Here is a 57,140-nt window from a genome sequence, read left to right as displayed (position 1 = left end):
CGAGGAGCGTCACAAGTTCCTGTCCGAGCAGCTGGAGGATCTGCGCAAGACCCGCAAGGACCTGCTCGAGATCGTCGACGAGGTCGACAAGCGGGTCGAGCAGGTGTTCACGAGCGCCTGGGAGGACGTCTCGCGGGAGTTCGAGGGTGTCTTCTCGCGGCTGTTCCCCGGTGGCGAGGGGCGCCTGATCCTCACCGATCCGTCGTCGATGCTCACGACCGGCATCGAGGTCGAGGCGCGACCGCCGGGCAAGAAGGTCAAGCGGCTGTCGCTGCTCTCCGGTGGCGAGCGGTCGCTCGTCGCGGTCGCGTTCCTCGTGGCGCTCTTCAAGGCGCGGCCGAGCCCGTTCTACATCCTCGACGAGGTGGAGGCGGCTCTCGACGACACCAACCTCGGGCGGCTGCTGGAGATCTACGAGGAGCTGCGCGAGAGCAGCCAGCTCGTCGTGATCACGCACCAGAAGCGCACCATGGAGGTCGCGGACGCGCTGTACGGCGTTTCGATGCGTGGCGACGGAGTATCCGCAGTGATCAGCCAGCGCATCCGCGAGGTCGAGCCGGCGTGACGGTATCGTCCGCCGCGTGAGCGACAAAGCCCCCGCCTCCAGCAGCCCCACCCGCGAGGACTTCCCGGTGCTGCGCCGGATCACGACGCGCTGGTCCGACGAGGACGTGTACGGCCACGTGAACAACGTGACCTACTACTCCTACTTCGACACCGCCGTGAACGGCTTCCTCATCGAGTCCACCGGCACCGACATCCGTCGCCTCGACGCGATCGGGCTCGTCGTCGAGACGGGGTGCCGTTTCAAGCGGGAGCTCGGGTTCCCCGCCGACGTCGAGGTCGGTCTGGCCGTCGAGAAGCTGGGCAGCTCGTCGATCGTGTACGAGATCGGGCTGTTCCAGGGCGAGTCGCCGGAGCCGGCCGCGATCGGCCGCTTCGTCCACGTCTACGTGACGCGGGAAGGGCGCGCGGTGACGCCGGTGCCCGACGCGATCCGTACGGCGGTGGCACCGCTCGTACGCGAGTAGCCGCCCTCCGCTCACCGTCGCTGGCTACGGTCTGCGGACGGGCCGGTCGTACACGAGCTCCAGCCCGTCCTCCTCGTCCCACTGCTCACCGACATGGACGAACCCGAACGGGAGGGCAAGGTCGCGGGACGCCGTGTTGTCCGGGGCGATGGTCACTCGGACGACTCGTACGGAGGGTTCGGTGTCGGCTCGGTCGACCAGTGCGGTGAGGGCTGCTCGGGCGTAGCCGCGGCGCCGGTACGCGGGCTCGATCTCATAACCGATCTCGACCATGCCGTCGGCGTCCGGCGGTCCGTGGTAGCCGGCACGACCCACCGCCACGCCGGCGTCCTCGTCCCAGACGGCACCGGTGACCCAGCCGACGGCAGCAGGATCGTCGACGACCTGGCGGGCCCGCATCAGCCACACGGTGCGGAAGGTCTCGCTCACGAACCCCTCCGACAACGGCACCGGCGAGGTGGCGTTTGCGGCGCCCAGGTCGCCGTCGGCGAGCGCTCGCAGGGTGTCGGGCGGGAGGTGGACGATGCGGATGCGGGGGAGGGGCACCACGCGATCGTACGGTCCGGTCGGGCGCGGCTCGTCGACGTGACGCACGTCATGCTCGCGGCGCGCCGTCTGGATGCGCACGTGGACCCCAGGTGTGAAAGCCTTGGCAAGTCCGTTTTGGCCATATCTGGGGGTTGTGCCACATGTCGCCGGCAGTCGTCATCGTGCCCGTCATGCTCATCATCGTCGTCGCGGCGATGCTGCTCGTCGTGGTGCTCGCGTTCCCGTACCGAGGACGCCGAGTGCCCGGAGCGATCTGGGGTGCGGAGCGGATCGACAAGGCCCTCGGTGCCCTTGCGGAGCAGGTCGGGATCGGTCAGGACCCCGACGTCGCCGCCCGCCGGCCCGTCAACCGGGAGTCCGTCAGCTCAGGGTCGTCCACGCCGAGCTGATCCACGGCACCGCCAGGGTGAACGTGGGACCCAGCACGACGGCCGCCGCCAGCAGGTAGCAGGCGACACCCTCCACCGCGCCTTGGCGACCGGCGTCGACGGTCTCGCGCTCGAGGCGGTCGATGCGGCGCACCAGCGTGCTGGTCGCGCCGAGGGCTCCGGCCGGAGCGGGGCGCGTGCCGAGCTTGACGAGCGCGCGGGCCAGCGGAGTCGTCCCCGTACGGCGGCGGGCGTGGTCGTCGGCCAGCAGCTCGACCAGCACCTTCGTGCTCACGAAGGCGGCGTCGCTGCGCAGCACCCGCGGGAACGCCCGGTGCAGCGCCGAGAAGGTGTCCACCACGAGGTCGTGCCGAGCCCGCAGGTGCGCCTGCTCGTGCGCCAGGACCGCGTCGAGCTCGGCCGGGGCGAGCGTGTCCAGGGCACCGCGTGACACCACGACACGAGCGGTGAGCCCCGGGACGCAGTAGGCGAGGGGCTCCGCGGCGTCGAGGATGCGGACGGACCGGCGTACGGCGTCGCGCTCGCCGACGAGGTCCAGGATCGTACGGTGCCGCCGGCGCTCCGCACGGACCTCGCGCGCGACGCTGATCATCGACCACGCCAGCCGCGCGACGACGACCACGGTGAGGACGAGGAAAGCGACGTGGAACGTCGCGCGGACCGGGCCGGGATCCGGGTTCGGTGCGCCCTCGTGGACGACGAGCCACAGCGACGCCGACAGGCCGGCACCGACCATCGCGAGGATCGCGGCGAGCGCGAGCGCCTGCCACAGGACGATCGCCGCGCGGGGTGCTCGGTAGGGCCAGTCCATCCGCGCGAGCAGCGCGGGGACCGGCTGGGCGAGCGCGAGGCCGATCAGTCCCAGCAGGAGCGGTGTCGTCATGGATCCTGCGCCTCGATGCGCGCCAGGGCGTCGCGCAGGGCGCGGGCGTCGGCGTCGCTGGCGGTCTCGGCGAAGTGGACGAGCGCCGCGGTGCGGTCGTCGCCCGCGGACGCGAGCACCTCGTGCAGCAGCGTGACGGTCAGCTCGTCGCGTCCGACGGACGGGGTGTACGTGAAGGCCCGTCCGTGGCGCTCACGGACGACCACGTCCTTGCGCGACAGCCTGTCGAGGATCGTCGTGACGGTCGTGTACGCGAGGTCACGTCGTGGGGACAGGAGGTCGAGGACCTCGCGTCCGGTGAGCGGCTCAGGAGACTCCCAGAGGAGCTCCATCACCTCGCGTTCGAGCTCGCCGAGTCGTGCCATGGAACCAAGAGTACGGGGTGCTACGACACTGTGTCGTACCCCACCTCCAGAACTACGACACGGCGTAGTAGATTGCTCCTACAGAGCGTCGTAGACGGTTGGGTGAACACAGCAGGTCCGGGTTGTCACACCGAGTCGCCGCCCACGGTCTCTCGTACTAGCGTGACGAGCAATTCGAGCCATGAGGGGCACCATGGAAGCACTCGAGATCGCACGGTGGCAGTTCGGCATCACCACCGTGTACCACTTCTTCTTCGTTCCGATCACGATCGGGCTGTCGTTCCTCGTCGCGGGCCTCGAGCTCGCCTGGGTGCGCACGCGCAACGAGAAGTGGCTCCGTCTGACCAAGTTCTTCGGCAAGGTCTTCCTCATCAACTTCGCGATGGGGATCGTGACCGGCATCGTGCAGGAGTTCCAGTTCGGGATGAACTGGTCCGACTACTCGCGCTTCGTCGGCGACATCTTCGGGGCACCGCTCGCGATCGAGGGGCTCCTGGCGTTCTTCCTCGAGTCGACGTTCCTCGGCCTGTGGATCTTCGGGTGGGACAGGCTCTCCGCCGGCGTGCACAACGCCTGCATGTGGATCGCGGCGTTCGGCACCGCCCTGTCCGCGTACTTCATCCTCGCCGCGAACTCCTTCATGCAGAACCCGGTCGGCTACACCTACAACGCCGACCGCGGCCGTGCCGAGCTCGAGAGCTTCACCGACGTCCTCACGAACAAGGTCGTCCTCATCACCCTGCCCCACACGCTGTTCGGCGCCTTCATGGTCGCCGGCGGGCTGGTCGCCGCGATCTCGATGTGGTGGCTCATCCGGCGCAGGCCGGTCGATGCCGACGCGTTCCGCTCGTCGCTGCGTCTCGGCGCCGTGACCCTGCTGGTCGCCGGCGTCGGCACGATCGTCACCGGCGACATCCAGGGCAAGGTGATGACCGAGGTGCAGCCGATGAAGATGGCCGCGGCCGAGGCGTTGTACGAGACGGAGCAGCCGGCGCCGTTCTCGATCCTCACCATCGGGTCGCTCGACGGGCACGAGCCGTTCTACCAGCTCGAGGTGCCGCACCTCCTGTCGTACCTCGCCACCGGCGACTGGAACGCCGAGGTGCAGGGCATCGACAACCTCCAGGCCGAGTACGAGGAGGAGTTCGGCCCGGGCAACTACAAGCCGTACATCCCCGTCACCTACTGGACGTTCCGCGCGATGATCACCTCCGGTGCCCTCGCGATGATGATCGGCCTCTGGATGCTGTGGTCGACCCGCGGCGGTCGCGTGCCACGCGGCGACCGGCGGTGGCCGGTCTGGCTCGCGGTGGCCGCCCCGCTCCTCCCGCTGGCGGCGAACTCGTTCGGCTGGATCTTCACCGAGATGGGCCGGCAGCCGTGGCTGGTGTTCGGGCTGATGCGCACCGAGGACGGAGTCTCGCCCAACGTCGGCGCCGGAACCGTGCTGACCTCGCTGATCGTCTTCACGCTCCTGTACGGCGCCCTCGCCGTCGTCGAGGTCAAGCTGCTGCTCACCGCCATCAGGAAGGGCCTGCCCGAGGTGGATCCGGACAACGAGACCGGCAAGCAACCCGACGACCGCCCGATGGCGTTCGCGTACTGAGAGGAGAGGGATCATGGAGCTCACCACCGTCTGGTTCTGCGTCGTCGCGTTCCTCTTCATCGGCTACTTCGTGCTCGAGGGCTTCGACTTCGGCGTCGGCATGCTGCTGCCGGTCGTCGCGAAGAACGACCGTGAGCGGCGCGCGATGATCAACACGATCGGCCCGCTGTGGGACGGCAACGAGGTCTGGCTGATCGTCGCCGGCGCGAGCATCTTCGCGGCGTTCCCCGAGTGGTACGCGACGTTGTTCAGCGGCTTCTACCTCCCGCTGCTGCTGATCCTGGTCGCGCTCATCGTGCGCGGGGTGGCGTTCGAGTACCGCCACCAGCGCGACGACGCCAGCTGGAAGAAGCGCTGGGACGCGGCGATCATCTTCGGCTCGTTCGTCCCGGCCCTGCTGTGGGGTGTCGCGTTCGGCAACATCGTCCGCGGGGTCGAGATCGACGCCGACAAGAACTACGTCGGGACGGTCTTCGACCTGCTCAACCCGTACGCGCTGCTGGCGGGCCTCGTCACGCTCACGCTGTTCCTCACCCACGGCGCGAACTTCCTGGCCCTCAAGACCCGCGGGATCATCCACGAGCGGGCCCGCACCGTCTCGCTCCAGGTCGGCCTGGTCGCCGCGGTGCTGGCGGTCGTCTTCCTGGTGTGGACCTCGCTCGACCACGGCGAGGCATGGGTCTGGGTCCTGTCCGGGCTCGCCGCGCTGACGTTCGTCGGAGGCCTGCTAGCGGCGTGGGCGCGGCGCGACGGCTGGGCGTTCGTCGGCACGATGGCGGCGATCGGCTTCGCGGTCACGGCGCTGTTCGTGGCGCTCTTCCCCGACGTGATGCCGTCGACGCTCGACCCGGCGTACAGCCTGACGACCGAGAACGCGGCCTCCACCGACAAGACGCTGGGGATCATGAGCTGGGTGGCCCTGATCTTCGTCCCGATCGTCATCGGCTACCAGGCGTGGAGCTACTGGGTGTTCCGCAAGCGGATCAGCGTCGAGTCCATCCCTGACACGGTGCACGCATGACCCCAGTCAGCACCCGGGGCGGTGCGATCGACCCGCGGCTCGTACGGCGCTCGCGGGCCGTGCGGTCGTACCTGGTCGTCAGCGTCGTGCTCGCCACCGTGGTCGCCGGCCTCGTGGTGGGGCAGGCGTGGCTCGTCGCGACGGTGGTCTCCGACGGGTTCGAGGGGAGCGGCGCCACCGACGCCGTCATCACCGCCGTGGTCGCCCTCGCAGCGGTGGTCGTCGGCCGGGCGCTGCTCGGCTGGCTGCACGCCGTCGTCTCGGCCCGGGCCGCGGTCGAGGTCAAGCGACAGCTCCGCGGCGAAGTCGTCGACCGGCTGCTCGACGGCACCCCCGCGCGCTTGGGACGCCCGGAGTCGAGCCACGTGGTCACGCTGCTCGGGCCAGGGCTCGACAAGCTCGACCCGTACTTCGCGAAGTACCTGCCACAGCTCGTCCTCGCGCTCACGGTCCCCGCCGTCGTGGTGGTCGCGGTGTTCGCAGCAGACCCGCTGTCCGGTGTGACGATCGCGGTCACCCTTCCGCTGGTCGTGGTGTTCATGGTGCTCGTCGGCTACCTGACACGGGATCGTACGGAGCGCCGCTGGCGCGCTCTGGTCCGGTTGTCGCACCACTTCTCCGACGTCCTCGACGGGTTGGTCGTCCTCAAGGTCTTCGGGCGGTCGCGCAACCAGGCGAAGGGCATCGCCGAGGTGGGGGAGCGCAACCGGCACGAGACGATGGCGGCGCTCCGACTGGCGTTCCTGTCGTCGTTCGTGCTGGAGCTCGTCGCGTCGATCTCGGTCGCGCTGGTCGCGGTGTCGATCGGCCTGCGGCTCGTGGAGGGGCACATGACCCTGATGACGGGACTCTTCGTCCTCGTCCTCGCGCCTGACGCGTACCTGCCGCTGCGCCAGGTCGGCGCCCACTTCCACGACTCGGCGGAGGGGCGCGCGGTCGCCGACGACGTGTACACGATCCTCGACGACCCGGACGGGCCCGCCGCGGCAGGTCGATCGGAGGAGCGCACCACGCTCGACCTCGCCGGTGCCACGATCGCGGTCGACGGCGTCTCGGTCTCGTACCCGGGCCGCTCGGCGCCCGCCCTCGCCCCGACCTCCCTCACGCTCGAGCCGGGGACCGTTCTCGCACTCACGGGCCCGTCGGGCACCGGCAAGAGCACGCTCGTCGACGTCCTGATGGGGTTCACGGCGCCCACCGCCGGCCGCGTCACCGTGCGCACCGCGGAGGGGAGGGCGTACGACCTGGCCGACCTCGACCCCGACACCTGGCGCACGGGGCTGGCGTGGGTGCCGCAGGCGCCTGGGGTGCTCGCCGGGACGGTGGCCGCCAACGTCCGGCTCGGAGCCCCCGACGCGTCCGACGACGAGGTGCTCGCGGCCTTGGCCGATGCCGGGGCGACCGACCTCCATCCGTGGCGCGACCTGCACGAGGGCGGCGCGAACCTGTCCGCGGGGGAGCGGCGCCGGCTCGCAGTGGCACGGGCCCTGGTCCGGGTGCGGTGCGGCGGTGCCGCCGTCATGCTCCTGGACGAGCCCACGGCCGGACTCGACCCGGCCACCGAGGCGCGGGTCCGCCGGACGCTGCGCGAGGCGCGCGTGACGGTGCTCGTGGTGGCCCATCGCCGTGCCCTCGTCGAGGATGCGGACGCCGTCGTCGCCCTCCGACCTTTGCCGGTTGAGCGAGCGCAGCCCTTCGAGCAGCCCTCGCGAGCTCGGGCCCCTCAGGACGAGCGAGTCGAAACCACGGTGGCGACGTGACGACCGCCCGGCGGCGACTCGTCCTCGGCGGGCTCTTCGGCGTGCTCGCCAGCCTCGCGTCGATCGGGCTGCTGCTCGTCTCGGCGTGGCTGATCTCGCGGGCCGCGCAGCAGCCACCCGTGCTCTACCTCATGGTCGCGATCGTCGGCGTCCGCGCGCTCGGGATCGGCCGTGCGGCACTGCGGTACGTCGAGCGGCTGCTCACCCACGACGGTGCGCTCCGCGTCGGCACTGATCTTCGCGTCGCCGTCTACTCGAGGCTCGAGCGCCTCTCGCCGTCCACGCTGGCTGCGGGACGCCGGGGTGAGCGGATCGCTCGCATCGTGTCGGACGTCGAGGCGCTCCAGGACCGGATCGTGCGGGTGACCGTGCCACGCGCGATCACCGCGGCGTCGGCAGCGGTCGTCGTCGGACTGGTGCTGGCCGTCTTCCCGCTCGGGGGAGTCGTTCTCGCCGTCACCGTCGCGATCGCCTGGATCGGCGTCGTTCTCGCGGTGCGGATCGGCGGCTCACGGACCAGCGTCGCGACCGCGACGCTCCGAGGGCGGCTCGCCGCCGAGGTCTCGGAGACGGTTCGCTCGTCGCGGGACCTGGTCGCCTACGGCGCGGGCGGCACCGCGACTGCGCAGCTGGCCCGGACCGGTGCGGCGCTGGCGGCGGCCGAGCGGCGTACGGCCTTCCTCGACGGGCTCGGCGTGCTCGTCGTACGCCTGTGCCTCGGCGCCGCGACCTGCGTGATCGCACTCGCGGGGGTCACCGCCGTCGCCGACGGGAGCCTCGGGCCGGTGCTGCTGGCCGTCGTGGTGCTCGCGCCCGTCGCGCTGGCCGAGCCGCTCGAGGCCCTGAGCGCGATCGAGCAGCAGGGTCAGCGTTCTGCGGCGTCGCGCGAGCGCATCGACGAGCTGGTCACCGCCGAGGACGACGTCGTGGACCCGTCCGTGCCGGCTCCCGACCCGACCGGGTTCGACCTGCGGTTGCGCGGGGTCTCGCTGGGCTGGGGGGACGACCCTCCGCTGGTGAGCGATCTCGACCTCGACCTCCCCGAGGGCGCCGTCGTCGCCGTGGCCGGCCCGAGCGGGTCGGGGAAGTCGACGCTCGCCGCAGTCCTCCTCCGGCTCGGCACGCCGCGGGCCGGCGCGATCACCCTCGGCGGCACACCGATCGACCGGCTCACGGGGGAGCAGGTCCGTCGCGTCGTCGCCACCCTGCGCCAGGACGAGCACGTCTTCGACACGACGATCCGTGAGAACCTCCGAGTCGCCGACCCCGCGGCCGACGACCCGACGCTGCTCGCCGCACTCGACGGCGCCGGGCTCGGGGCCTTCGTCGCGGGACTCCCGGACGGCCTCGACACGGAGGTCGGTGAGAACGGCAACCGGTTGTCCGGGGGCGAGCGACAGCGCCTGGGGCTTGCGCGACTCCTCCTCGGGAAGCACCGGGTGCTGATCCTGGACGAACCGACCGAGCACCTCGACGCCGCCACGGCCGAGGCGCTGCTCCGCGACCTCGTCGACCTGGCGCCGTACCGGTCGATCCTGCTCGTCAGCCACGACGAACGGGCCCTCGCGGCCGCGTCGACCGTCGTCCGGCTCGATGAGCCGACTAGGATCGTGGATCGTGTCTGACACCACGCTCTTCCTCTTCATCGGTCTGGTCGTCGCGATCCTCGTGATCGGGGGGATCGCGGCCTTCGTGGTCGGCTCTCGCGGCCGGGCCCTTCCGCCTGCCGACACGGTCGATCGACGGCTCGACGACCTCCGCGAGCATCCCGAGGTCGAGCCGACCCCGACAGGCGACGGCCTCGAGCCCGCGCTCCCCGAACCCGGCGAGATCGACGAGGCCGACACCGACAACGTCGATCCGCACGCCGAGGGCGCCGCCGTCGCGGACCGCGAGATCTCGGTCGCACCCGAGGTCGAGCAGCCCGCGCCGACCGCCGGGCGGCTGGTCCGGCTCCGCGAACGCCTCTCGAGGTCGCAGTCCTCGCTCGGCAAGGGCCTGCTCGCGCTGCTCGGACGGGACCGCCTCGACGAGGACACCTGGGAGGAGATCGAGGACACCCTGCTCGCCGCCGACGTCGGCGTCACGCCCACCCAGGAGCTCGTCGAGAAGCTGCGTACGCGCATCAAGGTCGAGGGCATCGCCGAGCCCGGGCGCGCCAAGGAGATCCTGCGTGAGGAGCTCGTCGCGCAGATCGACCCGTCGTACGACCGCTCGGTCGCTGCGAAGGGCGCTGACGGCGTGCCTGGTGTGGTGCTCGTGGTCGGCGTCAACGGCACCGGCAAGACGACGACGGTCGGCCGCCTCGCGCGGGTGCTCGTGGCCGACGGCGACACGGTGCTGCTGGGCGCGGCCGACACGTTCCGCGCCGCCGCGGCGGACCAGCTCCAGACCTGGGGAGAGCGCGTCGGCGTCCCGACCGTTCGCGGTCCCGAGGGTGGCGACCCCGCGTCGATCGCGTTCGACGCGGTGAAGACCGGCAAGGAGGGCGGCTACGACACGGTCGTCGTCGACACCGCCGGCCGCCTGCACACCAAGGCAGGTCTGATGGACGAGCTCGGCAAGGTCAAGCGGGTCATCGAGAAGCAGGCGCCGGTGACCGAGGTGCTGCTGGTCATCGACGCCACCACCGGCCAGAACGGCCTGACCCAGGCGCGCGTCTTCGCCGAGGTCGTCGACGTGACGGGCATCGTGCTCACGAAGCTGGACGGCACGGCCAAGGGCGGCATCGTGATCGCCGTGCAGCGCGAGCTCGGCGTCCCGGTCAAGCTGGTCGGGCTGGGTGAGGGCGCCGACGACCTGGCGCCGTTCGATCCCGAGGGATTCGTCGACGCGCTGCTCACGTGACCGACGGCGAGAGGACGATGGTGATGGACGAGGGGCCTGGAGTCCTCGACTGGCGGACGACGGGGCTCTGGGTCCCCGACGGCGAGCTCACGGAGGCGTCGCTCGTGTCGCGCGGGGCGTCGCTGTTCGACGGGACGTTCACCTGGCCTGTGATGGTGCTGCGCCGGACCGCGCTCGAGCGCAACGTCGCGACCATGGCGGAGTACTGCGCCCGGCACGGGCTCTCGTTCGCACCGCACGGCAAGACCACGATGGCGCCGGCGCTCTTCGACGCCCAGCTCGCCGCGGGCGCCTGGGGCATCACGGTGGCGACGGGCAACCAGCTGCTCGCCGCGCGACGCATGGGCGTGCGCCGCATCCTCGTCGCCAACGAGCTGCTCGACACCGGCGTGCTCACCTGGCTCGCCCGCGAGCTCGACACCGATCCAGGACTCGAGGTCCTCTTCTACGTGGACTCCCCGCAGGGCATCGACGCTGCCGCGGCCGCCTTCGCCGCCGCCGGGGGGAGACGCCCGCTCTCCGTCCTCGTCGAAGTGGGGTACGACGGTGGCCGGACCGGCGTACGAACGGTGCCCGGCGCGGTCGATCTTGCCCGGCGCGTGGCGGCGACCACTGGTCTGCGTCTCGCCGGGGCGGCGGGGTACGAGGGCGGGTTGGCCTCCGTCGACGAGGCGCGCTCCTTCCTGGAGACGCTCCGTGAGGCCGCATCGCTCATGCCGTTCGAGGCCGGCAGCAGGCCGATCGTGTCCGCCGGCGGCAGCGCGTACTTCGACGTCGTCGTCGACGTGCTCTCCCGCGGGTGGCCGACGACGAGCACACCGGCGTACGGCCGGCCCGAGGTGGTCCTGCGGAGCGGGGCGTACGTCTCGCACGACGACGGGGTCTACCAGAAGAAGACGCCGTTCAACCGCGTCTCGGACGAGGGAGGCCTCGTCGCTGCGCTGGAGGTGTGGGCGCAGGTGACGTCGACGCCGGAGCCGGGGCGCGCGATCGTCGGCATGGGCAAGCGCGAGGCCCCGTACGACGAAGGGCTCGCCGTTCCTCGCGCCGTGCGCCGCGCGAGCTCGGCCGTGGTCGAGCCGGCGTCCGACGCGCTCGTGCTCGCCCGGATCAACGACCACCACGGCTACCTCGACGTCCCTGCGGACATGGAGCCGCTGGTGCCGGGCGACCTCGTCCGCTTCGGCATCTCGCACCCGTGCACCGCGTTCGACAGGTGGCGGGCGATCGCGGTGCTCGAGGACGACGACACCGTCTCCGGGGTCGTCCGCACCTACTTCTGACGAGGGCTCATGCGTTGCGTGTCGACCTTGCGCCCGCGGGACGGCTGCAATGTCGCTACGTTGCGTCTATGAGCACTCGTGAGCCCGTCAGCACCGACCACGCGCCGCGCCCGGCCGGCGCGTACAACCAGGCGATGGTGGCCGACCGCTTCGTGTACACCGCCGGGTTCGGGCCCCACGATCCCGCGACCGGCGAGCTGCCGGAAGGGATCGAGGCCCAGACCCTCCAGACGATCAAGAACCTCGAGGCGGCACTCGTCGCCGCCGGGAGCGGACTCGACCTGCTGGTGAAGACGACGGTGCACCTCGCCGACCTCGCCGACTGGGCGGCCTTCGACGCCGCGTACGGCGCAGCGCTCCCGACGCCGCACCCCGTCCGGACGACCGTCGGGTCGCAGCTGGCCGGCATCCTCGTCGAGATCGACGGCGTCGCCCTGCTGAGGTCCTGATGCCCAGGGTCCCGCTGCCCGAGCCGACCCGCACGTCGCGGATCGTCGCGGTGCTGCGGGCACCCCACGGCGACCGCGTCGTGCCCGCGGCGGAGGTCCTCGCGGAGAACGGGATCGTCAGCGTGGAGGTGACGCTCGGGACCCCCGGTGCGCTGGAGGCGATCGCCTCCCTGCGCGAGCGGCTCCCACGCAGCTGCGACGTCGGCGTCGGCACGGTGCTCAGCCGCGACGACGCTGCCCGCGCCATCGACGCCGGCGTCGACTACGCCATCACGCCGACGGTCGTACCGGACGTGATCGCGACCTTTCGCGACGCAGGCGTCCCGGTGATCCCGGGCGCGCTGACGCCGACCGAGATCAGCGCGGCCTGGGAGCTCGGCGCGAGCGCCGTCAAGGTCTTCCCGGCGTCGCTCGTGGGTATCTCCTACGTGGCCCAGCTGCAGGGGCCGCTCCCGCACGTCGCGCTGATCCCCTCCGGCGGGGTGTCGATCCCCGACGCGAGGTCGTGGCTGGACGCCGGCTGCGTGGCGGTGAGCCTCGGCGGTCCGCTGCTCGGCGACGCGCTCGACGGCGGCGACCTCGAGGCGCTCGCCGAACGCGCCCGCACGCTCGTCTCTGTGGTCTCAGCCCAGCCTGCGCCCCAGACCGGCTCCCAGGAGCCCGCGCGTGGCTGACGGCGCCGTCGTCACGCTTGACGGCGAGGTGGTGCGACGCGAGCTCGGGGCGGATGGAGTGGAGCCCGACGACGGCCGCATCCTCCGCGTCACCGGTCCCACGCCTGCGCTGTGGGCGTCCGCCGGCCTCCAAGACCCCGAGCACGTCGACCGATGACGGTCCTGCTGCGCGGAGGAACCGTCCTCGACGGGACCGGCGCTCCGCCGCGCCGCGCCGACGTGCTCGTCGCCGCCGGACGGATCGCGGCCGTCGGGCCCGCACTCGCACCGCCCGCCGGGTGCGCCGTCGAGGACGTGTCCGGCTGGGAGGTCCTTCCCGGTTTCGTGGACACCCACGCCCACGACGACCTCGCCCTCCTCGACACGCAGGCCTGCGTCCCGAAGCTTCGCCAGGGTGTGACGACCGTCGTCGTCGGCAACTGCGGCCACGGCTGCGCGCCGACGACGCCGGGGTCGGGTCTCGGGGAGCTCTTCGCGCCGGTGCTCGGAGGCGACCGTACGGACCTCGCGTTCGACTCGGTCCGCGCCTACGTCGACACGATCGCCGCCGCACCGAGGACCCTCAACGCCGCTGTCCTGGCCGCGCACGGGGCACTCCGGGCCGCGGCGACGGGGCCCACGGTCCGCGCCGCGACCGCACGCGAGGTCGACGCCATGTGCGGACAGCTCGGTGACGCGATGGAAGCCGGTGCAGCGGGGCTGTCGCTCGGGCTGCTCTACGCGCCCGGCAACGCGGCGGACCGTACCGAGCTCGAGGCGCTGGCCGGCGTCGTCGCCGCCCACGAGGGCGTGCTCGCCGTCCACGTCCGCAACGAGGGCGACCACGTGCTCGCCGCGATCGACGAGGCGACGTCGCTGGGCGCCGCGACGGGCTGCGCGATCCACGTCAGCCATCTCAAGGTGACCGGCCCGCGCAACGCCGGGTCGATGCCGCGGATCCTGGAGAGGCTCGATGCCCACCGCGCGGCGGGGGTCGACGTCACGGCGGACGTCTACCCGTACCACGCCGGGAGCACCACGACGTCGACGCTGCTGCCGGCCTGGGCGTTGCGCGAAGGCATGACCTCCGTCCGAGGTGCCGTTCGCGATCCGAGCTCCCGCCGCCGTCTCGTCGCCGACCTCTCGCGTCCGTGGAACGAGCCCGGGCAGGAGAACATGCTGCTCGCGATCGGTCCGTCCCGCGTCCTGCTCGCGGGGTTCTCGCGGCCCTCGAACACCGAGCACGAAGGGCTCGCGCTGGCGGAGGTCGCCGCCGAGCGGGGGCAGGAGCCGTACGCGTGCCTCGTCGACCTGCTCGCCGAGGAGGGCGGGTCGCTGACGGCCGTCCTGTTCCACACCGATCCCGAGGGCGTCCGCCAGGCGTTGGCGTGGCCGCACAGCATGGTCGGGTCCGACGGGCTCCCGCACCTGCGCGGCTACGTCCACCCGCGCCTGTACGGGACGTTCGTGCGCGTCCTGACCGAGTACGCCGGCGCTGGGGGTCCGCTGTCGCGTACGGAGGCGGTGCACAAGATGTCGGGCGCGTCGGCCCGGCGGTTCGGCCTCCACGGGCGCGGCACGATCGAGACGGGGAGCGTCGCCGACCTCGTGGTCCTCGACCCGGCGGCGCTCGAGGACCGTGCCACCTTCGCCGAGCCACGACGCCATCCGGGGGGCGTCGAGAGCGTCGTCGTCGGCGGCGAGACCGTGTGGCGTCGGGGCCAGGACCTGCCGGATCGCCGTGGCACGTACGTCCCGGCTCGCTCCGGCGCCGCCCCCTCGTGACCGCGAGCCGCTCTGGCGCCTGGAACGGCTCAGCGGGCGCCGGCGAGGAACCGCTCGAGCAGCGGACCCGCGGTCTGCGAGCCCGACTCGCCGGTCTCCACGAACACCGCGACCGCCAGGTCTCCCTGCGTCGCCACCATCCACGCGTGCGTCTTGACGGGCGACCCGTACTCGGCGGTCCCGGTCTTGGCGCCGACGTCCTTGCCGAGACCCGCCAGCCCGCGCCCGCTTCCGTCGGTGACGACCCTGCGCATCAGCGCGCGCAGCTGGCGCGCCTCGGCCGCCGTCAGGGTCGAGTCCACCGTCGGCGCAGCGACGTCGGGAAGCAGCGTGGGGACGACCGTACGCCCTGCGGCGACCGACGCGGCCACCGTGGCGATCGTGAAGGGTGACGCCAGGACCTTGCCCTGGCCGATCATCGATGCGGCGTGCTCCGTGGTCGGAGCCTCGCTCGGCACCGACCCGAAGTACGAGGGGAACCCGAGGTCCTGGTCCACCCCCATGCCGAGCGAGGCGGCGGCCGACGCGAGATCGCTCTGGGCGACCTCGCCGCGCAGCCCGATCATCGCCGTGTTGCACGACTGCGCGAAGGCGTCGGCGAACCGGATCTGGCCGAGGGCGCTGCTCGGGTAGTCGTCGTAGTTCTTGAACGACTTGCCGTCCACCACCGTCGTCGCGGGGCACCGCGTGGTCGTCTGCGGCGTCACGCCGGCACGGAGCGCGGCGAGCGCGGTGACGATCTTGAACGTGGAGCCGGGGGCGTACTGACCGGTCGTGGCGATCGCCTGCCCGTCGGCTCCTGGACCGCCGGCGGCGGCGAGCACCGCTCCGTCGGACGGCCGGATCGCGACCAGGGCGCTCGCCGGCCTGGTCGCCGACAGAACCCTCTCACCGAGGTTCTGCAGCCGTGGGTCCAGCGTGGTCCTCAGCGGCTCGCCCGGCACGGGCTCCTTCTCGAAGACCGGGGTGTCCTTGATCTCGGGTGAGGGGTTGGCCGGGTCCTCGGCAGCGTCGCTGACGAGCTCGACGACGTAGCCGTCGCGGCCGCGCAGGGTCTCGTCGTAGCGGCGCTGAAGCCCCGAGACCCCCGTCTGGTCGCCGGCAGACAGCCGTCCGTCGCTCTCGTCGATGAGCTCCTTGGTCGCCTCGCCGACAGACCCGAGGATGCCCGAGGCGAACGTCCGCGTCGGCGCGAGCGGCAGCTCGTCCCCGATCACGCGGGCGCCAGCGACGGCTTCGACGTCACCGAGGGGCGGCGCCTCCGAGGTCCGGAGCACCAGCGCCTCGACGAAGGCCTTCGGACCGGCCGCCGCGACCTTGGCGGCGTACGCGTCGGCGTCGATCTCCAGCTTCTGCGCGATGACGCGGGCGGAGTCCTGCTGCCGGCCGGCGTCCACGGCCGCCTTGTCGAGGCCGATCCTCAGGACAGCGCGCTCGGTCACCACCGCCGTGCCGTCGCCGCCCATGATGTCGCCGCGCTGCGGTTCGACGGTCCGGACACGCAGGCGCTGGCCCTCGGCGAGGTCGGGCGCGACGATCGACGGTGCCCACGAGACGGTCCAGTCGTCCTCCGTTCGGGTGAGGTCGGCGTGGGTCTCGTACTCCCAGGCCGCCTCCGGGCCGAGCTCCCACCGGTACGCCAGCGTCGCGGTCGCCTTCTCCTCGTCGCCGTCCTCGTCGACCTCTTTCACGGTGACGGTCGGCTTGATCCCGTCGAGCCCCGCGGTGATCCGGTCGAGGTTCTCCGTGGCGCTCTGGTCGTCGAGGGCGACACCGGACAGGTCCATGGCTGCGAGGCCCTCCGCGAGCCGGTCGGCCTCGGGTCCGGCCGACGGTGCACTGCTGCACGACGTCAGCGCGCCGGCCGCCAGGAGGGCAGTGAGCGCGAGCGTGGCGGGCCGGACAAGCCGTGCGTGGTGGGCGGGGGAGGGCATGGCTCCATCCTCACCCGGGCCGGGGTTCACCGTCGAACCGCACACCTCGCCGCCCCCGGCAACCGGAGAAATCTCTGCGTAACAAAAGTGGGGGAAGTGTCACTTGCGTGAAACAGACCGTCGCCAGCCACGAAACGAAACGACGCGAAGGTTTCTGTCAGCGAAGCCGTCCCGGACACTGCCGTTCGAGCGCCGGCCTGTCTCAGCTCACTAACTCTGGAGGTTCCATGGACACCGGCCACGCAGCCTGGATCCTGACTTCCGCGTCGCTCGTACTCCTGATGACGCCGGCCCTGGCGCTCTTCTACGGCGGGATGACGCGTACCAAGTCCATCCTCAACATGATGATGATGTCCTTCAGCGCCCTGGGCGTCGTCATGATCGTCTACGTGCTGTGGGGCTGGTCGATGTCCTACTCCAGCGGCACCGGGGAGGACATCGCGGGTCTCTTCTCGAACCCGTTCACCCTCTTCGGGCTGAAGGACGTCGAGGGCGTCACGTACATCTCGGTCGCTTTCCAGGCGACGTTCGCCATCATCACCGCTGCCCTGATCAGCGGTGCGCTCGCCGAGCGGGTGAAGTTCTCCTCGTGGCTGGTGTTCCTGCCGCTGTGGGTCACCCTCGCCTACTTCCCGCTGGCCCACATGGTCTGGGGCGGCGGCATCCTGGGCAGCAGCGACACGAGCATCGCGGCCTGGCTCTTCGGCACGACCGACGGCGCGGCCACGGTCGCCCCGATCGACTACGCCGGTGGAACGGTCGTCCACATCAACGCCGGTGTCGCCGCGCTCATCCTGGTCCTGCTCATCGGCAAGCGCCGTGGGTTCGGCAAGGAGCCGACCCGTCCGGGCAACCTCCCGCTGACGATGCTGGGCGCGGGCCTCCTGTGGTTCGGCTGGTTCGGGTTCAACGTCGGCTCCTACGTCGACGTCACCGGCACCGAGCCCATCAGCAACGGCGCCGACGGCTTCATCGAGAACTCCATCGCGTACGCCACCGCGTTCACCGGCGAGGTCGGCCTCGTCTGGGTCAACACGGCTGTCGCTGCTGCTGCGGCGATCATCGGCTGGCTGGTCGTCGAGAAGATCCGTGACGGCAAGGCCACCTCGCTCGGTGCCGCCTCGGGCATCGTCGCCGGCCTCGTGGCGATCACCCCGGCCTGCGGCGCGCTCAGCCCGATCGGCTCGATCGTTCTGGGCATCGTCGCCGGCGCCCTCTGTGCCCTTGCCGTCGGCCTGAAGTTCACGTTCGGCTACGACGACTCGCTCGACGTCGTCGGCGTCCACCTCGTCGGCGGCATCGTCGGCACGCTGGGCATCGGCTTCCTCGCGACCAGCGGCGGCCTCTTCTACGGCGACGGCATCAAGCTCTTCGTCGTGCAGCTCTCGATCGCCGCCTTCGCCATCGTGTGGTCGGCGGTGTTCACCCTGATCATCGGTCTCGCGATCAAGGCCACGATGGGCTGGCGCGTCGCCGAGGAGGACGAGGTCGAGGGCATCGACCTCGCTGAGCACGGCGAGTCCGCGTACGATCTCGCACCGGCGTCCGGCGTCGCTCGCCCGGCCGTGGCGGCTACGCTGACCACCACCCCTGAAGGAGCCAAGGCATGAAGCTCGTGACCGCGGTCATCAAGCCGCACAAGTGGGAAGAGGTCCGCGAGGCCCTCGAGACCTTCGGCATCACCGGCATGACCGTCACGGAGGCCAGCGGCTACGGCCGGCAGAAGGGCCACACCGAGGTCTACCGCGGAGCCGAGTACGACGTCTCGCTGGTCCCGAAGATCCGGGTCGAGATCGTGACCGAGGACGAGGACGTCAAGGACGTCGTCGACGTGGTCGTCAAGGCCGCTGCCACCGGCAAGATCGGTGACGGCAAGGTCTGGGTCGTCCCCGTGGAGTCCGTGGTCCGGGTCCGCACCGGTGAGAAGGACGAGGCGGCGCTCTGACCGAGGAGCTCAGCGATCGGCGCCGGTCCAGGGCGGACGCCCTGGACCGGCGCCTTCGTGACTGCTTCGCCAAGGCCGTGTCCGACCTGCCGGAGGCAGGCGGGCGCGGCCTTGCCCTCGTCGCGGTCGGAGGTTACGGGCGGAGGGAGATGTCGCCCTTCAGCGACGTCGACGTCGTCCTCGTCCACGCCGCCGACGCTCCGGCGGCGTCGATCGCGCGCGTCGCCGAGCAGATCTGGTACCCGCTGTGGGACGACGGCGTCGCGCTCGACCACGCGGTCCGCAGCGACGTCGAGATGCTCCGTACGGCCGCCGACGACGTCCGCGCCGCGCTCGGCATGCTGGACGCCCGGGCGGTCGCCGGTGACACGTCGGCCGTCACGGCCCTGCGGTCGGAGGTGCTGGCCGCCTGGCGTCGCGACGCCCGTCGACGCCTGCCCGACCTGGCGCGGTCGGTCGACGAGCGCGTCGGGCGCTCGGGCTGGATCGCGCAGTCGGCGATCATGGACCTCAAGGAGTCCGGGGGAGGCCTGCGCGACGGCACCGTCATGCGCGCCCTCGTCGCGAGCTGGCTGGTCGACGTCCCCCACCGCGAGCTGGAGGCGCTCCGCGCGGCGATGCTCGACGTGAGGGACGTCCTCCACGACGTGGCCGGGCGTCCCACCGAGCGGCTGACGCCCGAGCTGGTGGTGGAGGTCGCCGCTGCGATGGGTTACGCCCCTGACCAGCTGGACCTCCACGTCCGTGACCTGGGACGCCGGACCGCGCACCTCGCCACCACGACCTGGCGCCGTGTCGACGCCGTCCTCGCCGACCGGCCCCGGAGCCGCTCCGCCCCAGGGCCGCGCCTCGACGCCGTCGCGCCCGGCGTGGCGGTGCTCGGCGACGAGATCGTCCTCACGGGGAGCCCTGACCCCGACGACGACCCGCTGGTCGCCCTGCGGGCCGTCGGCGAGGCCGTACGGCGTGGGTTGCCGTTGTCCGCGGCGTCGGCCGCCCGCCTCGCCCGAGGTGCCGTGCCCTCCGAGCCGTGGTCCGCGGAGGCGCAGCGACTCCTCGTCCAGCTCCTGACGGCAGGCCCCGGGATCGTTCCGGTCTGGGAGGACATCGATCTCGCCGGTCTCGTCGACCGGTGGTTGCCGGAGTGGGCTCCGATCCGGCTGCGCGGGTCGTCGTCGCCGGTGCACCGCTTCACGATCGACCGGCACAGCGTGGAGGCGGTCGTGGTGGCGGCGGGTCTCATGCGAGAGGTCGCGCGACCCGACCTCCTCGCCGTGGCTGCACTGCTCCACGACATCGGCAAGGGACGCGAGGGCGACCACAGCGAGGTCGGTGCCCCGGTCGCGCGGGCGATCGCGACCCGCTGGGGGTTCGACGCCGCCGACGCTGGCACGATCGCGGACCTCGTCCGCTGGCACCTCCTGCTGCCGACGGTCGCCACCCGCCGCGACATCGAGGACCCGGACACCGCCGCACGGGTCGCCGCGCTGGTCGGGGACGTCGACCGCCTCGACCTGCTCGCCGCGCTGACCGAGTCGGACGCGCGCGCCACGAGCCCGCCCGCCTGGTCGGCATGGCGCTCGAGTCTCGTCCGCGGTCTCGTCGCCAAGGTACGCGCGGTGCTGGGCGACGCCTCGGCGCTCGACGACCCCTCGTACGAGGGGTGGCCCTCGGCGCTCCCGCCCCCGCCGTCGTCGATGCCGCGCGGCGACGTGTTCACGATCGACGCAGCACCGCACCACGACGGCTCGCTCGTGCAGATCGCCTCGGCCGACCGTGACGGACTCCTCGCGGACCTGGCGGGCGCGTTGAGTGTGGCGGGGCAGCAGATCCGGTCCGCGCGCCTCGTCGAGCGGGGCGGTGTCGCGACCAGCCTCTGGGAGGTCGCCGATCCTGACGTGGACACGGGCCGTCTGCGCCGCCGGATCAGCCAGGTCCTGAGCGGTGCGCTCTCGCTCGAGGACCGGCTGACACTGACCGCGGACGCGACTGCCGGCCGGCCGCAGGTGCTCCTGCACCGTGACTCGTCGAGCTCCGCGGCCGTCGTCGAGGTCCGTGCGGAGGACCAGCGTGGGCTCGTGTGGGCGGTCGCGCGGACCATCAGCCGCGAGGGCCACAGCATCCGTTCCGCGCACCTCTCGACGTTCGGACCCCAGGCCCGCGACGTGTTCTACGTGGTCGGCGGTGGTGGCGGAGCGCTGAGCGACGACGACGCCGATGGCCTCGTCGCACAACTCCGGGCCCTCCCGCTGTGACGGTCTCCTCGTACGCCTGCCGCGGCTGCGACCGCCTGGGCGGCGGACCGCCTGGGGCCAGACGTTAGGCTGGACGATGCGTGCCGCACGTCGCGGCAGCGACGACACCTGTGAGGAACGGCTGTCTTGTTCGACACACTCCAGAACCGCCTGCAGAGCACCTTCCGCAACCTTCGCGGCAAGGGCAAGCTGTCCGAGGCCGACATCGACGCGACCGCGCGTGAGATCCGCGTGGCGCTGCTCGAGGCCGACGTCGCGCTGCCCGTGGTCAAGGAGTTCGTGGCGCGCGTCAAGGAACGCGCCCGCGGTGCCGAGGTCAGCCAGGCACTGAACCCGGCTCAGCAGGTCATCAAGATCGTCAACGAGGAGCTCGTCGGGATCCTCGGCGGCGAGACCCGTCGCCTGCGTCTCGCCAAGAACCCGCCGACGGTGATCATGCTCGCCGGCCTGCAGGGTGCCGGCAAGACGACCCTCGCCGGGAAGCTCGGCCTGTACCTCAAGGGCCAGGGCCACTCGCCCCTGCTGGTCGCCGCCGACCTGCAGCGCCCCAACGCCGTCAACCAGCTCCAGGTCGTCGGTGAGCGCGCCGGCGTCGACGTGTACGCCCCGCAGCCGGGCAACGGCGTCGGCGACCCGGTCAAGGTCGCGAAGGACGCGGTCGTCGAGGCGCGCCGTACCCTCCACGACGTCGTCGTCATCGACACCGCCGGCCGGCTCGGCATCGACGCGGAGCTGATGAAGCAGGCGTCCGACATCCGCGACGCGACCGATCCCGACGAGGTCCTGTTCGTCGTCGACGCGATGATCGGACAGGACGCGGTCCGCACTGCGGAGTCGTTCCTCGAGGGCGTCGACTTCACGGGCGTGGTGCTCTCCAAGCTGGACGGCGACGCCCGCGGCGGTGCCGCGCTGTCGATCGCCCAGATGACCGGTCGACCGGTGATGTTCGCCTCCAACGGAGAGAAGCTCACCGACTTCGACGTCTTCCACCCCGACCGGATGGCCTCGCGCATCCTCGACCTCGGCGACATGATGACGCTGATCGAGCAGGCCGAGAAGGCCTTCGACGTCGAGCAGGCGCAGAAGGCCGCCGAGAAGCTCGCCGGCAAGAGCGGCGACTTCACCCTCGACGACTTCATGCAGCAGATGCAGGCCGTCCGCAAGATGGGCTCGCTGTCCAAGATCCTCGGGATGCTGCCCGGCGCCGGGCAGATCAAGGACCAGCTCGCGAACTTCGACGAGCGCGAGATCGACCGGATCCAGGCGATCATCCAGTCGATGACGCCCGCCGAACGCCACAACCCGAAGCTGATCGACGGCTCCCGCCGCAAGCGGATCTCCCGTGGCTCCGGCACGCAGGTCAGCGACGTGAACCAGCTCGTCGACCGCTTCTTCGAGGCCCGCAAGATGATGCAGCAGATGGCCAAGGGCGGCGGACTCCCGGGCATGCCCGGGATGCCCGGGATGCCCGGCGCGGGCGGCAAGCGGTCGGGCGCACGTCAGCAGGCCCAGAAGGGCAAGGCCAAGGGGCGTCGTGTCTCCGGCAATCCGGCGAAGCGTGCTGCGGCGGCCCAGTCCGAGGCGGCAGCGCCCAAGCAGGACGGCGCAGCAGCTTTCGGCTTCGGCGGGACGCCGAACGCCGACGGCGACATCGAGATCCCCAAGGAGATCCGGGACCTCTTCTAGACCGTCCGGATCAGGTCAGGCCGGGAACCACCCGGCGCGCCCGATCTGGGCCGGCGCCTGGGCGAGCCCGAGCTCGTCGGCGAGCCAGGTGCCGGTCGCCGCGATCTGCGCGGGGTCGGCACCCGTCCGGTATCCCGAGCGGTGCAGCAGGTAGACCAGGTCCTCGGTGGCGATGTTGCCGGTCGCGCCGGGGGCGAAGGGGCAGCCGCCCACACCGCCCGTCGAGGCGTCGAGCACGGTGACGCCGGACTCGACCGCCGCCAGTGCGTTGGCGTATCCGGTGTTGCGCGTGTTGTGGAAGTGAGCGCGCAGCCGCGTGCCGGGGGCCAGCGCCTTGACTCCTGTGACGAGCTCGCGCACCTGTGCGGGGACACCGACGCCGATCGTGTCGGCCAGCGCGATCTCGTCGGGAGCGTCCGCCATGATGCCCGCGACGACCTCGAGGACCCGCTCGCTGGGGACCTCCCCGTCGAACGGGCAGCCGAACGCGGCGGCGACCACGACGGACGTGCCGAGGCCTGCGGCCCGCGCGGCAGGGGCGATCGCGTGCCAGGCCTCGATCTGCGCGGCGGTGTCGACACCCTGGTTGCGGAGCGCCAGTCCGTCGGAGGCGACGACCACGACCGTCACCTCGTCGCAACCCGCGTCGATCGCGCGGTCGAGCCCGCGGCGGTTGAGCACGAGCCCGATCGAGGTGAGCCGGGGGTCGTCGCGGACCAGGGCCATCAGTTCCTCGGCGTCGGCCATCTGCGGCACCCGGTCCGGCCGCGCGAAGGCGGTGACCTCGAGGCGGCGGAGCCCGGCGTCGAGGCTGCGACGGACGAGGTCGGCCTTGACGCCGGTCGGCAGGATCTTCTTCTCGTTCTGCAGCCCGTCGCGCGGGGCTACCTCGACGATCTCGATCTCGGTCACGTGTCGATCCTCTCGCAGGCCCTAGAAGGGCAGAGTCTATCTGATATACGATCAGCCCATGTCTCAGGATCAACCGACCGGCGCCCTCGCCGGAGTACGCGTCATCGAAGCCGGTCAGCTGCTCGCCGGTCCCTTCGCGGGACAGCTGATGGGCGACCTCGGCGCCGACGTCGTCAAGGTGGAGCCGCCTGGTCTCGGTGACCCCATGCGGCAGTGGGGGCGCGAGAAGCCGCACGGTCACTCGCTGTGGTGGCCGATCGTCGCACGCAACAAGCGGTCGGTGACCCTCAACCTTCGCGAGGAGGCCGGCCAGGAGATCTTCCTGCGCCTCGTCGAGCACGCCGACGTCGTCGTCGAGAACTTCCGCCCGGGCACGCTCGAGCGCTGGAACCTCGGCTACGAGCGCCTCAAGGAGCGCAACCCCGGCATCGTCCTCGTACGCGTCAGCGGCTACGGCCAGACCGGGCCGTACTCCGAGCGGGCCGGCTACGGCTCCATCGGCGAGGCGATGGGCGGCCTCCGCTACATCACCGGCGAGCCCGACCGTCCGCCGTCGCGGACCGGCCTCTCGATCGGTGACTCGCTCGCCGCCACGCACGCCACGGTCGGCACGCTCGCGGCGCTGCTGCACCGCGAGCGCACCGGTGAGGGGCAGGTCGTGGACAGCGCGATCTACGAGGCCGTGCTCGCGATGACGGAGAGCCTCGTGACCGAGTGGGACGTCGCCGGCTACCAGCGCGAGCGCACCGGCCCGATCCTGCCCAACGTGGCTCCCAGCAACGTCTACCCGACCGCCGACGGGCACACGATCCTCATCGCGGCCAACCAGGACTCGGTCTTCGGCCGGCTGGCCGACCTGATGGGGGAGCCCGGTTGGAAGGAGCTGCCCGCGTACGCCACCCACGGCGCGCGTGGCGCCAACCAGGAGGAGCTCGACGACCGGATCGCCGACTGGACCGCGAAGCACGACGCCGCCACCCTGCTCGACCTGCTGCACGAGGGCGGCGTCCCCGCCGGCCGGATCTACCGCGCCGAGGACATGCTCGAGGACCCGCACTACGAGGCCCGCGAGGCCATCGTGCGGGTGCCTGACGAGACCTTCGGCACGCTCGCGATGCCCAACGTCGTGCCGCGGCTGTCGGGCACGCCGGGCTCGGTGCGCTGGACCGGTCCGAAGCTCGGTGAGCACAACGCCGAGGTGTACGGCGGACTGCTCGGCCTCGGGGCTGACGAGATCGCCGAGCTGACCGGCGCGGGCGTGATCTGATGTCGCGCGACGCGGACTACGACGCCGCGGGGTTCCGCGGCAAGGTCGGCTACGGCTCTCGCCCGGCCGTCCTGGTGGTCGACGTGGTGCAGGCCTACCTTGACCCCGACTCTCCTCTCAGTGACGCCGGCGGTCGGTTCGAGAGCGCCCGGAAGGCGACGGCTCAGCTCGTGGACGCCGCCCGCGCCGCCGGTCACCCCGTGGTGTTCACGTGCGTGCGCTACCAGCGGGGGATGGCCGACGCCGGGCTGTTCGGGGCGAAGGTGCCCGCGCTGGCCGCCTTCGTCGAGGGTGCGCCGAGCGGTGACTTCCCGTCCGACCCCGCACCCGCGCCCGGTGAGCTGGTCGTGACCAAGCAGTACGCGTCCGCGTTCTTCGGGACGTCCCTCGCCTCGACGCTGCGCACCATGGGAGTCGACTCCGTCCTCGTGACGGGCTTCTCCACGAGCGGGTGCGTGCGGGCGTCGGCCACCGACGCGCTGCAGCACGGATTCAAGCCGATCGTCGTCGCCGAGGCCTGCGGCGACCGGGATTCGGTCACGCACGACCACAACCTCTTCGATCTCGATGCCAAGTACGCCGACGTCGTCACCCTCGACGACGCCCTGCACCACCTCGTGACCACCCCCGCTGAAGGAGCTCACCCGTGACCGTGACCGACCTGTACGACGACGCGCTGTCCTGGAACAGCTTCTCGCCCGCCGGAGCCGACGTGCCGGCGGAGATGGTGATGCTCCGGAGCGTCGCCGGCAGCAACTCGCGGACGGTGCTGGTCCGGTTCCCTGCCGGGTGGAGCCGGTCCAAGACCGGCTACCAGCCTGCCGGCGAGGAGATGCTGGTGCTGACCGGCGCCCTGACGATGAGCGGCCAGACCGGCAAGCCCGGTCACCTCCTGGTGGTCGAGCCGCGCGCGACCCGCGCCGACACGGCGACGACGGGCGAGACCCGCGCTCTCGTGTGGTTCTCCGGCGCTCCGGGTGGCTGGACCGAGGACGTGCTCGACGAGGCGGAGGCCGGCGCGATCTCGGTCCTCCCGGTCAGCGCCGACCTCCGGCGCGAGCCGAGCGATGCGCTTCCCGGCCTCGTCGAGGTGATCGGTGACGTCTCCGGCCGGACGTTCGACAACGACGTCGACCTCGTGTGGCTCGCGTCGGGTCAGTGGGCCCACGTCACGGCCGGCGAGCCTGCGCCCGAGGTGGGCGGCGAAGCCGTGGTGCGCCACTGGATCTGATCGGTCCCACGAACGCGACGCCGCTGCTCGGCCGGTAACCCCCCGGGGCCGAGCATCGGCGTCGTTCCTTTTCCCGTCCGTCGTGGACGGGTGGGACGAGGTGGCCCGGATCTGTGCACGCGGATCCGGGCCACCTCGGGTCAGTGGCGAGCCAGTGCGGTGGCCGCGTCCTCGTCATAGGACGAGGAGATCGCGCGCAGGACGAGCACGCTCGCGAACAGCGGCGGCAGGAGCCCGAGGAACGCGATGTTGATCGACCCGGTGGTGTCCGAGACGATGCCGATGATCAGGGGACCGAGGGCTCCCCCCAGGGTCGTCAGGAACTGGAGCAGCGCGAACCCGATGCCGCGGCGTGATGCCGGCACCACGTCGGCGGAGACGGCGGTCAGGTTCGGGATGGCTCCGGCGAAGCCGACGCAGGCGACGGCGACGAGCGTCAGGCGGACACCCAGGCCGGGGAGCAGCACGACGCCGGTGATGGCGACCGCGCCGAGCAGCAGGAACCCGAGGCTGACTCGCACGCGCCAGCCGGGGCGTACGCCGTGGAACCGGTCGCCGAGACGGCTGCCGATGATGATGCCGATCACGATGCCGGTGCCACCCACGCCGCCGGCGAGACCCGAGGCCGCGGCCGCGTCCAGGTCTTCGGTGCGCTGGAGCAGCGTCGGGAGCCAGTAGAAGAGACCCCCGAGGCCGAGATAGAGCAGCGACAGGCTGATGATGACGCCGCGGAGGGTCGGGATGCGCAGGAGCTCGCGTGCCTCGCTGGTGACGGACTGGCGCGGACCGTCGGCCGCAGGAGGCTCCTCCGAGGCGACGCCGCCCGCCTTCAGGCGGTCGATCCGGTCGCCGATCCCGCGTACGGGCTCGCGGAGCGTGAAGGCCAGGACGGCGATGAGCAGGCCAGGAACGGCGATGAGGAAGAACACCGACCGCCAGTCGAACGCCTCGGCGACCGCGCCGCCGAGCGCGACGCCGACCGGGAGGCCGATGTAGTATCCGGCGCGCTCCATCCCGTACGCCTTGCCGCGTGCCGAGCCGGGGTAGTAGTCGGCGAGCAGGCTGGACGCCGGAGGGTTGTACAGCTGGCCGGCGGCGCCGAGCATGATCCGGGTGATGAAGAAGAGGGCGAACGTCGTGGCGAGCCCGCTCAGGATCGAGCAGACGGCCCACGCCAGCACGACGAGGCCGACGATGGTCGAACGACGGCCCGTGTCGGCCAGCCGTCCGGCGGGCAGGAGCAGGACGACGCCGGCGATCGCCGCCGCGGTCGGGATGGCGCCGGCCCACGTGTCGCTGAAGCCGAAGTGGTCCTGGATGGCCGGGAGCGCACCGGCGACGAGGTTCACCTCGACGCGGTCGATGAAGGCGACGAGCGCCACCACGACGGCGGCCCACCACCCGAAGGGTGCCGGCTTCTTGAGGTCGACCTCGACCGGTCCGCGGCCCGCGAACGCGACGAGCGACGTCGTCGCCGGGGCGGTCGCGGGCTCGCCGTCGGGTCGAGGCGTCCGGTCGCCGACGGGGGAGTCCGACATGTGCTCGTGCCTCTCGTCGTGGAACATTGGGGTAAGTCTAGGAGAAGATCGTAGAAGAATATATGGTTTGCCCATGACCGTTGTTCGCGTAGCCGCCGTCCAGCTCGCCGCGTCCGAGGACGTCGAGCAGAATCTCGCCGCCTGTCTGCGCCTGACCGCCGAAGCCGCGGCGCAGGGTGCACAGCTCGTCGTCCTCCCGGAGTTCGGCAACCACGTCTCCTGGTACGCCGACCGCGACCACGCCCGCCGCAAGGCGGTCACGTTGGACGGCCCGTTCGTCTCGGCGCTCGCCGACCGGGCCCGCGAGCTCGGCATCCATCTCATGGCGAACTGCACGCTCGCGCGGGAGGACGGCCGGACGACCGGCAGCAACATCCTCATCGGTCCGGACGGCACGATCCTCGCCACCTCCGACAAGCAGGTCCTGATGGGCAGCGAGCGCGACCATCTCGACCCTGCGGTCTCGGCGTCGCCCGTGGTCGACACACCGCTCGGGCGCATGGGGCTCTACTCCTGCATGGACGGCGTCATCAACGAGACGCCACGGATGCTCGCCGTCGACGGCGCGCAGATCCTCCTCAACAGCATCAACTCCTTCGCCCTCGACGAGGCCTCCCTGCACGTTCCGGTGCGCGCTGCCGAGAACAGGGTCTGGGTCGTCGCCGCCAACAAGGTCGGCCCGCTCGTCCCCGAGCACAGCATCGACGCCGTCGCGCAGGCGGTCGGCGTCCCCGTGGAGCAGCTGCACGGTGCGGGCGAGAGCCAGATCGTCGCCCCCGACGGCACCGTCGTCGCGCGTGCCCCTCGTACGGGCGAGGCCGTGGTCGTCGCCGACATCGAGGTCGACGCGGCCGACGACAAGCGCCGTACCGACGGGACCGACGTGATGGCGGCCCGCCGTCCCGAGCTCTACGCACCGATCGTCGAGGCGCCCCGCGGACGTACGGCGCCCGCCGGCGCCGCCGAGCTCGTGACCGCGGTCATCACGCCCGGCCCGGAGGACGACGTCGTCGCCCTGCTCCGCGACGCCGTCACCGCCGGCGCCCGGCTCGTCGTGCTCCCCGAGCTCGCGGCGTGGGCCGGGGGAGTGGCCGAGGGGTCGGACCCACGCTTCACCCCGGACGAGATCGTGGAGGCGCTCTCGGGGACGGACGCCGTCGCCGTCACCTCCGTTCGCGACCACGACCAGCACGTCGGACTCGTCCTCGACGCGGACGGCGAGGTCGCCCGCCAGCCTCAGCTGCACGCCAGTGCCCGCCACGCCGACTGGGCGACACGGCTCGGTGACGAGCTGGTGGTCGTCGAGCTCGGCTGGGGCAGGCTCGCGGTCGTCGTGGGCGACGACGCGCTCTACCCGGAGACCTTCCGCCTCGCCGCCTTGCAGGACGCCGACGTGGTCGCCGTGCCGTTCACGGTCTCGGGTGCGCACGACATCGACCTGCTGCTGCTCGAGCGCGCCGCCGAGAACCGGCTCAACGTCGTGGTCGCGAGCCGGCGCTCCGAGCAGGGCGCGGGCGCCGTCATCCCGCTGTCGGCCGACTTCACGCTCTGGAGCGCGTGGGAGGGACCCTTCGCGGGGATCATCAGCCGGCCCGAGCCGGTCGTCGCGACAGACACCGTCACGCTCGCGACCGTCCGACCCGCATGCGCGACCAACCGCTTCGTCAGCCGCGGGACCGACGTGGTCGACGGGCGCCCCTGGGCCCTCGCCGACGCACTCGTCCGTGTGGCGACCCCGCAGCACGTCTCGGCCTGACAGACCGAGCGAACGAAAGGAACACCATGCACGTCCCTGACGGATTCCTCGACGCGCCGACGTCGGTGGCCACCGGCGCGGTCGCCGTCGGCGCGCTCGCCTACGCGATGAAGCGCGCACGCCACGAGCAGCCCGACGACCGCACCGCGCCGCTCGCCGGCCTCGTCGCGACCTTCATCTTCGCCGCGCAGATGGTGAACTTCCCGGTCGGTGCCGGCACCAGCGGGCACCTGCTCGGCGGAGCACTGGCGGCGGTCCTCGTCGGTCCGGCGACCGCCGCGATGTGCGTGTCGGTCGTCCTGATCGTGCAGGCGCTGCTGTTCGCCGACGGCGGCATCACCGCGCTCGGCACCAACATCACCCTCATGGCGGTCGTCGGCGTCGGCGCGGGATGGCTCGCGTTCCGCCTCGGACGTGCCGTGCTGCCCAAGCGGCTCGCGTCCGTGCCGCTCGCGGCCGCGTTCGGCGCGTTCGTCTCCGTCCCGGTGGCCTCGCTCGCGTTCGTCGGCCTCTACGCCGTCGGCGGTGCGGCTCCGATCCCGCTGGACACCCTCACCGCTGCGATGGTCGGGTGGCACTCCCTCATCGGCCTCGGCGAGGCTGTCATCACCGGACTCGTGGTGAGCGCGGTGATCGCGCTTCGCCCTGACCTCGTGTACGGCGCTCGCGACGTGGTCGCGTCCTCGCCGCTGGAGATCCGCGAAGGAGCACCCCTGTGACCGCGTCGACCCACCGGACCCGCGTCTCCACGCGCACCTTCGTCATCGTGATGCTCGCGCTCGCGGCGGTCACCGCCGGTTTCGTGAGCTACTACGCGTCGGCGAGCCCCGACGGCCTCGAGCACGTCGCCGGGACGCAGGGCTTCCTCGGCTCGGCGACCGACCATGCCCTCGCGAGCTGGCCGTTCGCCGACTACGCCGTCGCCGGCATCGACGACGCTCGTCTCTCGGGCGGCCTCGCCGGGCTCGTCGGGTGCGCCGTCGTGCTCCTCCTCGCGATGGGCATCGGGCGCCTGCTGCGCCGTCCGGCCGGTTCCTGACGTGGCCGACGACAGCCACGGGCACACGCTGTACTTCCACACTCACTCCGCCGTCCACCGCGCCGCTGCGCACCACAAGGTCGCCGCGCTCGTCGGCTTCGTGCTCGTGGTGGTCGCGACGCCTCGCGAGTGGGTCGCCGCCTTCGCGGCGTACCTCGCCGTGCTCGTCGTCGTCATCGTCGTCGCCCACGTGCCTGTCGGCTACATCGCGCGCCGGATGGTGGTCGAGGTCCCGTTCGTCGTCTTCGCGGTCCTCATGCCGTTCGTCGCCGTCGGACCCCGCGTCGACGTCGCAGGGCTGTCGCTGTCCGAGGCGGGCCTCTGGGCGGCCTGGGGGCTGCTCGTCAAGGGGACGATCAGCGTCGTCGCCTCGCTCACGCTCGCCGCGACGACCGAGCCGCACCAGCTTCCGGGCGCCCTCGCGCGCCTGCGTGTCCCCGCGCAGCTGGTGCAGATCGTCACGTTCATGGTCCGCTACCTGGACGTCGTCGCCGCGGAGATGCGGCGGATGCGCATCGCCCGTGAGTCGCGGGGCTTCCAGTCGCGCTCGTTGTCGGCGTGGTGGGTCCAGGCACGGGCGGTGGGGGCGCTGTTCGTCCGGGCGTACGACCGGGGCGAGCGGGTCCACCTGGCGATGCTCGCCCGCGGCTACGAGGGCGAAGGTCGGCGATGAGTGCCGCGACGCTCCACGCGCCCGCGCTGCAGATCGACCGGCTGGCGTACGCCTATCCCGACGGGCGGCAGGTCCTGTACGGCGTCGACCTCGTCGTCGAGCGAGGGGAGCGGGTCGCCCTGCTCGGGCCGAACGGCGCCGGCAAGACGACGCTCGCGCTGCACCTCAACGGCATCCTGTCTGCGGGAGCCGGCACGGTGACCGTCGCCGGGATGCCCGTGGACAAGGCACACCTGCGCGACATCCGACGTCGGGTGGGAATCGTCTTCCAGGACCCGGACGACCAGCTCTTCATGGCGACCGTGCGCGACGACGTCGCCTTCGGCCCGGCGAACTACGGCATGCGGGGCGCGGAGCTCGAACGCTGCGTGGTCGGGGCGCTCGACCTCGTGGGCATGCGCGACGCCATCGACCTGCCGCCGCACCACCTGTCACTCGGCCAGCGCCGTCGGGTGGCGCTCGCGACCGTCCTCGCCATGAAGCCCGAGGTGCTCGTCCTCGACGAGCCGTCGACGTTCCTGGACCCCGCGGCGCGCCGCGAGCTCGTCGAGACGCTCGCCGGCCTGGACGTGACGCTGCTGATGGTCACCCACGACCTCCCGTACGCCCTCCAGCTGTGCGAGCGGGCCGTGATCCTGTCCGACGGGGTGATCGCTGCGGACGGCACGACGGTGGACGTGCTGACCGACACCGAGCTGATGGCGCAGCACCGGCTCGAGCTGCCCTTCGGGTTCGACCCGCGGGCAGCGCTCGCGTCGAGGCGTCCGTAGGCGCTCGCCGGGCGGCGGCGTGCGTTCAGCCGGCGCGCGTCACGCGCTCGCCGACACCTCGCGCCGCTCGAGAGCAGCCATCAGCGAACGCTCGCTGCCGTTGAGGTGGTCGAGCCAGGCCTTCTTGAACTCCGGCCCCTTGCGTTCGCGCGCCAGCTCGAGGAGCACGCGGTGCTCGTCGATGCGCTGCTCCTTGGTCTCCGGAGCGTGGTCGAGGTCGGCCATCGTGATGTGCAGGTAACGGTCGGCGGAGTGCCACAGCAGGTCCAGCACGTTCTTGTCGGCCGCGCCCATGACGTCGGCCAGCAGCGTGGCGTGGAAGTGGTGGTGCGCCGCCGCGAGTGCGGCAGGCTCGCGCTCGATGGCGACGTACTCCTCGAGCGCCTCCTCGGCCGCTGCGAGGAGCTCGTCGGTCATCTGACGCGCCGCACGGACGGCGAGGTCGCCCTCGATGAGACGCCGCAGACGGTAGATGTCGGTGAGGTCGTCGGCGCTGAGCGCGGCGACGAGGGCCGAGCGACCGGGACGAAGGCTGACGATGCCTTCGCTCTCGAGCCGGCGAAGCGCCTCGCGCACGGGGATGTGGCTCACGTCGTACAGCTCGCAGAGCTCGACGATCGAGACGGACGTGCCGGGCTGGATCTCACCGGTGAGGATCGACGCCCTCAGCTCGCTGGTGACGCGGTCGACGAGCGACACGTGAGCGATCGGTCGACTGGTCCGGCTGGTCCCTCGTCGGGCCATGGTGTGCTCCTGCTGCTGGCGTAGTGGTACCCGGTCAAATCGTAGATCATCGCGATTCTGACAGCAGGTAGCCACGAGAAGCGAGTTTCCCCTTGCCAGATGGCATAGTCGATATTGTATATTCTTTCCAACCGGTAGGTAGGAGGTGTCTCGTGGTCGAAACAGCGACGTTCCGTGACGTGCTGTCCCAGTGGCCCAGCGGGGTCACGGTCGTGACGACCGTCGTCGACGGGAGGCGCCATGGGATGACTGCCAGCTCGTTCTCGAGCGTCAGTCTTGATCCGCCGCTGATCTCGATCTGCCTGGACCGCAAGCTCTTCAGCCACGGGCTGATCGAGTCCAGCGGCTTCTTCGGCGTCAGCGTCCTCGCCAAGGACCAGGCCGAGGTGGCCCGGCGCTTCGCCGGCCAGACCGGAGAGAGCGACCGGTTCGCCGGCGAGACCTGGTCGACGGCCGAGACGGGCGCCCCGCTGCTGGACTCCAGCCTCGGGTGGCTCGACTGCAGGGTCGTCCACGCGCACCCCGGTGGCGACCACACGATCTTCGTCGGCGAGGTCCTCGCCGGCCACGCGGCCCGCCGTACGGCCCCGCTGCTGTTCCACTCCCGCGGCTGGGGCCAGTTCGCCGACGTCCTCCCGGACGTCGCGACGCTCGCCGACAGCCGTCTGGTGGGCTCGCTCAGCGCTCGTGGCGCCGGCGGCGACTGGATCCGGCGGACCGAGCAACGGGTCCGTGCCTCCGGTGTCCGCACCCGCGTGCTCGACCTCACCCTCCCGACCGGGTCGGCGCTCACCCCGCCGTCCTTGAGCCGGAGCGGGTCGATCCTCTCCGACGCACGCGAGTGCACCGCGCTCGTGAAGTCGGCCGACCAGGCCCGCGAGGCGGTCGACCGCGGTGTCGGGGTCGTCGAGCTCGGCGCGGACACCCGTGACCGCAGCGACCTCGAACGCGTGGCCGACGTCATCGCGGGCGTCGGCAGCCTCGACACCGAGGGACGCGTCGTGATCCTGCGCGACGCGTTCACCGCCGGCGACCACGAGTCGCTCCTGTGGGCCGTCGAGACCTTGATCGAGGCCGGGGCGACCGAGATCTGCCTCGACGACACGAGGGGCGCGGCCACGCCGCTCGAGGTGCGGGCCACCCTGCAGGACGCCGTGGGCATCGCCCGGCCGGTGCCGCTGCGCGTCCGGCTCCACGACCACGACCGACTCGGCCTCGTCAAGGCGCTCACCGCGCTCAAGAGCGGTGTGCACCACTTCGACACCACGCTCGGCGGCCTGGACGGCGCCGTCGCGACCGAAGACCTCGTACGCCTCCTGAGCACGTTGGACGTCGACACCCCCGTCGACGCCGCCGCGCTCGGCAAGCTCGCCAGCCGGGTCCGAGAGCGTCTCGGCGCCAACGGCGAGATTCCTGCTTTCCGCACCAACGGGGTCGCCGCACCGGCGGCGCCACCCCAGCCAACCCCACTGCCCACACCGTAGGAGCCGCGCCATGTCGGCCACGCTGACCGCCGAGTACCTCTTCCCCGACCTGACGCCGGACGAGCGCGAGCGCGCCGCCCGCGTCGAGTCGATCCTGCCGACGATCCGTGACGCCGCCGCCGGCGCCGACGCGCGCGCCGAGCTCCCCCCGGGCCACATCAAGCTGCTCGCCGACGCGGGTCTGCTCGGTCTGGTCGTCCCCCGCGAGTTCGGCGGCCTGGGCGGAGGTCTGCGCGACCTCGTCGCGACGACCTACGCCCTGGGCACCGTGTGCGGCTCGACCGCCCTCGCCTACTTCTTCCACTGCTCGGCGTCCTCGCGAGGACTCCTGCCGCTGGCAGCGATCGAGGAGGGCCTGTACGCCGACGACGAGGTCGACGAGGTACGCACGTTCGCCGAGCGCGTCCTGTTCATGATGGGGCGCGACAACCAGTGCCTCGCGAACTTCGCGAGCGAGTCAGCGAAGGCGAGCAACGCCAACGTCCTCATCTCGACCACGGCGACCAGGACCGAGGGTGGCTGGCTGCTCGACGGCGAGAAGTCGTTCGGCTGCCTGTCCGGCACCGCCGACTTCTACCTCGTCACCGCGCGCCGCGCCGACATCGACGGGGTCGAGGGGCTCAGCCTGTTCCTCGTCTCCCGCGACCAGGAGGGCGTGCGCCCGCGCCACCAGTGGCAGGGCCTCGGCATGCGCGCCTCCGACAACAACGGTCTGATCATGGAGAGCGCGTTCGTCCCCGACGACCTCGCCCTGGTCGTGCCCGGCGGATTCGCCCGCGCCACGCAGATGTCGCGCGGCTCGTGGGTCGGCAACCAGGTGGCCATCACCGCCATCTACGCGGGCATCGCCCGCGGAGCCTGGGAGTACGCGTTCGAGCGGACGATGAAGGCGAAGTTCGCCGACACGGGCAAGCCGATCGCCTCGAGCCCCATGCACCAGGTGTTCATCGGGCGAGCGCAGGAGCGCCTGACCGACGTGCACCTGTGGCTGCGCCGCCAGACCGACCTCGAGGCCGCCGAGGTGCCGATCCTCCCGAAGGAGCAGGTCGTCCAGAGCTGGAAGCTCGCGAAGGGCACGATCTGCGACGGCGCGTTCGACGTGGCCACCATCGCCATGAAGATGTGCGGCACGTCGGGCGCCCTGATGGACAACGTCATCGGGCGCGCGATGCGCGACACGGCCATGGGTCTCGTCCAGGCGTTCCCCTCCGAGAGGGGGCAGCTCGACCTCGCTCGGATGCTGGTCGATGATGAGTCATGGGTTGGACTGACGACGCCGGCCGCGGCAGCAGCCGCAGCAGCAGCGGCGGAGAAGGCATGACGAGCACCTCGACCGACGCGTTGACGGTGACCCCGGCGCTGCCGGAGACCGTCCAGATCGTGGCGGGGGAGACACAGGTTCCCGCCGAGACGCTCGACCTCGTGCTCGAGGACCCGTTCCGCGGCGAGACGCTCGCCGCCGCCGCCTCGAGCGACGCCGCGTCGGTCGAGCGTGCGCTGGCGGCCGCTGACGAGGCCCACGCCGGCGAGACCTGGTCGGGCCTCGACCCCGAGGCACGCGCCGATCTCCTCGACCAGATCGGAGCGGCACTCGAGCCGCAGCTCGGCGAGCTCGCCGTGCTCGAGTCCTTCGCGACGGGCGTCCCGGTGCGACAGACCGCGGTCGTCGGCGTGATCGTGCCCGGCGCGTTCCACCTCGCCGCCCAGATGCTGCGCTCCGGCGCCCTGCTGGACGAGGTCGAGGGCGCCGCCGGCAATGCCGTCGAGGTCCACCGGCTGCCGCTCGGCCCGGCGCTGTGCCTGGTCCCGTGGAACGCTCCCGCGCCGATGGCGGCCCACAAGGTCGCCAGCGCGCTCGCCGCCGGGTGCCCGACGATCCTGAAGCCGAGCGAGTACGCGCCGTACGCCACGACCGTGCTCGGCCGGACCATCGCCTCCGTGCTCGCAGACGCGGGTGTGCACCCCGGGGTGTTCCAGCTCCTGCAGGGTGGCCCGGGTGTCGGCGGCACGCTCGTGAACGACCCGAGGATCCGTGCGGTCTCCTTCACCGGTGGCCACGTCGGCGGGGCCGCGATCGCCGCGGCGTGCGCCATGTCCTACACCGCGCTCCAGCTCGAGCTCGGCGGCAACAACCCGCTCGTGGTGCTCGACGACGCCGACGCGGACGACGCGGCGCGTGCCGCCGTCGACCTGCTGACCACCCTCAACGGTCAGTGGTGCCGGGCGCTGGGGCGACTGGTGCTGCCGGAGAGCATGGCCGACGACGTCCTGGAGCGCATCGTCGGGCGGCTCGCCGAGCTGCGCACGGGCGACCCGCTCGACCAGGCGACCGACCTGGGCCCGATCGTGCACTCGGTCCACCTCGCACGTCTGCGAGCCGAGCTGGACCGCCTGGCCGCCGACGGCGGACGGGCGTACGCATCGACCCCGCTGCCCGACGGCGACGGCACCTTCCTGGCGCCGACGCTCGTCCGGGGCGTCGATCCGCAGCTCGCCGTCGACGAGATCTTCGGTCCCGTCGCGACGGTCCACACCTACCGCACCGACGACGAGGCGGTCGCCCTCGCCAACGGCACGCCGTACGGACTCGAGGGGTATGTCTTCGGCACCGACACCGAGCGTGCCCTCGCGGTCGCGCGCCGCGTGCGCGCAGGCGAGGTCAAGGTCAACGGCTCGTCGATCATGAGCCTCCACCTGATGACACCGCGCCCGGCGTGGGGCATCTCGGGCATGGGCGACGAGGGCACGCTGGAGACGATCCGCTTCTTCACCGGCGCGCGTGTCGTCGGTGTCGAGGGCAGCTTCGCGCTGCACGGGCGATGACGGGACGACCGGCGTCGCCGACGCAGAGGTTGCGCACGCTGCTCGCCGGTGACGACGTCGTCCACCTCCCGGGTGTCTACGACGCCGTCACCGCCCGGCTCGCCGTACGCGCGGGCGCGCAGGCCGCCTGCCTCTCCGGCGCCGTCGCGTCGGCGGTCGGCCTCGGCCTGCCCGACCTCGGCTTCGTGCACGGCAGCCAGATCGCCGACCGTGCCCGCCAGGTCGTGCCGTCGTTGGGAGGCGTGCCGCTGCTGGCCGACGCCGACACCGGCTACGGCAACGCGCTCCAGGCACGCCGTACGGTGCTGGACTACGCCGCGGCAGGGATCGCCGGGCTCCACCTCGAGGACCAGGTCTCACCCAAGCGGTGCGGCCACATGAGCGGCAAGGCCGTCGTCGACGTGGTGGAGGCGGCGTCGCGGGTTCGCGCCGTCGTCGAAGCAGGCTCCGACCTCGTGGTCGTCGCACGCACCGACGCGCTGTCCGTCGAGGGCATCGACTCGGTCGTCGAGCGTGCACGCGCGTTCGTCGAGGTCGGCGCGGACGCCGTCTTCGTCGAAGGAGCCGGCCTCGCCGAGCTGGCGCGGGTGCGCGACGCCCTCGGCGACGGCGTCCCGTTCCTCGCCAACCGCTCCGAGGCCGGCGGGGCGGTGAGCGACGGCCCGAGCGACGCCGACTACGCGGCGCTCGGCGTCCGGCTCGTCATCCACCCCGTCTCCGCGATGCTCGCCGCCGCGGCGGCCGTCGGAGACGTCTACTCCACGATCATGCGCGACGGCCACGCCGGCTCGACCCCTCGGATGGGCTGGGACGAGCTCACCGACCTGGTCGGCCTCGGCGATCAGCTGTCGCTCGAACAACGCTATGCAGAGGCGGTGAGCGCACGATGAGCGCCCGAGTCGTCGTCGCCGGTGCGGGCCCCGTCGGGCTCACCACCGCGCTGACCCTTGCCCGCGACGGCCATGCCGTCACCGTGCTCGAGGCGGGGGAGACCCTCGCCGCGGAGTCGCGTGCGAGCACCTACCACCCGCCCTCGCTCGAGATGCTGGCCGAGCTCGGCGTCCTGGACGACCTGCTGGAGCGCGGGATCGTCTCGACCCGCTTCCAGTACCGCGACCGCCGGACCGGTCCCATCGCCGAGCTCGACCTCGGGTCGCTGGCGGACGACACCCCGTACCCGTTCCGCGTCCAGTGCGAGCAGAGCAAGCTCACGCCGATCCTGCTTGAGCGCCTCCAGGCGTACGCCGACGTGGAGGTCGTCTTCGGCCAGCCCGTGACGGCTGTGGAGCAGGTCGACGACGTCGTCCGCGTCACCACTGCGACCGGCAGCCCGTGGACGGCCGACTGGGTCGTCGGCGCGGACGGCGCGAGCTCCGTGGTCCGCAAGTCGATCGGTGCGGAGTTCGAGGGGATCACCTACCCCGAGCGCTTCCTCGTGGTGTCGACCCACGAGGACCTCGCGACGGTGCTGCCCGGGATCGCCGACGTCAACTACGTGTACGACCCCGACGAGTGGCTCGTGCTGCTCCGGACGCCGGAGCACTGGCGCATCCTCTTCCCGACGGACCCCGACTCGCCCGACGACGTCGAGACGGCGCCGGAGCGCGTCCAGGCGCGGCTCGCCGACGTGGCCGACCTCGGTCGTCCGTGGGACCTTCTCCACGCGTCGCTCTACCGGGTGCACCAGCGTGTCGCCGACCGCTTCCGCGTGGGGCGGGTCGTGCTCGTCGGCGATGCCGCGCACGTCAACAACCCGCTCGGCGGGATGGGGATGAACAGCGGTCTGCACGACGCGGTCCTCGCCGGTCGGGCGCTCGCCGACCTGCTCGCCGGGCGCGCTGGGACGGCCGAGCTCGACACGGTGCTCGCCGCGCGACGCGACGTCGCCCTGTCGTACGTCCGCACGGTGACGCACGACAACTGGAAGCAGCTGCGCGAGAACGACGAGGAGGCCCGGGCCGCGCACCACGCCGAGCTCCGCGCGCTCGCGGCCGACCCGGTCGCGGCGCGGACGTACCTGCGCCGGACGTCGATGATCGACTCGCTGCGTCCGCTGGAGGCCGGGGCGGGGACCCGCTCGTGACCGTGACGGCGACCGGCATCAGCCGGGAGAACCCCGCGCGAATCGACGAGGTCGTCGGCTCCTGCCCCGTCGCCGGCGCCGCCGAGGTCGATGCCGTCGTCGAGCGTGCTCATCAGGCCCAGCGTGCCTGGGCGGCCGTTCCGGTGGCCGAGCGCGCGGGCGCCCTGCGTGCAGCCGCCGACCGGATCGAGCCGGAGCTGGACGCGATCGCCGAGCTGATGGCACGCGAGACCGGCAAGCCGCTCACCGACTGCCGCGGTGAGTCGGGGTTCGCGGTGGCCGTGCTGCGCTGGGCCGCCGAGCGCGCCACCGCGCTGCTCGTCGACCGGGAGGTGGACGACGCCCAAGGTCGGCTGCTCCTGCGCCACCGTCCGTACGGGGTGGTCGCCGCGATCACGCCGTGGAACGCCCCCGTGATCCTTGCGGTGCTCAAGGTGGGGCCGGCACTCGTCTCCGGCAACGCCGTGGTCGTCAAGCCCTCCCCGCTCGCGCCCTTCGCCGTCGCACGCTTTCTCGGTCTCGTCGCCGAGTCGGTGCCGGCGGGACTCGTCGACGTGGTCCAGGGCGACGCCGACACCGCGACCGCGCTGGTCGGGCACCCCGGCGTCGACCGAGTGGCGTTCACCGGCGGCGACGTCGCCGGCCGAGCCATCGCCGGCCTCGCCGGGCGCTCGCTCACGCCGACGCTCCTGGAGCTCGGCGGCAACGACCCGGCGATCCTCCTCGAGGACGTCGCGCTCGACGACGCTGTCGCAGAGCGGCTCGTGATGGCGTCGTTCGCCACCAGCGGCCAGGTCTGCATGGCGCTCAAGCGCCTCTACGTCCACCGCACCCGCCTCGACGAGGTCGTCGACTCGCTGCGCGCGGCAGCCGACCGCGTCCTGCGCCTCGGAGACCCTCTGCATCCCGGCGTCACCATGGGGCCGGTCGTGAGTGCCGCGTCCGCCGACCGGGTCCGTGGGCTCGCTGAGGACGCCCGTGGACGGGGGGCGCGCGTGCTCGACATCGGCACCGCAGATCCGGCTACGGCGCTGGACCGCGGCTACTTCGTCGCGCCGACCCTGGTGCTCGACGTCCCCGACGACGCACCCGTGGTGGCTACCGAGCAGTTCGGGCCGATCCTGCCCGTGCTCGCGTTCGACTCCGACGACGACGCCGTCGCGCGCGCCAACGCCGGCGACCTCGGTCTCGGAGCCTCCGTGTGGTCCGCCGACGAGGAGCGTGCGTTCGCGCTGTCGACACGCCTCGACGCCGGCTTCACGTTCGTCAACACGCACAACCGCACCGGCATCTCGCTCCGTGCGCCGTTCGGTGGCGTCAAGCGCTCCGGCTGGGGCAGGGAGTACGGCGACGAGGGGATGCTCGAGCACGTGCAGACCTGCGTCGTGCATGCGCCGGCGGCGTTCCGCGACGGTGGTGCGGGGCTCGGCGCCGCGGCGTACCCCTCCTGACCTGCAGGATCAAGATTCGGTCACGGGCTCGGGACCTTGCCGCCCCGGGGCCTCGCCGCGGGTCAAGATTCTCCGGGGGAAGACCTGTCGTACCCGCTATAGATCATATATAGTTTGGATCGTTGTGAGCCAGACCGCACGCCCGTGAATGGAGTCCTCCCCGTGAGCCAGAGCTTGAAGTTCGTCCAGGAGCACCTCGACGAGTCGGGACCGACGGACGTCACCGCGACGTTCGCGACCTGGCTCGCCCTCGTCGAACGGCTCAAGCAGAAGGTCGCCGACCGCTTCGAGCTCGAGCGTGACCCGTCCACCGACGTCCTCGAAGACTTCGGTGGAGACACCGGGGCCAAGGGCCGCGTCCGCGGCTACGCCGGCCCGGAGATCGACTGGATGGTCCACTCGCACATGGAGAACGCCGCCGCCGGCTTCTGCAACGTGCACCTGACGATCTGGCTCGGCCCGCAGGTGAAGGTCCCGCACTTCGGCATGGCGCTGGGCTGCTTCCCGCAGGGCTGGGTCTACCTCGACTCGGTTCCCCGCAGCTACCTCGTCACCGACACCGAGTCGTTCGACCGCTACTACGAGCCGGTCAACGCCCAGTGGGAGCAGGTGCGCAACGAGAACGCGTTCCTCGAGCCCTTCATCAGCCGTTCGGCGTTCGTCCGAGCAGGCCTGTCGCCGACCGCGTTCTGCTACATGGCCCCCGCGGCCGACGAGATGACCGAGCTCGTGACGACGCTCGCCGAGGAGCACCTCGACCGCTGGCTCGGCTGGGTCGACGAGGCCGAGGCCGTCCCGTTCGCCGACCGTGCTGCTCTGGCCGCCGACGACGAGGCGATCCGCCGCAACATCGCCGAGCGCGATCCGGCGAACGTCATGGGCGACCGCTACTTCGGGCCTGCGACCACCCAGCGTCTCGTCCGGGCCCTCTGGGGCGGCGACCGCCAGCTCCCGCGGGCGCTCGAGCACGAGGCGCACCCCCGAGCATGACCGACCCTGTCCTCGTCCGTGCAGCACGCACCGCCGTGCGCGTCCCCGGCGCGGAGGCGCCGTACGACACCGCGCACGTGACGGTCCGCTACCGGGCGCTGCCGGCGCAGACCACCGCCGAGCGGATGAGCGGTCGCCTCCAGGCCGACCCCGCCGGCGGTCCGTACCCCGTCGCGGTGCTGCTGTCGGGCATCAACGTCGGTGCCGACGCCTACGCGTGGCTCGCCGTGCGCCTGGTCGAGGCGGGGTTCGTCGCCGTCACCTACGACTGGGTCGGCGAGCTGTTCCCGCCCAGCGAGCACGGTCCGGGCGACTACGGGCTCACTCCCGGCATCGACCTCGGTGCCGTCGGCCCGGACACGTACGGGTCCCGGCCCACCACCCAGGCCCTGCGTCCGGTCCTGGAAGCCGTCGCCGCGCTCGCGGAGACGGGCCCGCTCGCGGGACTCGTCGACACCGAGGCGGTCGCGCTCTTCGGGCACTCGGCCGGCGGCACCGTCGCGCTCCAGTCGGCGCGGCCCGCGTGGTTCCCCGAGATCCGCGCCGTCGCCACGTACGGCGCGCACACGATGGCGTCGCAGATGCTCGGCCACCCGCCGAGCACCCTGCTCCCGGCTCCCGTCGAGGTGCCGGTGATGCTCCTGGCCGGCACCGCAGACGGTGTCGTCGCCGCCAGCGCCGTCCGGTACGGCGAGGACCCGGCCGCCACCGACCGCGACCCGGTCACGGCGACCTGGGCCCAGGCAGTGCCGTCGACGACCGAGGCGTGGCTGGTCCACCTCGACGCGGCGACGCACATGCTGGCGGCCCACCCCGAGGACGCCAGCACGGCACGGGGCTTCCTCGAGAGCGCGACCACCGGTGACGCCGAGGCCCAGCGCGACGCGCTCGCCACCACCGTCACCACCTTCTTCGCCGCGCACGTGCGCGGCGAAGCCGCAGCCAAGGACGCCTTGGAGCTGCTCGCTGAGCAGCCCCGCCCCGAGATCGCCGCCGCCCGGCGACGCGAGTGAGGAGACCACGCGATGTTCAAGAACTTCTGGTACGCCGTCGAGTTCAGCGAGGACCTCGTCGTAGGCGAGCCCAAGAAGGTGAAGCTGCTCGGACAGCAGCTCGTCATCTACCGCAAGAACAGCGACAAGTCGGTCGTCGCGATGTCGGACCTGTGCGTCCACCGCGGTGCCGCGCTGTCCAGCGGCGAGATCAAGGACGACTGCATCGTCTGTCCCTACCACGGCTGGGAGTACGAGCCCGACGGCTCGGTCCGCAAGATCCCCGCGCACCCCGACAAGGGAATCCCCCGCAAGGCGCGGATCGACTCCTACCCGGTCCAGGAGAAGTACCGCTTCATCTGGATCTTCATGGGTGACCTCCCCGAGTCCGAGCGGATCCCGATCCCCGACTGGTCCGACATCGACGACACCGACAAGTACCGCGCCGTGACCGGCAGCTTCCTGTGGAAGTCCAACTACGAGCGGATCCTCGAGAACGGCGTCGACGTCGCACACACGCCGTTCGTGCACGGCGGAGTCTTCGGCAACAAGGAGAAGCCGGAGGTCCCCGAGTTCGAGGTGGAGGAGTCGCCGTGGCACTGCAAGGTGTCGGTGAAGCTCAACCCGCCGAACTCCAAGGGCATCTGGGGTCTCCTCAACCCCAACAAGACGAAGGACCTGACGAAGCGTCCGCAGGTGCCGGTCTCCACCACGTGGTGGCTGCCCAACATGATCCTGCTCGACATCAAGACGCCGATGGGCGAGCTGAAGATCTTCGACGTCAACATCCCGATCGACGAGGAGACCACGCTGGTCAAGTTCGTCGCGCTGCGGACGTTCTTCAAGGGCAAGTGGGCCGACCGTGATGCTCGGCGCCGCGTGTTCAAGGTGCTGTACGAGGACGAGGCCGTCGTCAACGGCGTCCGTCCCGAGCTCCTGCCGTTCGACCTGTCGGCCGAGCTGCACGTGAAGAGCGACTACAACGCGGTGCTCTACCGGCGTCGCCGCCAGGAGCTCATCGACAAGGGCTGGTCGGTCGAGGGCAACACGATCGTCGGCGAGGGCCCGGCGCGCGTCGAGGCTCGGGTGATCCCGTCGCCCATCCGCAAGGAAGTCCCGGAGCTGGCCTCGGCGTGGAACTTCAAGGAGGTCCGCAGCAAGGAGCTCCTGGGCAAGCGCACCGAGCGCGAGGAGCGCGGCGACGTCCCCCGCACCGACACCACCGACACACCCCGCGAGGAGGGCGTGCGCGCATGAGCACGACAGAGTCCGAAGCCACCGTGAGCCTGCCCAGCGGGCTGTGCCACCGCACGTGGGAGCGCATCGTCGCCGAGCGCGGTCTGCTCGAGGTGAACGGTGACGACGGCGGTTCGTTCCGTACGCTCACCTCGCCGATGACGCCGGCGCCGGTCGGCGAGGTCCGCGTCTTCGTCGCGGCCGACGACGCGGAGCCCGTCGCCAAGCTCGTCTACGTGGGCTTGGCCGTGGAGATGATCGGCCTCGACAGCCACATGGTCTTCGCGTTCACGCGCGACGGGCTGCCGATCCCGCACTTCACGCTCGACTCGGTCCAGGGCCAGGGCTCGTACGCCTTCCACCTCGACCTGATCCCGCGGGCCGACCTCGGCACCCACCTGACGTACCTCGACTGGGCGCACGACCCGCTCACCGAGACGTACGAGGAGGTCGAGACGTGGTCGGGCCTGACCAAGGCCGCGATCGGTCCTCGCCAGAACGCCGTCATGTCGCCGTGGATGCTCGTGCACCGCGCCGACGCCGACGCGTTCGTGTCGATCGAGACCGCCGTCACGACCTACCTCGAGCACTGGTTCGGGCTGCTCGACTCGCCGGTGCCCGAGGCCGTGCTGGCGGACGTGGCCGACACCGACCTGCCGGCACGTGACGCCCGCAACCGAGCCAACATCTTCAGCCCCGACGTCGACAAGGTCTGGGCGCAGGTCGCCCGCCTGATCGGCGACGACGCCGCCGAGGACGTCCGTGTCCAGCTGCTCGACAACGAGGTGAAGAAGTGACCGCGACCACCGAGCCGCAGACCGGCGAGGACACGACCAGCGCTGTGCCGTCGAGTGAATGGCAGCAGCGCATCGAGGGGGAGTGGCACGGCCGCCCGTCGCTCTTCGACGCCGAGGGCAACCACGTCGGCTACGAGCACGTCGTGCGCGCCAGCGTCGTCGAGGACGGGGTGTCCCGCTACTGGATGCGCACCAGCCTCGAGGGCAGCGGTCCCCTCCGCAACCGCTTCGAGCTCGGTGCGAACTTCGACTTCGGCATCGTCGACTCCGACCAGAACCGCGTCTACTGCGGCCCGGACTTCTACGGCACCGGGCAGCCGTACGGCTACTTCGTCGAGGCCAACTACTACTCGCCCGGCTGGCAGGCCGACCTCCGCACCTGGAACCAGGTGCTGCCGGACGGCGTGACGCAGGTCTACTCCTCGGTGCTCCACGACGGCTGGGCGGTCTGCGCGGTCTTCAACGGCGTCTACAAGCGCACGTTCGACCACGAGACCAACCCGGAGACGCAGGCGTTCGTCGACGACTGGATCGCCGGGGAGACCCGCCGCGGCTCCATCCCGCAGGTCCTGCCGACCAAGGAGACCGGTGCCTGGACCGGCACCCTCTCCGTCGAGGATGCCGAGACTCAGACGACCGTCGGCCAGACCGAGGTCCGGATCGACCACGAGCCCCTGTCGTTGCTGCGCGCCAAGCAGTCGATCACCTGGGACGGCGCCCTGACGCGGTCGTACGAGCTCGAGCGCTACCGCGACGGCGCCCGCGTCCAGTACGACGGTCCCGACGTCTTCGGCAACGCCATCTCCTACGGGCGGGCGCTGTTCACCACGCAGCACCTGATGGGCCGTGACGCGCGCGGGGTCGAGAAGATCCGGGGACGCGAGGTCCTGCTGGATCCCCAGACGCGCGATCTCGCCGTCGTCTGGCAGCTGCTCAGCGGCGAGCGTACGACCCACTTCGTGCACGGTCTCCTGACCTGGGAGCCGAGCGCGTGAGCGAGCCACCTGGGAGCGAGGGCAGGGTCGTCGTCGTGACCGGAGGGACCCGGGGGATCGGCCTCGGGCTCGCCCGGGAGCTCCTGGCCCGCGGGTGCCGCGTCGTCGTCTGCGGCCGGTCGGGCGCGAGCGTGGAGGCGGCGGTCGCCGACCTCTCCGCGAGCGCCCCGGGCGGCAGCGTCGCCGGCCAGGTCGCCGACGTCACCGACCGCGACTCGCTCGTCGCCCTGCGCGACCTCGCGATCGCGCGGTTCGGCCGGGTCGACGTCTGGATCAACAACGCCGGCATGTCGGCCCCGCGTCGCCCGCTGACCGAGGTGCCGGCCGACGTGGTCGACGCCGTGGTCCGTACGAACGTGCTGGGCGTGGTCAACGGCTGCGCCGTCGCGCTCGACGTGATGGGCTCGCAGGCCGGCGGCGGCTGGATCTGGAACATGGAGGGCTTCGGCTCCGGCGGTCAGATGCAGCCCGGCATGACGACGTACGGCACGACCAAGCGCGGTGTCAGCTATCTGACGGCCTCACTGGTGAAGGAGACGAAGGGGACGCCCGTCAAGATCGGCTTCCTGTCTCCGGGCATCGTCGCGACCGACCTGCTGCTCGACGACTACGACGGGCAGCCGGAGGCGTTCGAGCGTGCCCGCAAGATCTTCAACATCCTGGGTGACCGGGTCGAGACGGTCACCCCGTGGCTGGCCGACGGGATCCTCGGCGCCCGCAAGCACGGTGCCAAGGTGGCGTGGCTGACCCGGTCGAAGGCGATGGGGCGGTTCCTCACCGCGAGCTTCCGGTCGCGCGACATCTTCGCGCCCACTCCTGAGAAGGCGGTCGTCTGATGGCCATCGATCCCTGCACCGAGTACGGTCTCGCGCTGGCCCTCGAGGACTTCGTCCCCGTGCTCCTCGCTGGCACCGGTCTGGTCGTCCTCGCCAACGCGCTGGGCAAGGCACTGCCTGCCGTGCGCGTCGGTGCGCTCTTCGGCGGCGTCGTCGTCATGCTGGGCGGCCTCGGCAAGGCGGTCTGGAAGCTGCTGGTGGCCGGGCCGTGCGTCGAGATCCCGTTCCTCGAGCAGATGCTGTTCCCCTGCCTCGCTATCGGGTTCTCCGCACTCGCGTGGGCACTGGCGAGCGTGTACGTCGGCAAGGTCGTCTCGTGGATGCCGTTCGCCCTCGTGCCGTTCGTCGGCGCCTGCATCTCGGGCGCCGCACGCAACCTGACGCCCATGCTGGCGATCGCCGCCCTCGCGGCGGTCGCGGTCGGGGCGATGGCCTCGGCTCTCGCCGCGCGCCACGGCGACCAGCTCGGCCGTTGGCTCTTCATCGTCTACCTCGTCGGCACGCTCGTCCTCCCGCCGCTCGCTGCACGTCCGAACCAGACCGAGGCGCTGCAGTGGGCGGAGCAGCTCACGAACACCGGCGTCCAGCTCTGCTTCCTCATCGGTGCGCTCCGCCTCCGCGGACGCCTTCCGCGCGCCGAGCGACCCTCCGTCCCCGAAGGAGCCTCCCTCTCATGACCGACCGCCTCGGCTACCGCCGCAAGTTCGGCGTGATCGCCCCGAGCACCAACACGATCGTCCAGCCCGAGTTCGACATGATGCGGGTTCCCGGCGTCACCTCGCACTACGGCCGCATCCTGATCCGCGACGGCCGCATCGCCGACGACGAGGGCATGCAGAACCTGCTGGTGCAGATCCGCGACGCGATGGCCGACTGCGTCGAGGGCATCATGACGATGGAACCCGACTACATGGTCATGGGCATGAGTGCCGAGACCTTCTGGGACGGTGTCGAAGGCAACCGTCAGTTCGTCCAGCAGATCAAGGACCTCTCCGGCGGCCTCGGCGTCGCCACCGGGGCAGAGGCGTGCGAGCGCGCCCTCCAGCTCTTCGGTGCCAAGAAGATCGGCATCGTCACGCCCTACACCCCGATCGGCGACGAGAACGTCCGCAAGTTCTTCACCGAGCTCGGCTTCGACGTCGAGAAAATCAAGGGGCTCAGCTGCGAGAGCGCGGTCGCGATCGCCCATGTCAGCGAGCAGACGCTGCGTGAGGCCATCATCGAGGTCGACGGCCCCGACGTCGACGCGATCGTCCAGTGCGGCACCAACCTGTGCATGACCGAGCTGGCCGACGAGGCGGAGCGGTGGCTCGGCAAGCCCGTGATCGCGATCAACGCTGCCACCTGGTGGATGGCGCTGCGCGACAACGGCATCGACGAGAAGGTCCACGGCTTCGGGTCGCTGCTGCGCGACCACTGACCCCGCAGACCTACGCACGAGCCGCTGCCGGCAGACGACGGCGGCGGCTCGTGTTGCGGTGGTGCGTCCTCAGGTTACGAACAGCGAACTATGTCCGATTTCTCAGGACAGTGTTCCGCGTCACAAGATACTGTTCCACCACCCCCGTACTCGTGGGACGTCCCAGCACGCGTCATGTCGTGCCGTTGCGTCCCTCGAGCTCTAGCCGACTGCGCTCGCCGTCGTCGGTTCGGGTTCGAGGGTGATCTGGTCGAACGGCAGCAGCGGTTCGATCTCGGGAAAGACCACGAGGAACAAGATGGCGACGACCCCCAAGAAGAGGGCGACGGCCAGCGCCGCCTTCAGGGCGGTGGGGCCGGGCAGGACCCTCCAGAGTGCTGCGTACACGTCAGACCTCCGAACCGATGACTGTCTCGGTCAGGTGACCGTGGACGATGAGCCGCTCGCTCGAACCCCAGCGCGGGTTGCAGGTCACGAGCGTGATGCGCGCCTTGCGCGACTGCTTGTCGGGCTTGCCGGGCACCGGGAGCAGCACGTCGACGTCCGAGGGGGTGACGATCTCGGTCGTGTCGACGACGTAGGTGTACGTCACGCCGACCGACCCGACGACGATCTCGTCGCCCGGCTGCATCCGATCGAGGTGCGCGAACGGTTCGCCGTGGGTCGCGCGGTGCCCAGCGACGGCGAAGTTGCCCAGCTGGCCGGGGAGCGCCGTCTCGGGGAAGTGCCCGGGGCCGCGGTTGAGCTGCTCGTCGGACACGCCCTCGACGACGACCCACGACCAGTCGTCACCGAGCCGAGGGATGCGCATGACCGCCATCGCGTCTCCGGGTGGCGCCGTCACGGGCGTCGGGGTGGCGTCGGCGCCGGGGGACGGGGTGACAGCCGACTGGGTCTGGCTCTCGAAGTCCTCGCGCAGCTCGACCTGGGCTGCGGCGGTCTGCACGTCGCTCCAGACGACCACGTACGCGGCGAAGAGCAGGACGACGACACCGCCGGTGACGAGCAGCTCGGCAGTCGTACGCGCAAGCGCTCTCGCTACCACGGCGGACCGGTTCATTCAAATCCTCTCGGATATATCATTGACAATATCGGCTGTGTGGCACAGCCTATCTCTACTTGTACTCCCGATGAGTGCAATGCAGTGGACAGGACTGCGTTTGAGGTCGGGTCCCTCGGGGCCCCCTACCCGAAGAAGGAGAGCGGGTAGATGATTTCGAAGAACCGTGCCGTCGCCCTGCTGGCTGGTGCCAGCATGCTTGCGACGACAGCAGTCGTCCTCGGAGCCGGGTCCGCATCTGCGGTCACGCCCACCGGCGGATGTTGGGTCTACTCACCCCCGAGTGGAGCCGGCATCGAGGACACCACGCCAGCGAGCAACACGTCATCCTCACTCGCTCCTTGGAGTGAGGGCGCCGTCGACTACACCCTCAGCACGACCGGGGGCACCACGGTCGGCAGCACGCGCAACTTCTCGCTCGTGTTCGACAAGGGACCGAAGAACGGTGGCCCGCCGGCCAGTGGCACGGCGTACTACTACTTCTCGGTCAACGGCAACAACCTGCCTGCGGTCACGAAGGCCTTCTCGGCCGGCGGCGGAGCGGTGATCCCCGGTGACACCATCACCGGATCGTTCACCATCACCGCAGCGGGCAGCACCACCGTGAAGCTCCGCAAGGTGATCTACGACATCCCGCTGTTCCTCACCCGAGTGAACTGCAACGGTCAGAGCACCGGCGTCGCCAACGGTGTCAACCCGGCCACGACGCCGGTCGACACCAACGTCAGCGCCAACTTCTCTGCCGTCGGCCCCACGGCGACCATCTCGGGCATCAGCAACCAGGTGGTGAACACCTCCGCCCGCAAGAACGACGTCGTCAGCTTCGGCGTCTCCAACTTCGCGGGTGCCGGTACCGGCACGGCCGAGCTCTGCGACACCAGCGGCAACAGCTGTGATGCAGGTTCGTCGTCCGTCACCATCTCCGCTGCCGGCACTGGCACTGGCACTCTCCCCGTGCCCGCCACGCCGACCGCGGGCGCACGCACGCTGAAGGTCACCTCGGGCGGCGAGACCAGCCTGACCCCGATCACGATCCTGGGCAACCCCACCGTCTCGACCAATGTGGTCGGTGGCGGCGCGGGCACGATCGTGACCGTGTCGGGAACCAACTGGGATCCCAACCAGTCCGTCAACGTCAGCAGCACCCAGAGCGGTCCTCCGTTCCCGCCGCCGGCGACGTCGGATCCCGCAGTGACGGCCACGGCCGACTCCGCGGGCAACTTCTCGCAGTCGTTCACCGTGAACGATCCTGCGACGGCGTTCATCGGCGCGAGCCGTACGCACGCTGCCGGGCCGCCGCCGGTCGTCATCTTCGCCTCGCAGGCGTTCACCTTCTCGGGTGACTCCTGCACGGCCAAGGTCGGCCTCGCGACGACCGGGAGCTGCTCGCTGCTCGAGACGGTCGACCTGACCGTCGTCGCCGGCGACCTGAAGATGTCGAAGGCCGCGGGCGCGGTCACGATGTCGGGCATCCAGCTCGACGGGACTGACCAGACCTCCACGGGCAACCTCCAGGACGTCACGGTGAAGGACTACCGCGGCGGCACGCTGGGTTGGTCGCTCGTCGGTCGCTTCTCGGGTCTCAACGGCCCGGCGAAGCCGTCCGGTGGCAACTTCACCATCCCGTCGAGCTCGCTCTCGTGGACGCCGAGCTGTGTCGCAGCCGCCAACAGTGACGACACCGTCACCGCTGGCGCAGCGGGCGCGTTCGGTGATGCGGCGACCGATCTGCCGCTCTGCTCGGTCTCGACGGCCGGTCTGGGCGCCAACGGCACCAGCGGTGGCGACACCGTCGCCGACGCCGGTCTCTCGCTCGCCGTCGGTTCCAGCCAGGCGGCCGGTGCCTACACCGGTCTCCTCACGCTGACGCTGTCGTAAGCCTCGGGCCTACGTCACGTCATCTGTCATGACACGCAACACCCCGCAGTAACGGTCCGGGTGGACGCCGCAGCAGCGGCGTCCACCCGTTCCGGCGGTTCCGACCCCTCCGACCGGGAGCTTCCGATGACCCTCGCGACGCGCCTCGCGCGATCTCTCATCGCCCTTCTCATGCTGACTTCGGCGACGGCCCTGCTGCCGTCGCCTGCGCATGCCGCCGACAACGGCGCCTGGTCGGTCACCCCTACTCCCGCCGACTCGTCCTCGCCGACCCCGCGCAGCTACTTCGTCCTCGAGGGCGCGCCCGGGACCACGCTGACGGACAAGGTCCGCATCCGGAACTTCACCAAGAAGCCGCTGACCTTCTCGATCTACGGAGCAGACGGCTACAACACCGAGCGGGGCGGGTTCTTCGCGCTGCGCCCTCTCGACCAGCCGCAGACCGACGTCGGCGCGTGGATCAAGGTTCCCGTCCAGACCGTGAAGGTCGTCGGCCGGACCCAGGTCGACGTACCGATCACGATCCAGATCCCTGCGAACGCGACTCCCGGCGACCACGTCGGCGGACTCGTCGCTCTGAACGGCGCGGTCGAGGCCACCACCGAGTCCGGCGGCATCGACGTCGGCATCCAGCGCGCGGTCGCCTCGCGCCTCTACCTGCGGGTCGCAGGGCCGACGATGCCCGCCCTGAAGGTGACCGACGTCCAGCTCGAGCACGACCGAGGGGTCTTCCCGTGGTCCGGTGCCGGCAAGGGCACGGTCTCGTACACCGTCAAGAACACCGGCAACCTCCGCCTCTCGCCGAGCGCCGCCATCACTCTCACGGGCCTGTTCGGGCGTGAGCTGTCGTCGGTCGAGACCGGTCAGATCGTCGACCTGCTGCCGGGGGCGACGGTGAAGCTTCGCGAGAAGGTCGAGGGCGTCGGTGCCGTCGACCGGGTCACCGCGAAGGTCACCATGGCGACCCCCGAGGGCACCAAGCACTCGGAGTCGACGACCGTCTGGGTCGTGCCCTGGCTCGTGACGGCGATGCTGCTCGCTCTCGTCATCGGGGGAGTGTGGTGGTGGCTGCGGCGCCGTGCTGCCCGACGCAAGGCGTTCGCCGCGGTCGCGACCGCTCCGAAGCTCACGATCGCGGCCGGCCGGTGAGGGCGGGCAAGCGAGCCGCTGTCGTCCTCGCTCTCGTCGCGCTGCTCGGCGCCTACGTGGGGGCATGGTCCTCGGCGACGGCTGACGACACCGCCCCTGCCGGCACGGGCCTGACGGCCACGGTCACGCCCGGCGAGGGCAGGTCGGGCGCCAACGTCCAGGTCAAGGGCGAGGGCTGGCCGCCACTCACCCAGGTGCAGGCACTCGTCTGCGGAGACCTCGCCATCGGCGGATCGGCCGCGTGCGACCAGAGTGCCGCCGCGCTCGCCGTGACCAACGTCGACGGCCAGCTCGACATCGACCTCGTGGTGGGCAACCCGCCTCGACCGTGCCCCTGCGTCGTGCGGGTCGCCTCGTACACCGGGCCCGCGCTCGCGGTCGACGCCCCGTTCGTCGTCACCGGGCACGCGGTCGGCACCCCGCCCGCCGCCGTGCTCCCGGCGGCCGACCTGGTCGTGACCAACGCCCACCTCGAGGGCAGCGGCGGCCTCGCCGGGTTCTTCGGCTTCGCACCGGCCCGCCGCCTTGTCGTCGAGGTCGAGAACCGAGGCACGGCTGCGGCGTACAACCCCGAGATCGCGCTCGGCGTCGGGAAGTCCGACCTCCAGAAGCCCGACGTCGTCCTCAAGCGCGACATCACGGTCGAGCCGTTGCAGAGCGCGACGATCGAGTCCAAGATCGAGCTGCCGTTCGCGGCCTTCGGCACGTACCACGTCGTCGGATCGATCGGCGAGGGCGAGACCGGCGCGCTCTTCCAGACCACCTGGGGCGCGTACCCGTGGGGCCTCGTCGCGATCAACCTGCTGATGGTCCTGCTGCTCGCCTGGGCGATCAAGCACCGCCGCGACGTGATCAAGGCACGTCCGGCCCTCGACGCGCAGTCGAAGGCAGCACTCACCAGCTCTCCCTACCCGCTGCCCGACGTCGTGTACGTCGACGCGCTCGGAGGGTTCCTCGTCAGCCCGAAGGCCGTCGGACGATCCGGCCTCATCAAGAGGCTCGACGGTCGGCTCGAGCAGCGCGACCTGGAGACCCTGCTCCACGATCCCGCGGCGCTGGCCGCCGGTGTCGCCCTCGGGACGTCGATCGGGTCTGCTGGCGGCTCGGCCGAGCCAGGCGGCGCGTCGGTGATCGATCTGGCGGCGCTCGACGCCTGGCTGCAGCGCCGTCACCCCGGCGTGGTGGCCGACCACGCCGGCGCCGACGGAGGAGCAGGGGCGTCAACCAGTGCCGTCGCTGACTCGGTGGTCGACGTCGATGCCGTCGACACCTGGCTGGATCGGCGGGACAAACGATCTTCCCAGCACTCCTAATATCGTATATTCTAGCCGCCAATCCACCCGGGACGGAGAACGCATGCGGCACCTGAGCCCTCTCGAACGCTTCGCGGACCAATCACTGGTGATCCGCGCGACGGCCGCGCTCGCCGTCTTCGCACTCGCTCTCGCGGGCTGCGGCAGCGTGATGCCGGGAAGCGTGGTCGGCGATGGCGGTGGATCCGGCGGAGCGGTCGCGATGACCGGCGTCGGACCCGGCGTCACCGACGAGTCCGTGAAGGTGGTCTTCGTCGGGGTGGACCTCGAGGCGGTCAAGGGAGTCACGGGATTCAAGACGGCCAACGCGGGCGATCCCGAGAAGCAGGTCGAGGCCCTCGAGACCTGGGTCAATGCCAACGGCGGTGTCGGCGGTCGCAAGCTCGACGCCGTCTTCCGGCTGTACGACGCCCAGAAGGACTCACCGGCCGCCGAGGAACAGCTGTGCAAGCAGGTCGTGCAGGACGACAAGGCGTTCGCGGTGGTGCTCACCGGACAGTTCCAGGACAACGCGCGCCCCTGCTACGCGATGGAGAAGACGCTCGTCCTCGACGCGACGCTGGTCGCGACGGATGACGCGACGTACAAGAAGCACTATCCCTACCTGTGGTCCGCGAGCTACCCGTCGTACGACGGCTTCGTCCGCGCGTACGTCCAGACGCTCTCGGAGCAGGGCTTCTTCAAGGGGCGCAAGCAGGTCGGCGTCGTCGCCGCTGACAACGCCATCAACCGCACGACCATGGAGGAGCTGGCGATCCCGCTGCTCGAGGACGCCGGCGTCAAGCCCGAGGTCGCCTGGGTCGACACGACCGACCAGGGCAGCCTCTTCATGGGCACCGGCCAGGGCGCGGTGACCTTCCGGTCCGCCGGGATCGACCGTGTGATGTTCCTCGGCGGCGCACGACTGGCGTCCATCTTCGCCACGCAGGCCACCACGCAGGAGTTCAAGGCGCGATACGCGGTGTCGACCTTCGACAACCCGGCCTTCTTCGTGAACAACCCCGACATGCTGCCTGCCAGCATCTTGAAGGGCATGGTCGGCGTCGGCTTCGCGCCGTCGCAGGAGGTCGGGGACGCCCAGCTGGCCTTCCCAGGCACCGATGCGGAGAAGAAGTGCATCGACATCTACTCCGAGGCGGGGATCAGCTTCGAGTCGCGTGAGGCGGCGCGCGTCGCCCTCCCGTACTGCGACGCCGCGCTGCTCCTGCAGGCCGGTGCGACCGAGCTGACCGACGACTTCAACGCCGGTGCGTGGGGTGCGGCGGTCGAGAGTCTCGGCTCCGCCTTCGTCCCTGCGACCGGCTTCACCGGTGCCCTCGGTCCCGGCAAGCAGGCTGCTTCCGGTGCCTACCGGGTCATCAGGTTCGACGACTCCTGCGGCTGCTTCGTGTACGAGGGAGGCGACGTTGATTTCCCGACGTCGTGACGCCGGCCTCGGCATCCTCGCGCCGCGCGCCGGAGCGCCCGCCCTGTCGGTCGAGGGCATCCAGTGCTCGTACGGTCAGGTGCAGGTGCTCTTCGACGCCGGCCTGGTCGTCGAGGAGGGCGAGATGGTCGCGCTGCTCGGTCCCAACGGCGTCGGCAAGAGCACGACGCTCAAGGTCGTCGCCGGGCTGCTGCGTCCCGACGCGGGAGTGGTCCGCCTGGGCGGCGTCGACGTCACGTCGGCCCCGACCCGCGAGCGCATCGCCCGCGGGCTCGGGCAGGTCGTCGGCCAGGCGACCTTCAGCTCACTGACGGTCACCGAGAACCTGCGCATGCACGCCTACACGATCGAGGACCGCGTGTGGGCACAGGAGGCCGTCGATGCTGCGCTCGCCGTGTTTCCCCGGTTGTACGCCCGGCGTGACCAGCCGGCATCCACGCTGTCCGGTGGCGAACGTCAGATGCTCGCCCTCGCCAAGGCGATCGTGCAGGACCCCCGGGTCCTCGTCGTCGACGAGTTCTCGCTCGGTCTCGCGCCGGTGGTCGTCGGTGGCCTGATCGAGCTCGTCCGGCGCCTCAACGAGCGCGGTACGGCGGTGCTGCTCGTCGAGCAGTCCGTCAACGTCGCGCTGTCGCTCGTGGATCGCGCCTACTTCATGGAGAAGGGCGAGATCGTCGCCTGCGAGTCCGCGGGCGACCTCGCCGCGGACCCCGACCGGGTGCGTGACCTCATGCTCGGCGGCCACACCACGGCGGTGACGGCATGAGTGCCACGGAGGCGGTCCTGGCGATGGACGTGATGGGCTTCCAGATCGGCATCGACCGGCTCATCATCGGTGTCTTCACCGGTCTCACGTACGGGATGCTCGCGGTCGGCCTCGTCCTCGTCTACCGGTCGAGCAAGTTCGTCAACTTCGCGCACGGCTCGATCGGTGCGTTCGGGGCATCTGTCCTCGGTCTGCTCGTGGTCGACTGGGGCACCCCCTACTTCGTGGCGTTCCCCGTCGCGATCGCCGTCGCGGCACTGCTCGCCGGGGGCATCGAGGTGGGCGTTGTGCGCCGGCTCGCAGGCCGTCCGAGCCTCATCGGCATGATCGCGACGCTCGGCCTGTCCCAGTTCATCTTGATCATGGCGCTGCTGGTCAACAGCGACGGCGTCAGCGGCTTCACGTTCCCCGAGCCCCCGTTCCTGCCGTCGTTCACGCTCGGCACGACCCCGGTCGGGCCGTCGTACCTCGCGATGCTTCTGCTCGCCCCGGCCGTGCTTCTCGGTCTCGCGTGGTTCCTGCGGCGAACCCGGCAGGGTCTCGCGATCCGCGCGGCGGCCGACTCTGCGGACACTGCCGCGCTCGAGGGCATCCGTGCACCGCGCATGGCGTCGTACGCCTGGGCGATCGCTGGCGGCATCGCGGCGCTGTCCGCCATTCTGGTAACCCCGACCACGGCGGGCCAGTCGATCGAGACGCTCGGCCCGGACCTGCTCCTCAAGGGCCTCGCCGGTGCCGTGATCGCCCGCATGACGTCGATCCCCATCGCGTTCTGGGCGTCGATCGCGATCGGCGTCCTCGAGCAGATCCTTCTCTCCAACCCCGACACGCGTGGCCTCGTGCCGGTGGTGATCGGGATCGTCATCGTCGTCGCGCTGCTGCGCCAGCCGACCCTCGGTCGCGCTGACACGGAGCGCGGCGGCTGGCGCCGTGTCGGTTCCCCTCCGGTCCCAGCCGCCTACAAGGCGGTGCGTGCGATCCGTCTCACCCCGCCCGTGGTCGTGATCGGCTCGGTGACGGTCGCGGTCGCTCTCGCCTACCTCGTCAGCAACGAGACGGCCTCGGTGCTGACCAGCGTCGCGGGTTTCGCGATCGTCGGCCTCAGCGTCGGACTCATCACAGGCGTCGCCGGTCAGCTCTCGCTCGGTCAGTTCGCGTACGCCGGGATCGGCGCAGCAGTCTCGGCGCACCTCGCGAACTCGTCGGGAAACTTCGTCCTGGGCATCCTCGGCGGCGTCGCGGTGGCTGCGGTCGTCTCGGCGCTCGTCGGCATCCCGGCACTGCGGCTCAAGGGGCTGGCGCTCGCTGTGTCGACCCTGGCCTTCGCGCTGGCCACGACGGCCTGGGTCCTGCGGCTCGACATCTTCCTCGGCGACGGGATCTCGCCCGCGAAGCCGACCTGGTTCGGATATCCGATGAACCTGGCGCGCGACTACTACCTGTTCGCGATCCTCATGCTCGCGCTCGGTGTGTTCGTGTGCGCCAACCTCTGGCGCAGCGGCTTCGGCCGATCCCTGCAGGCCCTCCGGGACAACGAGGACGCCGCTCGCGCGTTCACCGTTCCTCGGACGATGCGCAAGCTGCAGCTCTACGCCGTCTCCGGTGCGATTGCCGGTCTCGGTGGTGTGGTGATCGGCCACGGCCAGATGACGCTCACCGTCAACTCGTTCCCGGCGACCGCGAGCATCGACGTCGTCGCGCTGACCGTGGTGGGCGGGCTCGGCCTGGTCATCGGTCCGCTCGTCGGAGCGCTCATCATCGTCGGACTCCCGGGGCTCGTCATCCTGGGCATCCCCGGCCAGGCGGCCTTGGCCCTCGGCTGGCTCCTCGTCGTCGTCCTGCTGCCTGACGGCCTGGGCGGGATCGGCATGAGGATGCGCGACCGCTGGTACGACTGGCTGGCCGCTCGTGCCGGGCTGGACCCCGCTGCGGTGCGGACCGAGCCCGACGTCACGCAGCGTTCACCGCTGCAGCGCTCGGCCCAGCTCGACGGGCTCTTCACGCCCGACACCCAAGACCTCGAAGCCGGCCCGGGTGCGACGCCGCTGCTGGTCGTGAACGACATCAGCC

Annotated in this window: 54 protein-coding genes (2 of these 54 running past the window's edge); 45 read left to right on the top strand and 9 right to left on the bottom strand. The window is 71.2% G+C overall.

All coding sequences use genetic code 11. The annotated features are described in order from the left end of the window. Positions 1-565: the 3' portion of a chromosome segregation protein SMC gene (smc, locus tag AB3M34_RS14480; RefSeq protein ID WP_370614898.1), read on the top strand. Its footprint begins 2,993 nt before the window's first position; the window shows 565 of its 3,558 coding nt (coding positions 2,994-3,558); its start codon lies off the left edge, out of view; the stop codon is at positions 563-565. 16 nt (positions 566-581) lie between these two features. Beyond that, positions 582-1,031, top strand: a complete 450-nt coding sequence (locus AB3M34_RS14475) for an acyl-CoA thioesterase (protein ID WP_370614896.1) — start codon at positions 582-584, stop codon at positions 1,029-1,031. Between the two features lie 24 nt (positions 1,032-1,055). Here AB3M34_RS14475 and AB3M34_RS14470 read toward each other — a convergent pair whose 3' ends face one another. Further along, positions 1,056-1,577, bottom strand: a complete 522-nt coding sequence (locus AB3M34_RS14470; protein WP_370614895.1) for a GNAT family N-acetyltransferase — start codon at positions 1,575-1,577, stop codon at positions 1,056-1,058. Positions 1,578-1,720: 143 nt separating this feature from the next. Between AB3M34_RS14470 and AB3M34_RS14465 the strand changes: the two genes are divergently transcribed. After that, on the top strand, positions 1,721-1,969 hold the full coding sequence (locus AB3M34_RS14465) for a hypothetical protein (protein ID WP_370614894.1): 249 nt from the start codon (positions 1,721-1,723) through the stop codon (positions 1,967-1,969). On the opposite strand, the gene AB3M34_RS14460 is transcribed toward AB3M34_RS14465, so the two are convergent. Next, positions 1,941-2,852 (bottom strand): M56 family metallopeptidase, encoded by a 912-nt coding sequence (locus AB3M34_RS14460; RefSeq protein ID WP_370614893.1) that lies wholly within the window; start codon positions 2,850-2,852, stop codon positions 1,941-1,943. The genes AB3M34_RS14465 and AB3M34_RS14460 overlap by 29 nt on opposite strands. Continuing rightward, positions 2,849-3,217 carry a BlaI/MecI/CopY family transcriptional regulator gene (locus tag AB3M34_RS14455; protein WP_370614891.1) on the bottom strand — a complete coding sequence of 123 codons (369 nt, stop codon included), beginning with the start codon at positions 3,215-3,217 and terminating at the stop codon, positions 2,849-2,851. Before AB3M34_RS14455 ends, AB3M34_RS14460 begins: the two co-directional genes overlap by 4 nt. A 193-nt stretch (positions 3,218-3,410) precedes the next feature. Between AB3M34_RS14455 and AB3M34_RS14450 the strand changes: the two genes are divergently transcribed. The 10 genes from AB3M34_RS14450 (at position 3,411) to AB3M34_RS14405 (ending at position 14,621) form a co-directional block, all read left to right on the top strand. Then, on the top strand, positions 3,411-4,823 hold the full coding sequence (locus tag AB3M34_RS14450) for a cytochrome ubiquinol oxidase subunit I (protein WP_370620026.1): 1,413 nt from the start codon (positions 3,411-3,413) through the stop codon (positions 4,821-4,823). Between the two features lie 13 nt (positions 4,824-4,836). Further along, a complete protein-coding gene (gene cydB, locus AB3M34_RS14445) occupies positions 4,837-5,844 on the top strand; it encodes a cytochrome d ubiquinol oxidase subunit II (protein WP_370614889.1) in 1,008 nt (335 codons plus the stop codon). Next, a complete protein-coding gene (cydD, locus tag AB3M34_RS14440) occupies positions 5,841-7,604 on the top strand; it encodes a thiol reductant ABC exporter subunit CydD (RefSeq protein WP_370614888.1) in 1,764 nt (587 codons plus the stop codon). Before cydB ends, cydD begins: the two co-directional genes overlap by 4 nt. Further along, positions 7,601-9,229: a thiol reductant ABC exporter subunit CydC gene (cydC, locus tag AB3M34_RS14435; RefSeq protein WP_370614887.1), complete on the top strand. Its 1,629-nt coding sequence runs from the start codon at positions 7,601-7,603 to the stop codon at positions 9,227-9,229. The genes cydD and cydC overlap by 4 nt, the downstream gene beginning before the upstream one ends. Beyond that, positions 9,222-10,451 carry a signal recognition particle-docking protein FtsY gene (ftsY, locus tag AB3M34_RS14430; RefSeq protein WP_370614885.1) on the top strand — a complete coding sequence of 410 codons (1,230 nt, stop codon included), beginning with the start codon at positions 9,222-9,224 and terminating at the stop codon, positions 10,449-10,451. The genes cydC and ftsY overlap by 8 nt, the downstream gene beginning before the upstream one ends. Next, positions 10,448-11,734 carry an alanine racemase gene (locus AB3M34_RS14425; RefSeq protein WP_370614884.1) on the top strand — a complete coding sequence of 429 codons (1,287 nt, stop codon included), beginning with the start codon at positions 10,448-10,450 and terminating at the stop codon, positions 11,732-11,734. Before ftsY ends, AB3M34_RS14425 begins: the two co-directional genes overlap by 4 nt. A 68-nt stretch (positions 11,735-11,802) precedes the next feature. Further along, positions 11,803-12,183 carry a RidA family protein gene (locus AB3M34_RS14420; RefSeq protein WP_370614883.1) on the top strand — a complete coding sequence of 127 codons (381 nt, stop codon included), beginning with the start codon at positions 11,803-11,805 and terminating at the stop codon, positions 12,181-12,183. Next, positions 12,183-12,857: a bifunctional 4-hydroxy-2-oxoglutarate aldolase/2-dehydro-3-deoxy-phosphogluconate aldolase gene (locus AB3M34_RS14415; protein WP_370614881.1), complete on the top strand. Its 675-nt coding sequence runs from the start codon at positions 12,183-12,185 to the stop codon at positions 12,855-12,857. The genes AB3M34_RS14420 and AB3M34_RS14415 overlap by 1 nt, the downstream gene beginning before the upstream one ends. Then, positions 12,850-13,014, top strand: a complete 165-nt coding sequence (locus AB3M34_RS14410) for a hypothetical protein (RefSeq protein ID WP_370614879.1) — start codon at positions 12,850-12,852, stop codon at positions 13,012-13,014. The genes AB3M34_RS14415 and AB3M34_RS14410 overlap by 8 nt, the downstream gene beginning before the upstream one ends. Beyond that, positions 13,011-14,621 (top strand): N-acyl-D-amino-acid deacylase family protein, encoded by a 1,611-nt coding sequence (locus AB3M34_RS14405; protein ID WP_370614878.1) that lies wholly within the window; start codon positions 13,011-13,013, stop codon positions 14,619-14,621. Before AB3M34_RS14410 ends, AB3M34_RS14405 begins: the two co-directional genes overlap by 4 nt. Positions 14,622-14,650: 29 nt before the next feature. Here AB3M34_RS14405 and AB3M34_RS14400 read toward each other — a convergent pair whose 3' ends face one another. Beyond that, positions 14,651-16,555, bottom strand: a complete 1,905-nt coding sequence (locus AB3M34_RS14400) for a penicillin-binding transpeptidase domain-containing protein (RefSeq protein WP_370614876.1) — start codon at positions 16,553-16,555, stop codon at positions 14,651-14,653. Positions 16,556-16,782: 227 nt separating this feature from the next. Between AB3M34_RS14400 and AB3M34_RS14395 the strand changes: the two genes are divergently transcribed. The 4 genes from AB3M34_RS14395 (at position 16,783) to ffh (ending at position 22,441) form a co-directional block, all read left to right on the top strand. Then, entirely contained in the window at positions 16,783-18,165 is a 1,383-nt protein-coding gene (locus AB3M34_RS14395; protein WP_370614874.1) for an ammonium transporter, read from the top strand. After that, complete coding sequence (locus AB3M34_RS14390; RefSeq protein ID WP_149770640.1) at positions 18,162-18,500, top strand: P-II family nitrogen regulator; 339 nt, start codon at positions 18,162-18,164, stop codon at positions 18,498-18,500. The genes AB3M34_RS14395 and AB3M34_RS14390 overlap by 4 nt, the downstream gene beginning before the upstream one ends. Continuing rightward, positions 18,497-20,755, top strand: a complete 2,259-nt coding sequence (locus AB3M34_RS14385; protein WP_370620024.1) for a [protein-PII] uridylyltransferase — start codon at positions 18,497-18,499, stop codon at positions 20,753-20,755. The genes AB3M34_RS14390 and AB3M34_RS14385 overlap by 4 nt, the downstream gene beginning before the upstream one ends. Before the next feature lie 126 nt (positions 20,756-20,881). Then, positions 20,882-22,441 (top strand): signal recognition particle protein, encoded by a 1,560-nt coding sequence (gene ffh / locus AB3M34_RS14380; protein WP_370614872.1) that lies wholly within the window; start codon positions 20,882-20,884, stop codon positions 22,439-22,441. Between the two features lie 15 nt (positions 22,442-22,456). On the opposite strand, the gene AB3M34_RS14375 is transcribed toward ffh, so the two are convergent. Next, a complete protein-coding gene (locus tag AB3M34_RS14375) occupies positions 22,457-23,353 on the bottom strand; it encodes a hydroxymethylglutaryl-CoA lyase (RefSeq protein WP_370614871.1) in 897 nt (298 codons plus the stop codon). Positions 23,354-23,411: 58 nt separating this feature from the next. Between AB3M34_RS14375 and AB3M34_RS14370 the strand changes: the two genes are divergently transcribed. Genes AB3M34_RS14370 through AB3M34_RS14360 form a run of 3 tightly spaced genes read left to right on the top strand, consistent with a single transcriptional unit; the run spans position 23,412 to position 25,851 of the window. Beyond that, positions 23,412-24,620 carry a CaiB/BaiF CoA transferase family protein gene (locus AB3M34_RS14370; RefSeq protein ID WP_370614869.1) on the top strand — a complete coding sequence of 403 codons (1,209 nt, stop codon included), beginning with the start codon at positions 23,412-23,414 and terminating at the stop codon, positions 24,618-24,620. Beyond that, entirely contained in the window at positions 24,620-25,270 is a 651-nt protein-coding gene (locus AB3M34_RS14365) for an isochorismatase family protein (RefSeq protein WP_370614867.1), read from the top strand. The genes AB3M34_RS14370 and AB3M34_RS14365 overlap by 1 nt, the downstream gene beginning before the upstream one ends. Further along, positions 25,267-25,851 carry a hypothetical protein gene (locus AB3M34_RS14360; RefSeq protein ID WP_370614865.1) on the top strand — a complete coding sequence of 195 codons (585 nt, stop codon included), beginning with the start codon at positions 25,267-25,269 and terminating at the stop codon, positions 25,849-25,851. Before AB3M34_RS14365 ends, AB3M34_RS14360 begins: the two co-directional genes overlap by 4 nt. A 140-nt stretch (positions 25,852-25,991) precedes the next feature. Here the strand turns inward: AB3M34_RS14360 and AB3M34_RS14355 are convergent, their stop codons facing one another. After that, complete coding sequence (locus tag AB3M34_RS14355; RefSeq protein WP_370614863.1) at positions 25,992-27,416, bottom strand: MFS transporter; 1,425 nt, start codon at positions 27,414-27,416, stop codon at positions 25,992-25,994. 46 nt (positions 27,417-27,462) lie between these two features. Here AB3M34_RS14355 and AB3M34_RS14350 point away from each other — a divergent pair, with 46 nt between their 5' ends. The 5 genes from AB3M34_RS14350 to AB3M34_RS14330 are packed head-to-tail and all read left to right on the top strand — an operon-like array spanning position 27,463 to position 31,627. Beyond that, on the top strand, positions 27,463-29,145 hold the full coding sequence (locus tag AB3M34_RS14350) for a nitrilase-related carbon-nitrogen hydrolase (RefSeq protein ID WP_370614861.1): 1,683 nt from the start codon (positions 27,463-27,465) through the stop codon (positions 29,143-29,145). Positions 29,146-29,171: 26 nt separating this feature from the next. Beyond that, positions 29,172-29,864, top strand: coding sequence for an energy-coupling factor ABC transporter permease (locus AB3M34_RS14345; protein WP_370614860.1), 693 nt, complete (start codon positions 29,172-29,174; stop codon positions 29,862-29,864). Beyond that, positions 29,861-30,184: a PDGLE domain-containing protein gene (locus AB3M34_RS14340; protein ID WP_370614858.1), complete on the top strand. Its 324-nt coding sequence runs from the start codon at positions 29,861-29,863 to the stop codon at positions 30,182-30,184. Before AB3M34_RS14345 ends, AB3M34_RS14340 begins: the two co-directional genes overlap by 4 nt. Position 30,185: 1 nt before the next feature. Further along, entirely contained in the window at positions 30,186-30,857 is a 672-nt protein-coding gene (gene cbiQ, locus AB3M34_RS14335; RefSeq protein WP_370614857.1) for a cobalt ECF transporter T component CbiQ, read from the top strand. After that, positions 30,854-31,627, top strand: coding sequence for an energy-coupling factor ABC transporter ATP-binding protein (locus AB3M34_RS14330; RefSeq protein ID WP_370614855.1), 774 nt, complete (start codon positions 30,854-30,856; stop codon positions 31,625-31,627). The genes cbiQ and AB3M34_RS14330 overlap by 4 nt, the downstream gene beginning before the upstream one ends. Positions 31,628-31,666: 39 nt before the next feature. Here AB3M34_RS14330 and AB3M34_RS14325 read toward each other — a convergent pair whose 3' ends face one another. After that, positions 31,667-32,371, bottom strand: a complete 705-nt coding sequence (locus AB3M34_RS14325) for a GntR family transcriptional regulator (RefSeq protein WP_370614854.1) — start codon at positions 32,369-32,371, stop codon at positions 31,667-31,669. Between the two features lie 152 nt (positions 32,372-32,523). Between AB3M34_RS14325 and AB3M34_RS14320 the strand changes: the two genes are divergently transcribed. The 14 genes from AB3M34_RS14320 to AB3M34_RS14255 all read left to right on the top strand — a co-directional run bounded on the left by AB3M34_RS14320 (position 32,524) and on the right by AB3M34_RS14255 (position 47,478). After that, positions 32,524-33,855: a flavin reductase gene (locus tag AB3M34_RS14320; RefSeq protein WP_370614852.1), complete on the top strand. Its 1,332-nt coding sequence runs from the start codon at positions 32,524-32,526 to the stop codon at positions 33,853-33,855. A gap of 10 nt (positions 33,856-33,865) precedes the next feature. Then, complete coding sequence (locus AB3M34_RS14315; protein WP_370614851.1) at positions 33,866-35,176, top strand: acyl-CoA dehydrogenase family protein; 1,311 nt, start codon at positions 33,866-33,868, stop codon at positions 35,174-35,176. Beyond that, entirely contained in the window at positions 35,113-36,678 is a 1,566-nt protein-coding gene (locus tag AB3M34_RS14310; RefSeq protein ID WP_370614849.1) for an aldehyde dehydrogenase family protein, read from the top strand. Before AB3M34_RS14315 ends, AB3M34_RS14310 begins: the two co-directional genes overlap by 64 nt. Continuing rightward, positions 36,675-37,568 (top strand): isocitrate lyase/PEP mutase family protein, encoded by an 894-nt coding sequence (locus AB3M34_RS14305; protein WP_370614848.1) that lies wholly within the window; start codon positions 36,675-36,677, stop codon positions 37,566-37,568. The genes AB3M34_RS14310 and AB3M34_RS14305 overlap by 4 nt, the downstream gene beginning before the upstream one ends. Continuing rightward, the gene (locus tag AB3M34_RS14300; protein ID WP_370614847.1) at positions 37,565-38,761 is read left to right on the top strand and encodes an FAD-dependent oxidoreductase; all 1,197 of its coding nucleotides are present in this window, start codon (positions 37,565-37,567) and stop codon (positions 38,759-38,761) included. Before AB3M34_RS14305 ends, AB3M34_RS14300 begins: the two co-directional genes overlap by 4 nt. After that, positions 38,758-40,212, top strand: a complete 1,455-nt coding sequence (locus tag AB3M34_RS14295) for an aldehyde dehydrogenase family protein (protein ID WP_370614845.1) — start codon at positions 38,758-38,760, stop codon at positions 40,210-40,212. Before AB3M34_RS14300 ends, AB3M34_RS14295 begins: the two co-directional genes overlap by 4 nt. 162 nt (positions 40,213-40,374) lie before the next feature. Then, a complete protein-coding gene (locus AB3M34_RS14290) occupies positions 40,375-41,202 on the top strand; it encodes a hypothetical protein (protein WP_370614844.1) in 828 nt (275 codons plus the stop codon). Beyond that, entirely contained in the window at positions 41,199-42,215 is a 1,017-nt protein-coding gene (locus tag AB3M34_RS14285; RefSeq protein ID WP_370614842.1) for an alpha/beta hydrolase family protein, read from the top strand. Before AB3M34_RS14290 ends, AB3M34_RS14285 begins: the two co-directional genes overlap by 4 nt. A gap of 12 nt (positions 42,216-42,227) precedes the next feature. Further along, a complete protein-coding gene (locus tag AB3M34_RS14280) occupies positions 42,228-43,451 on the top strand; it encodes a Rieske 2Fe-2S domain-containing protein (protein ID WP_370614841.1) in 1,224 nt (407 codons plus the stop codon). After that, complete coding sequence (locus AB3M34_RS14275) at positions 43,448-44,227, top strand: hypothetical protein (RefSeq protein WP_370614839.1); 780 nt, start codon at positions 43,448-43,450, stop codon at positions 44,225-44,227. The genes AB3M34_RS14280 and AB3M34_RS14275 overlap by 4 nt, the downstream gene beginning before the upstream one ends. Then, positions 44,224-45,222, top strand: a complete 999-nt coding sequence (locus AB3M34_RS14270) for a hypothetical protein (protein ID WP_370614837.1) — start codon at positions 44,224-44,226, stop codon at positions 45,220-45,222. The genes AB3M34_RS14275 and AB3M34_RS14270 overlap by 4 nt, the downstream gene beginning before the upstream one ends. After that, positions 45,219-46,058 (top strand): SDR family NAD(P)-dependent oxidoreductase, encoded by an 840-nt coding sequence (locus AB3M34_RS14265; RefSeq protein WP_370614835.1) that lies wholly within the window; start codon positions 45,219-45,221, stop codon positions 46,056-46,058. The genes AB3M34_RS14270 and AB3M34_RS14265 overlap by 4 nt, the downstream gene beginning before the upstream one ends. Beyond that, entirely contained in the window at positions 46,058-46,735 is a 678-nt protein-coding gene (locus AB3M34_RS14260; RefSeq protein ID WP_370614833.1) for a hypothetical protein, read from the top strand. Before AB3M34_RS14265 ends, AB3M34_RS14260 begins: the two co-directional genes overlap by 1 nt. After that, the gene (locus AB3M34_RS14255) at positions 46,732-47,478 is read left to right on the top strand and encodes a maleate cis-trans isomerase family protein (protein ID WP_370614832.1); all 747 of its coding nucleotides are present in this window, start codon (positions 46,732-46,734) and stop codon (positions 47,476-47,478) included. The genes AB3M34_RS14260 and AB3M34_RS14255 overlap by 4 nt, the downstream gene beginning before the upstream one ends. Positions 47,479-47,679: 201 nt before the next feature. On the opposite strand, the gene AB3M34_RS14250 is transcribed toward AB3M34_RS14255, so the two are convergent. Beyond that, entirely contained in the window at positions 47,680-47,865 is a 186-nt protein-coding gene (locus AB3M34_RS14250) for a hypothetical protein (RefSeq protein WP_370614830.1), read from the bottom strand. Position 47,866: 1 nt separating this feature from the next. Beyond that, positions 47,867-48,538, bottom strand: coding sequence for a class E sortase (locus tag AB3M34_RS14245; RefSeq protein ID WP_370614828.1), 672 nt, complete (start codon positions 48,536-48,538; stop codon positions 47,867-47,869). A gap of 150 nt (positions 48,539-48,688) precedes the next feature. Between AB3M34_RS14245 and AB3M34_RS14240 the strand changes: the two genes are divergently transcribed. The 6 genes from AB3M34_RS14240 to AB3M34_RS14215 form a co-directional block, all read left to right on the top strand. Next, positions 48,689-50,416: a hypothetical protein gene (locus AB3M34_RS14240; RefSeq protein WP_370614826.1), complete on the top strand. Its 1,728-nt coding sequence runs from the start codon at positions 48,689-48,691 to the stop codon at positions 50,414-50,416. Between the two features lie 126 nt (positions 50,417-50,542). Then, a complete protein-coding gene (locus tag AB3M34_RS14235; protein ID WP_370614824.1) occupies positions 50,543-51,565 on the top strand; it encodes a WxL protein peptidoglycan domain-containing protein in 1,023 nt (340 codons plus the stop codon). Continuing rightward, positions 51,562-52,878: a hypothetical protein gene (locus AB3M34_RS14230; protein WP_370614823.1), complete on the top strand. Its 1,317-nt coding sequence runs from the start codon at positions 51,562-51,564 to the stop codon at positions 52,876-52,878. Before AB3M34_RS14235 ends, AB3M34_RS14230 begins: the two co-directional genes overlap by 4 nt. Positions 52,879-52,921: 43 nt before the next feature. Then, positions 52,922-54,304, top strand: coding sequence for an ABC transporter substrate-binding protein (locus tag AB3M34_RS14225; protein ID WP_370614822.1), 1,383 nt, complete (start codon positions 52,922-52,924; stop codon positions 54,302-54,304). Continuing rightward, on the top strand, positions 54,285-55,070 hold the full coding sequence (locus AB3M34_RS14220; RefSeq protein ID WP_370614820.1) for an ABC transporter ATP-binding protein: 786 nt from the start codon (positions 54,285-54,287) through the stop codon (positions 55,068-55,070). The genes AB3M34_RS14225 and AB3M34_RS14220 overlap by 20 nt, the downstream gene beginning before the upstream one ends. Further along, positions 55,067-57,140, top strand: the 5' portion of a protein-coding gene (locus AB3M34_RS14215; protein ID WP_370614819.1) for an ABC transporter permease subunit. 788 nt of this gene lie beyond the right edge of the window; 2,074 of the gene's 2,862 nt are visible here — the first part of the coding sequence; it begins with the start codon at positions 55,067-55,069; the stop codon falls past the right edge of the window. Before AB3M34_RS14220 ends, AB3M34_RS14215 begins: the two co-directional genes overlap by 4 nt.

The sequence above is a fragment of the Mumia sp. Pv4-285 genome, assembly GCF_041320275.1.
Lineage (GTDB): Bacteria > Actinomycetota > Actinomycetes > Propionibacteriales > Nocardioidaceae > Mumia > Mumia qirimensis.
This window is presented reverse-complemented; position numbering and strand designations above follow the sequence as displayed.

Bases quoted from the DNA above. Each gene is read 5' to 3' on its own strand.
- AB3M34_RS14465 (WP_370614894.1), top strand. From the start codon at position 1,721: ATGTCGCCGGCAGTCGTCATCGTGCCCGTCATGCTCATCATCGTCGTC.
- AB3M34_RS14460 (WP_370614893.1), bottom strand. From the start codon at position 2,852: ATGACGACACCGCTCCTGCTGGGACTGATCGGCCTCGCGCTCGCCCAG.
- AB3M34_RS14455 (WP_370614891.1), bottom strand. From the start codon at position 3,217: ATGGCACGACTCGGCGAGCTCGAACGCGAGGTGATGGAGCTCCTCTGG.
- AB3M34_RS14450 (WP_370620026.1), top strand. From the start codon at position 3,411: ATGGAAGCACTCGAGATCGCACGGTGGCAGTTCGGCATCACCACCGTG.
- cydB (WP_370614889.1), top strand. From the start codon at position 4,837: ATGGAGCTCACCACCGTCTGGTTCTGCGTCGTCGCGTTCCTCTTCATC.
- cydD (WP_370614888.1), top strand. From the start codon at position 5,841: ATGACCCCAGTCAGCACCCGGGGCGGTGCGATCGACCCGCGGCTCGTA.
- AB3M34_RS14420 (WP_370614883.1), top strand. From the start codon at position 11,803: ATGAGCACTCGTGAGCCCGTCAGCACCGACCACGCGCCGCGCCCGGCC.
- AB3M34_RS14415 (WP_370614881.1), top strand. From the start codon at position 12,183: ATGCCCAGGGTCCCGCTGCCCGAGCCGACCCGCACGTCGCGGATCGTC.
- AB3M34_RS14405 (WP_370614878.1), top strand. From the start codon at position 13,011: ATGACGGTCCTGCTGCGCGGAGGAACCGTCCTCGACGGGACCGGCGCT.
- AB3M34_RS14400 (WP_370614876.1), bottom strand. From the start codon at position 16,555: ATGCCCTCCCCCGCCCACCACGCACGGCTTGTCCGGCCCGCCACGCTC.
- AB3M34_RS14395 (WP_370614874.1), top strand. From the start codon at position 16,783: ATGGACACCGGCCACGCAGCCTGGATCCTGACTTCCGCGTCGCTCGTA.
- AB3M34_RS14390 (WP_149770640.1), top strand. From the start codon at position 18,162: ATGAAGCTCGTGACCGCGGTCATCAAGCCGCACAAGTGGGAAGAGGTC.
- AB3M34_RS14370 (WP_370614869.1), top strand. From the start codon at position 23,412: ATGTCTCAGGATCAACCGACCGGCGCCCTCGCCGGAGTACGCGTCATC.
- AB3M34_RS14365 (WP_370614867.1), top strand. From the start codon at position 24,620: ATGTCGCGCGACGCGGACTACGACGCCGCGGGGTTCCGCGGCAAGGTC.
- AB3M34_RS14355 (WP_370614863.1), bottom strand. From the start codon at position 27,416: ATGTTCCACGACGAGAGGCACGAGCACATGTCGGACTCCCCCGTCGGC.
- AB3M34_RS14350 (WP_370614861.1), top strand. From the start codon at position 27,463: ATGACCGTTGTTCGCGTAGCCGCCGTCCAGCTCGCCGCGTCCGAGGAC.
- AB3M34_RS14345 (WP_370614860.1), top strand. From the start codon at position 29,172: ATGCACGTCCCTGACGGATTCCTCGACGCGCCGACGTCGGTGGCCACC.
- AB3M34_RS14330 (WP_370614855.1), top strand. From the start codon at position 30,854: ATGAGTGCCGCGACGCTCCACGCGCCCGCGCTGCAGATCGACCGGCTG.
- AB3M34_RS14325 (WP_370614854.1), bottom strand. From the start codon at position 32,371: ATGGCCCGACGAGGGACCAGCCGGACCAGTCGACCGATCGCTCACGTG.
- AB3M34_RS14315 (WP_370614851.1), top strand. From the start codon at position 33,866: ATGTCGGCCACGCTGACCGCCGAGTACCTCTTCCCCGACCTGACGCCG.
- AB3M34_RS14310 (WP_370614849.1), top strand. From the start codon at position 35,113: ATGGGTTGGACTGACGACGCCGGCCGCGGCAGCAGCCGCAGCAGCAGC.
- AB3M34_RS14305 (WP_370614848.1), top strand. From the start codon at position 36,675: ATGACGGGACGACCGGCGTCGCCGACGCAGAGGTTGCGCACGCTGCTC.
- AB3M34_RS14300 (WP_370614847.1), top strand. From the start codon at position 37,565: ATGAGCGCCCGAGTCGTCGTCGCCGGTGCGGGCCCCGTCGGGCTCACC.
- AB3M34_RS14285 (WP_370614842.1), top strand. From the start codon at position 41,199: ATGACCGACCCTGTCCTCGTCCGTGCAGCACGCACCGCCGTGCGCGTC.
- AB3M34_RS14280 (WP_370614841.1), top strand. From the start codon at position 42,228: ATGTTCAAGAACTTCTGGTACGCCGTCGAGTTCAGCGAGGACCTCGTC.
- AB3M34_RS14275 (WP_370614839.1), top strand. From the start codon at position 43,448: ATGAGCACGACAGAGTCCGAAGCCACCGTGAGCCTGCCCAGCGGGCTG.
- AB3M34_RS14260 (WP_370614833.1), top strand. From the start codon at position 46,058: ATGGCCATCGATCCCTGCACCGAGTACGGTCTCGCGCTGGCCCTCGAG.
- AB3M34_RS14255 (WP_370614832.1), top strand. From the start codon at position 46,732: ATGACCGACCGCCTCGGCTACCGCCGCAAGTTCGGCGTGATCGCCCCG.
- AB3M34_RS14245 (WP_370614828.1), bottom strand. From the start codon at position 48,538: ATGAACCGGTCCGCCGTGGTAGCGAGAGCGCTTGCGCGTACGACTGCC.
- AB3M34_RS14240 (WP_370614826.1), top strand. From the start codon at position 48,689: ATGATTTCGAAGAACCGTGCCGTCGCCCTGCTGGCTGGTGCCAGCATG.
- AB3M34_RS14235 (WP_370614824.1), top strand. From the start codon at position 50,543: ATGACCCTCGCGACGCGCCTCGCGCGATCTCTCATCGCCCTTCTCATG.
- AB3M34_RS14225 (WP_370614822.1), top strand. From the start codon at position 52,922: ATGCGGCACCTGAGCCCTCTCGAACGCTTCGCGGACCAATCACTGGTG.